The 54738-nt window shown below is 43.9% G+C and carries 65 protein-coding genes, 2 tRNA genes, 1 pseudogene and 1 riboswitch (2 of these 69 cut by a window edge); of the genes and pseudogenes, 46 read left to right on the top strand and 22 right to left on the bottom strand.

The window, feature by feature from the left end:
* The 10 genes from ftsH to phoR form a co-directional block, all read left to right on the top strand.
* Nucleotides 1-434 carry the end of an ATP-dependent zinc metalloprotease FtsH gene (ftsH, locus tag ICV89_RS04350; protein WP_215310012.1) on the top strand. It extends 1444 nt beyond the left edge of the window, so the window shows 434 of its 1878 coding nt (coding positions 1445-1878); its start codon lies off the left edge, out of view; its stop codon occupies nucleotides 432-434.
* Between the two features lie 4 nt (nucleotides 435-438).
* Nucleotides 439-1308, top strand: coding sequence for a dihydropteroate synthase (folP, locus tag ICV89_RS04355; protein ID WP_371817878.1), 870 nt, complete (start codon nucleotides 439-441; stop codon nucleotides 1306-1308).
* Nucleotides 1309-1351: 43 nt separating this feature from the next.
* A complete protein-coding gene (gene glmM, locus ICV89_RS04360; RefSeq protein ID WP_215310014.1) occupies nucleotides 1352-2695 on the top strand; it encodes a phosphoglucosamine mutase in 1344 nt (447 codons plus the stop codon).
* A gap of 115 nt (nucleotides 2696-2810) precedes the next feature.
* Complete coding sequence (gene pstS, locus ICV89_RS04365; RefSeq protein WP_215310016.1) at nucleotides 2811-3833, top strand: phosphate ABC transporter substrate-binding protein PstS; 1023 nt, start codon at nucleotides 2811-2813, stop codon at nucleotides 3831-3833.
* Nucleotides 3834-3920: 87 nt separating this feature from the next.
* The gene (gene pstC / locus ICV89_RS04370; protein ID WP_215310018.1) at nucleotides 3921-4910 is read left to right on the top strand and encodes a phosphate ABC transporter permease subunit PstC; all 990 of its coding nucleotides are present in this window, start codon (nucleotides 3921-3923) and stop codon (nucleotides 4908-4910) included.
* On the top strand, nucleotides 4907-5773 hold the full coding sequence (pstA, locus tag ICV89_RS04375; protein ID WP_215310019.1) for a phosphate ABC transporter permease PstA: 867 nt from the start codon (nucleotides 4907-4909) through the stop codon (nucleotides 5771-5773). Before pstC ends, pstA begins: the two co-directional genes overlap by 4 nt.
* A gap of 56 nt (nucleotides 5774-5829) precedes the next feature.
* The gene (gene pstB, locus ICV89_RS04380) at nucleotides 5830-6621 is read left to right on the top strand and encodes a phosphate ABC transporter ATP-binding protein PstB (protein WP_215310021.1); all 792 of its coding nucleotides are present in this window, start codon (nucleotides 5830-5832) and stop codon (nucleotides 6619-6621) included.
* 12 nt (nucleotides 6622-6633) lie between these two features.
* Entirely contained in the window at nucleotides 6634-7341 is a 708-nt protein-coding gene (gene phoU / locus ICV89_RS04385) for a phosphate signaling complex protein PhoU (RefSeq protein WP_215310023.1), read from the top strand.
* Nucleotides 7342-7362: 21 nt separating this feature from the next.
* Complete coding sequence (gene phoB, locus ICV89_RS04390; protein WP_215310024.1) at nucleotides 7363-8076, top strand: phosphate regulon transcriptional regulator PhoB; 714 nt, start codon at nucleotides 7363-7365, stop codon at nucleotides 8074-8076.
* Between the two features lie 62 nt (nucleotides 8077-8138).
* Nucleotides 8139-9437 carry a phosphate regulon sensor histidine kinase PhoR gene (gene phoR / locus ICV89_RS04395; RefSeq protein ID WP_215310026.1) on the top strand — a complete coding sequence of 433 codons (1299 nt, stop codon included), beginning with the start codon at nucleotides 8139-8141 and terminating at the stop codon, nucleotides 9435-9437.
* Nucleotides 9438-9452: 15 nt separating this feature from the next.
* Here the strand turns inward: phoR and ICV89_RS04400 are convergent, their stop codons facing one another.
* Nucleotides 9453-9668: a hypothetical protein gene (locus ICV89_RS04400; protein WP_215310028.1), complete on the bottom strand. Its 216-nt coding sequence runs from the start codon at nucleotides 9666-9668 to the stop codon at nucleotides 9453-9455.
* Nucleotides 9669-10329: 661 nt separating this feature from the next.
* Nucleotides 10330-11160 (bottom strand): hypothetical protein, encoded by an 831-nt coding sequence (locus ICV89_RS04405; RefSeq protein ID WP_215310030.1) that lies wholly within the window; start codon nucleotides 11158-11160, stop codon nucleotides 10330-10332.
* Nucleotides 11161-11315: 155 nt separating this feature from the next.
* Here ICV89_RS04405 and ICV89_RS04410 point away from each other — a divergent pair, with 155 nt between their 5' ends.
* The 3 genes from ICV89_RS04410 to ICV89_RS04420 all read left to right on the top strand — a co-directional run bounded on the left by ICV89_RS04410 (nucleotide 11316) and on the right by ICV89_RS04420 (nucleotide 14541).
* Nucleotides 11316-11501, top strand: coding sequence for a hypothetical protein (locus ICV89_RS04410; protein ID WP_215310032.1), 186 nt, complete (start codon nucleotides 11316-11318; stop codon nucleotides 11499-11501).
* Nucleotides 11502-11614: 113 nt separating this feature from the next.
* A complete protein-coding gene (locus ICV89_RS04415; protein WP_215310034.1) occupies nucleotides 11615-13366 on the top strand; it encodes an alkaline phosphatase in 1752 nt (583 codons plus the stop codon).
* Between the two features lie 158 nt (nucleotides 13367-13524).
* Nucleotides 13525-14541, top strand: coding sequence for an alpha/beta fold hydrolase (locus ICV89_RS04420; RefSeq protein WP_215310036.1), 1017 nt, complete (start codon nucleotides 13525-13527; stop codon nucleotides 14539-14541).
* 7 nt (nucleotides 14542-14548) lie between these two features.
* On the opposite strand, the gene ICV89_RS04425 is transcribed toward ICV89_RS04420, so the two are convergent.
* On the bottom strand, nucleotides 14549-15517 hold the full coding sequence (locus ICV89_RS04425; protein WP_215310037.1) for a hypothetical protein: 969 nt from the start codon (nucleotides 15515-15517) through the stop codon (nucleotides 14549-14551).
* Between the two features lie 27 nt (nucleotides 15518-15544).
* Nucleotides 15545-15964, bottom strand: a complete 420-nt coding sequence (locus ICV89_RS04430; RefSeq protein ID WP_215310039.1) for a hypothetical protein — start codon at nucleotides 15962-15964, stop codon at nucleotides 15545-15547.
* Nucleotides 15965-16107: 143 nt separating this feature from the next.
* On the opposite strand from ICV89_RS04430, the gene ICV89_RS10985 reads away from it, so the two are divergent.
* Nucleotides 16108-16320, top strand: coding sequence for a GDCCVxC domain-containing (seleno)protein (locus ICV89_RS10985; protein ID WP_304608924.1), 213 nt, complete (start codon nucleotides 16108-16110; stop codon nucleotides 16318-16320).
* 125 nt (nucleotides 16321-16445) lie between these two features.
* Entirely contained in the window at nucleotides 16446-17957 is a 1512-nt protein-coding gene (ppx, locus tag ICV89_RS04435; protein ID WP_215310041.1) for an exopolyphosphatase, read from the top strand.
* 3 nt (nucleotides 17958-17960) lie between these two features.
* Here ppx and ICV89_RS04440 read toward each other — a convergent pair whose 3' ends face one another.
* Genes ICV89_RS04440 through ICV89_RS04455 form a run of 4 tightly spaced genes read right to left on the bottom strand, consistent with a single transcriptional unit; the run spans nucleotide 17961 to nucleotide 21187 of the window.
* A complete protein-coding gene (locus ICV89_RS04440; RefSeq protein ID WP_251370912.1) occupies nucleotides 17961-18896 on the bottom strand; it encodes a GNAT family N-acetyltransferase in 936 nt (311 codons plus the stop codon).
* A gap of 45 nt (nucleotides 18897-18941) precedes the next feature.
* Complete coding sequence (locus ICV89_RS04445; RefSeq protein ID WP_215310043.1) at nucleotides 18942-19343, bottom strand: diacylglycerol kinase; 402 nt, start codon at nucleotides 19341-19343, stop codon at nucleotides 18942-18944.
* Nucleotides 19344-19352: 9 nt separating this feature from the next.
* Nucleotides 19353-20381 carry a glycosyltransferase family 1 protein gene (locus tag ICV89_RS04450; RefSeq protein WP_215310045.1) on the bottom strand — a complete coding sequence of 343 codons (1029 nt, stop codon included), beginning with the start codon at nucleotides 20379-20381 and terminating at the stop codon, nucleotides 19353-19355.
* The gene (locus ICV89_RS04455) at nucleotides 20378-21187 is read right to left on the bottom strand and encodes a UDP-2,3-diacylglucosamine diphosphatase (RefSeq protein ID WP_215310047.1); all 810 of its coding nucleotides are present in this window, start codon (nucleotides 21185-21187) and stop codon (nucleotides 20378-20380) included. The genes ICV89_RS04450 and ICV89_RS04455 overlap by 4 nt, the downstream gene beginning before the upstream one ends.
* 147 nt (nucleotides 21188-21334) lie before the next feature.
* Between ICV89_RS04455 and ICV89_RS04460 the strand changes: the two genes are divergently transcribed.
* The 5 genes from ICV89_RS04460 (at nucleotide 21335) to ICV89_RS04480 (ending at nucleotide 24995) form a co-directional block, all read left to right on the top strand.
* Nucleotides 21335-22045, top strand: a complete 711-nt coding sequence (locus ICV89_RS04460; RefSeq protein ID WP_251370913.1) for a 1-acyl-sn-glycerol-3-phosphate acyltransferase — start codon at nucleotides 21335-21337, stop codon at nucleotides 22043-22045.
* Nucleotides 22046-22110: 65 nt separating this feature from the next.
* Nucleotides 22111-23016 (top strand): polyphosphate kinase 2, encoded by a 906-nt coding sequence (gene ppk2 / locus ICV89_RS04465; protein ID WP_215310051.1) that lies wholly within the window; start codon nucleotides 22111-22113, stop codon nucleotides 23014-23016.
* Nucleotides 23017-23074: 58 nt separating this feature from the next.
* Nucleotides 23075-23902, top strand: a complete 828-nt coding sequence (locus tag ICV89_RS04470) for a hypothetical protein (RefSeq protein WP_215310053.1) — start codon at nucleotides 23075-23077, stop codon at nucleotides 23900-23902.
* Nucleotides 23899-24471, top strand: coding sequence for a chromate transporter (locus ICV89_RS04475; RefSeq protein ID WP_215310055.1), 573 nt, complete (start codon nucleotides 23899-23901; stop codon nucleotides 24469-24471). The genes ICV89_RS04470 and ICV89_RS04475 overlap by 4 nt, the downstream gene beginning before the upstream one ends.
* Nucleotides 24468-24995: a chromate transporter gene (locus ICV89_RS04480; RefSeq protein WP_215310056.1), complete on the top strand. Its 528-nt coding sequence runs from the start codon at nucleotides 24468-24470 to the stop codon at nucleotides 24993-24995. Before ICV89_RS04475 ends, ICV89_RS04480 begins: the two co-directional genes overlap by 4 nt.
* A 7-nt stretch (nucleotides 24996-25002) precedes the next feature.
* On the opposite strand, the gene ICV89_RS04485 is transcribed toward ICV89_RS04480, so the two are convergent.
* Nucleotides 25003-27108, bottom strand: a complete 2106-nt coding sequence (locus tag ICV89_RS04485) for a TonB-dependent receptor (RefSeq protein ID WP_215310058.1) — start codon at nucleotides 27106-27108, stop codon at nucleotides 25003-25005.
* Nucleotides 27109-27198: 90 nt separating this feature from the next.
* Nucleotides 27199-27564, bottom strand: a complete 366-nt coding sequence (locus ICV89_RS04490) for a hypothetical protein (protein ID WP_215310060.1) — start codon at nucleotides 27562-27564, stop codon at nucleotides 27199-27201.
* 60 nt (nucleotides 27565-27624) lie between these two features.
* Here ICV89_RS04490 and ICV89_RS04495 point away from each other — a divergent pair.
* A tRNA-Pro gene (locus ICV89_RS04495) sits at nucleotides 27625-27701 on the top strand.
* Between the two features lie 35 nt (nucleotides 27702-27736).
* A tRNA-Arg gene (locus tag ICV89_RS04500) sits at nucleotides 27737-27813 on the top strand.
* Nucleotides 27814-28067: 254 nt separating this feature from the next.
* On the opposite strand, the gene ICV89_RS04505 is transcribed toward ICV89_RS04500, so the two are convergent.
* The 4 genes from ICV89_RS04505 to ICV89_RS04520 form a co-directional block, all read right to left on the bottom strand.
* Complete coding sequence (locus ICV89_RS04505) at nucleotides 28068-28487, bottom strand: hypothetical protein (RefSeq protein ID WP_215310062.1); 420 nt, start codon at nucleotides 28485-28487, stop codon at nucleotides 28068-28070.
* Nucleotides 28484-29284 carry an FAD:protein FMN transferase gene (locus ICV89_RS04510; RefSeq protein ID WP_215310064.1) on the bottom strand — a complete coding sequence of 267 codons (801 nt, stop codon included), beginning with the start codon at nucleotides 29282-29284 and terminating at the stop codon, nucleotides 28484-28486. The genes ICV89_RS04505 and ICV89_RS04510 overlap by 4 nt, the downstream gene beginning before the upstream one ends.
* Nucleotides 29281-29826, bottom strand: a complete 546-nt coding sequence (locus ICV89_RS04515; RefSeq protein ID WP_215310066.1) for an FMN-binding protein — start codon at nucleotides 29824-29826, stop codon at nucleotides 29281-29283. The genes ICV89_RS04510 and ICV89_RS04515 overlap by 4 nt, the downstream gene beginning before the upstream one ends.
* A gap of 223 nt (nucleotides 29827-30049) precedes the next feature.
* On the bottom strand, nucleotides 30050-30973 hold the full coding sequence (locus ICV89_RS04520) for a DUF6662 family protein (RefSeq protein WP_215310068.1): 924 nt from the start codon (nucleotides 30971-30973) through the stop codon (nucleotides 30050-30052).
* Nucleotides 30974-31141: 168 nt separating this feature from the next.
* Here ICV89_RS04520 and ICV89_RS04525 point away from each other — a divergent pair, with 168 nt between their 5' ends.
* Nucleotides 31142-31591, top strand: a complete 450-nt coding sequence (locus ICV89_RS04525) for a bacterioferritin (protein WP_215310070.1) — start codon at nucleotides 31142-31144, stop codon at nucleotides 31589-31591.
* A 98-nt stretch (nucleotides 31592-31689) separates the two neighbouring features.
* On the opposite strand, the gene ICV89_RS04530 is transcribed toward ICV89_RS04525, so the two are convergent.
* On the bottom strand, nucleotides 31690-31998 hold the full coding sequence (locus tag ICV89_RS04530; RefSeq protein WP_215310072.1) for a high-potential iron-sulfur protein: 309 nt from the start codon (nucleotides 31996-31998) through the stop codon (nucleotides 31690-31692).
* A gap of 326 nt (nucleotides 31999-32324) precedes the next feature.
* Between ICV89_RS04530 and ICV89_RS04535 the strand changes: the two genes are divergently transcribed.
* The 13 genes and pseudogenes from ICV89_RS04535 to ICV89_RS04595 all read left to right on the top strand — a co-directional run bounded on the left by ICV89_RS04535 (nucleotide 32325) and on the right by ICV89_RS04595 (nucleotide 42527).
* Nucleotides 32325-33098 carry an FTR1 family protein gene (locus ICV89_RS04535; protein ID WP_215310074.1) on the top strand — a complete coding sequence of 258 codons (774 nt, stop codon included), beginning with the start codon at nucleotides 32325-32327 and terminating at the stop codon, nucleotides 33096-33098.
* Nucleotides 33099-33606: 508 nt separating this feature from the next.
* A complete protein-coding gene (locus tag ICV89_RS04540; RefSeq protein ID WP_215310076.1) occupies nucleotides 33607-33960 on the top strand; it encodes a hypothetical protein in 354 nt (117 codons plus the stop codon).
* 83 nt (nucleotides 33961-34043) lie between these two features.
* Nucleotides 34044-34535, top strand: coding sequence for a peptidoglycan-associated lipoprotein Pal (gene pal, locus ICV89_RS04545; RefSeq protein ID WP_215310077.1), 492 nt, complete (start codon nucleotides 34044-34046; stop codon nucleotides 34533-34535).
* Between the two features lie 17 nt (nucleotides 34536-34552).
* A complete protein-coding gene (locus ICV89_RS04550) occupies nucleotides 34553-35080 on the top strand; it encodes a hypothetical protein (protein WP_215310079.1) in 528 nt (175 codons plus the stop codon).
* Between the two features lie 333 nt (nucleotides 35081-35413).
* Nucleotides 35414-35686, top strand: coding sequence for a DUF2789 family protein (locus ICV89_RS04555; protein ID WP_215310080.1), 273 nt, complete (start codon nucleotides 35414-35416; stop codon nucleotides 35684-35686).
* A gap of 7 nt (nucleotides 35687-35693) precedes the next feature.
* Nucleotides 35694-36593 (top strand): annotated as a pseudogene (locus ICV89_RS04560) (formylglycine-generating enzyme family protein).
* A gap of 21 nt (nucleotides 36594-36614) precedes the next feature.
* Nucleotides 36615-36947 carry a hypothetical protein gene (locus ICV89_RS04565; protein WP_215310082.1) on the top strand — a complete coding sequence of 111 codons (333 nt, stop codon included), beginning with the start codon at nucleotides 36615-36617 and terminating at the stop codon, nucleotides 36945-36947.
* 396 nt (nucleotides 36948-37343) lie between these two features.
* A riboswitch (glycine riboswitch) is annotated at nucleotides 37344-37447 on the top strand.
* A gap of 118 nt (nucleotides 37448-37565) precedes the next feature.
* Complete coding sequence (locus ICV89_RS04570) at nucleotides 37566-37751, top strand: hypothetical protein (RefSeq protein WP_215310084.1); 186 nt, start codon at nucleotides 37566-37568, stop codon at nucleotides 37749-37751.
* 330 nt (nucleotides 37752-38081) lie between these two features.
* Entirely contained in the window at nucleotides 38082-39107 is a 1026-nt protein-coding gene (locus ICV89_RS04575; protein WP_215310085.1) for a fumarylacetoacetate hydrolase family protein, read from the top strand.
* A 230-nt stretch (nucleotides 39108-39337) separates the two neighbouring features.
* Nucleotides 39338-40252 (top strand): amino acid ABC transporter substrate-binding protein, encoded by a 915-nt coding sequence (locus tag ICV89_RS04580; RefSeq protein WP_371817880.1) that lies wholly within the window; start codon nucleotides 39338-39340, stop codon nucleotides 40250-40252.
* 32 nt (nucleotides 40253-40284) lie between these two features.
* Entirely contained in the window at nucleotides 40285-41073 is a 789-nt protein-coding gene (locus ICV89_RS04585; protein ID WP_215310087.1) for an amino acid ABC transporter permease, read from the top strand.
* Nucleotides 41074-41093: 20 nt separating this feature from the next.
* The gene (locus ICV89_RS04590; RefSeq protein ID WP_215310089.1) at nucleotides 41094-41762 is read left to right on the top strand and encodes an amino acid ABC transporter permease; all 669 of its coding nucleotides are present in this window, start codon (nucleotides 41094-41096) and stop codon (nucleotides 41760-41762) included.
* 30 nt (nucleotides 41763-41792) lie between these two features.
* A complete protein-coding gene (locus ICV89_RS04595) occupies nucleotides 41793-42527 on the top strand; it encodes an amino acid ABC transporter ATP-binding protein (RefSeq protein WP_215310091.1) in 735 nt (244 codons plus the stop codon).
* Between the two features lies 1 nt (nucleotide 42528).
* Here ICV89_RS04595 and ICV89_RS04600 read toward each other — a convergent pair whose 3' ends face one another.
* Nucleotides 42529-42906 carry a carboxymuconolactone decarboxylase family protein gene (locus tag ICV89_RS04600; protein ID WP_215310093.1) on the bottom strand — a complete coding sequence of 126 codons (378 nt, stop codon included), beginning with the start codon at nucleotides 42904-42906 and terminating at the stop codon, nucleotides 42529-42531.
* An 88-nt stretch (nucleotides 42907-42994) separates the two neighbouring features.
* Between ICV89_RS04600 and ICV89_RS04605 the strand changes: the two genes are divergently transcribed.
* From ICV89_RS04605 to ICV89_RS04615, 3 genes are read left to right on the top strand one after another with little or no spacing between them, the layout of a single operon-like run.
* Nucleotides 42995-43342, top strand: coding sequence for a hypothetical protein (locus ICV89_RS04605; protein WP_215310095.1), 348 nt, complete (start codon nucleotides 42995-42997; stop codon nucleotides 43340-43342).
* Between the two features lie 35 nt (nucleotides 43343-43377).
* Nucleotides 43378-44064, top strand: a complete 687-nt coding sequence (locus ICV89_RS04610; protein ID WP_215310096.1) for a DUF3313 domain-containing protein — start codon at nucleotides 43378-43380, stop codon at nucleotides 44062-44064.
* 8 nt (nucleotides 44065-44072) lie between these two features.
* Complete coding sequence (locus ICV89_RS04615) at nucleotides 44073-44336, top strand: hypothetical protein (RefSeq protein WP_215310412.1); 264 nt, start codon at nucleotides 44073-44075, stop codon at nucleotides 44334-44336.
* A gap of 1 nt (nucleotide 44337) precedes the next feature.
* Here the strand turns inward: ICV89_RS04615 and ppk2 (ICV89_RS04620) are convergent, their stop codons facing one another.
* Both ppk2 (ICV89_RS04620) and ICV89_RS04625 read right to left on the bottom strand, forming a co-directional pair.
* On the bottom strand, nucleotides 44338-45111 hold the full coding sequence (ppk2, locus tag ICV89_RS04620) for a polyphosphate kinase 2 (RefSeq protein ID WP_251370914.1): 774 nt from the start codon (nucleotides 45109-45111) through the stop codon (nucleotides 44338-44340).
* A gap of 24 nt (nucleotides 45112-45135) precedes the next feature.
* Nucleotides 45136-45429 (bottom strand): serine/threonine protein kinase, encoded by a 294-nt coding sequence (locus ICV89_RS04625; protein WP_215310099.1) that lies wholly within the window; start codon nucleotides 45427-45429, stop codon nucleotides 45136-45138.
* A gap of 207 nt (nucleotides 45430-45636) precedes the next feature.
* Here ICV89_RS04625 and ICV89_RS04630 point away from each other — a divergent pair, with 207 nt between their 5' ends.
* Complete coding sequence (locus ICV89_RS04630; RefSeq protein ID WP_215310101.1) at nucleotides 45637-46641, top strand: sulfurtransferase; 1005 nt, start codon at nucleotides 45637-45639, stop codon at nucleotides 46639-46641.
* A gap of 75 nt (nucleotides 46642-46716) precedes the next feature.
* Here ICV89_RS04630 and ICV89_RS04635 read toward each other — a convergent pair whose 3' ends face one another.
* The 3 genes from ICV89_RS04635 to wrbA form a co-directional block, all read right to left on the bottom strand.
* Nucleotides 46717-46902 carry a hypothetical protein gene (locus tag ICV89_RS04635; protein WP_046330073.1) on the bottom strand — a complete coding sequence of 62 codons (186 nt, stop codon included), beginning with the start codon at nucleotides 46900-46902 and terminating at the stop codon, nucleotides 46717-46719.
* Between the two features lie 113 nt (nucleotides 46903-47015).
* A complete protein-coding gene (locus ICV89_RS04640) occupies nucleotides 47016-47414 on the bottom strand; it encodes a DUF2069 domain-containing protein (RefSeq protein WP_215310103.1) in 399 nt (132 codons plus the stop codon).
* An 8-nt stretch (nucleotides 47415-47422) separates the two neighbouring features.
* The gene (wrbA, locus tag ICV89_RS04645; protein ID WP_215310105.1) at nucleotides 47423-48019 is read right to left on the bottom strand and encodes an NAD(P)H:quinone oxidoreductase; all 597 of its coding nucleotides are present in this window, start codon (nucleotides 48017-48019) and stop codon (nucleotides 47423-47425) included.
* A gap of 30 nt (nucleotides 48020-48049) precedes the next feature.
* Here wrbA and ICV89_RS04650 point away from each other — a divergent pair, with 30 nt between their 5' ends.
* From ICV89_RS04650 to ICV89_RS04665, 4 genes are all read left to right on the top strand, one after another.
* Nucleotides 48050-48898, top strand: a complete 849-nt coding sequence (locus ICV89_RS04650; protein WP_215310107.1) for a YihY family inner membrane protein — start codon at nucleotides 48050-48052, stop codon at nucleotides 48896-48898.
* A 77-nt stretch (nucleotides 48899-48975) separates the two neighbouring features.
* Nucleotides 48976-49431 carry a CBS domain-containing protein gene (locus ICV89_RS04655; protein WP_215310321.1) on the top strand — a complete coding sequence of 152 codons (456 nt, stop codon included), beginning with the start codon at nucleotides 48976-48978 and terminating at the stop codon, nucleotides 49429-49431.
* Between the two features lie 43 nt (nucleotides 49432-49474).
* On the top strand, nucleotides 49475-50590 hold the full coding sequence (gene aroC, locus ICV89_RS04660; protein ID WP_215310108.1) for a chorismate synthase: 1116 nt from the start codon (nucleotides 49475-49477) through the stop codon (nucleotides 50588-50590).
* Nucleotides 50591-50622: 32 nt separating this feature from the next.
* The gene (locus tag ICV89_RS04665; RefSeq protein ID WP_215310110.1) at nucleotides 50623-51780 is read left to right on the top strand and encodes an MFS transporter; all 1158 of its coding nucleotides are present in this window, start codon (nucleotides 50623-50625) and stop codon (nucleotides 51778-51780) included.
* Nucleotides 51781-51795: 15 nt separating this feature from the next.
* Here the strand turns inward: ICV89_RS04665 and ICV89_RS04670 are convergent, their stop codons facing one another.
* Nucleotides 51796-53466, bottom strand: coding sequence for an electron transfer flavoprotein-ubiquinone oxidoreductase (locus ICV89_RS04670; RefSeq protein WP_215310112.1), 1671 nt, complete (start codon nucleotides 53464-53466; stop codon nucleotides 51796-51798).
* 213 nt (nucleotides 53467-53679) lie between these two features.
* Between ICV89_RS04670 and ICV89_RS04675 the strand changes: the two genes are divergently transcribed.
* Together ICV89_RS04675 and ICV89_RS04680 are read left to right on the top strand one after the other, a co-directional pair.
* The gene (locus tag ICV89_RS04675; protein ID WP_215310114.1) at nucleotides 53680-54378 is read left to right on the top strand and encodes a CoA transferase subunit A; all 699 of its coding nucleotides are present in this window, start codon (nucleotides 53680-53682) and stop codon (nucleotides 54376-54378) included.
* A gap of 50 nt (nucleotides 54379-54428) precedes the next feature.
* Nucleotides 54429-54738, top strand: partial view of a CoA transferase subunit B gene (locus tag ICV89_RS04680; RefSeq protein WP_215310116.1) — the 5' portion only. 341 nt of this gene lie beyond the right edge of the window; 310 of the gene's 651 nt are visible here — the first part of the coding sequence; its start codon is at nucleotides 54429-54431; its stop codon lies off the right edge, out of view.

Raw genomic sequence — 54738 nt, forward strand, 5'->3', positions numbered from 1 at the left:
TACACTCCATGAGTACAGGTGCTTCAAATGACTTTGAGCGTGCCACCAAAATGGCTCGTGACATGGTCACCCGTTATGGCATGAGTGATAGCTTAGGTACGATGGTCTATGTAGATACCGAGTCTGAAAGTATTTTTGGGCGCAATAGCTCTAAGACAGTTTCAGAGTTAACTCAGCAGAAGGTAGATGCAGAGATTCGTGCTCTGGTTGATAGCCAGTACGCATTAGCAAGATCGATCCTAGAGCAAAACCGTGACAAGGTTGAAGCCATGGTGACTGCTTTGCTTGAATGGGAAACCATTGATGCTGAGCAGATTACCGACATCATGGAAGGTCGCCCACCGCGCGCTCCAAAGCCACCACCAGCAACCCAGTTTGGTAACTCTGCTGGTACGCCGGGTCCTGCTGCCGGTGCCGCCCCAGCTACTGCTTAGTAAGGTGAGCAAGCAAACTCTGCCCGCAACATGGTGTTGCGGGCGTTTTCTTTTTGACTTTAGTAAACGTCAGCGCCCACTAGTGATGGGTATTCTGAATGCCACGCCAGATTCCTTCTCAGATGGTGGCAAGTTCAGAACTCCAGGTGATGCTATTGCTCAAGCAGAGCGCATGATTGCTCATGGTGCAGACATCATTGATATCGGTGGTGAGTCCACTCGTCCAGGCGCCGAGCCAGTCTCTTTGCAAGAAGAATTGGATCGCGTCTTGCCGGTGATTGAGGCTTTAAAAGATTGTGGCGTCGCCTTGTCAATTGATACCTATAAAGCAGAAACCATGCGTCAGGCGCTTCATGCTGGAGTTGATTGTGTCAATGACATCTGGGCTCTACGGCAAGCGGGTGCAGTAGAGGTCATCATTGAGAGCGATGAGCGTTATCCAAACAAGCAGTGCGGCCTTATCCTAATGCACATGCAGCGTGATCCACAAACCATGCAATTTGATCCTGAATATCAAGATGTCATCGTAGAAGTGAAACAGTTTTTACAAGAGCGCGCACAGTTACTACAAGAGAAAGGTGTGGCTCAAAACCGCATCGCCGTTGACCCTGGCTTTGGCTTTGGTAAAAGTCTGGAGCACAACCTCAAGATGCTGGCAGATTTTGATCAATTCTCGCAATTGGCTTACCCGGTATTGGCAGGGATGTCTCGTAAATCCATGCTGGGCAAATTAACAGGTCGCGATACCAATGACCGTGTAGCACCTAGTGTGGCAGCCGCCATTCTGGCTGCCGATCGGGGTGCTCGCATCATCCGTGTCCATGATGTTCAGGAGACGGTCGACGCCTTGAAGCTCTGGGAAGCTATTCAGTAGTAAGCTGATTAGTTAAATAGCCACAAGTTTTATAATCAAGCCCATGAAAAAACAATACTTTGGTACTGATGGCATTCGCGGTGAAGTAGGGCAATTTCCGATTGTTCCGGAGTTCATCACGCGCCTTGGTTATGCTGCAGGTAAGGTCCTGAGTAGCCAAGCAAAGCCTGGTGAGCGCTGCAAGATTTTGATTGGAAAAGATACGCGTGTTTCAGGTTACCTATTAGAAGCTGCTTTAGAGGCAGGCTTTGCTGCCGCAGGTGTTGATGTGATGTTGTGTGGCCCAATGCCAACTCCTGGCGTTGCTTACCTTACTAAAGCATTGCGTTTATCTGCAGGTGTAGTGATCTCAGCTTCACACAATGCTTATCAAGATAACGGTATTAAATTCTTCTCAGCAGAAGGCGGTAAGTTAAGCGATGAGTTTGAACTGTCTATTGAAGCTGAGCTCGCTAAACCGATGGGTTGTGTCAGTTCAAAAGAATTAGGCAAAGCATTTCGTATCGATGATGCTGCCGGTCGCTATATTGAATTCTGTAAATCTACTTTTCCTGGAGAACTTAATCTCAAGGGTATGAAGTTGGTTGTAGATTGTGCTCATGGCGCTGCGTATCATATCGCTCCCCATGTCTTTCATGAGTTGGGTGCAGAAGTCATCTCTATTGGTGTTCAGCCCGATGGCCGCAACATTAATGATGGCTTTGGCGCTACAGCCCCTGCAGCATTAATTGCTAAAGTTAAAGAAACTAAAGCTGATCTCGGTATTGCTTTGGATGGTGATGCCGATCGTTTGCAAATGGTCGATGCTTCTGGCCGATTGTTTAATGGCGACGAGCTTCTATACGTTCTGGCAAAAGACCGCATTGAGCGGGGCCAAGTCATTGGTGGAGTAGTGGGCACCTTAATGACTAACTTAGCGGTAGAGAACGCGATAAAAGGTCTTGGAATTGGATTTGAGCGCGCTAATGTAGGCGATCGTTATGTCCTGGAGTTACTCAAGCAAAAAGGCTGGATTATTGGCGGTGAAGGCTCAGGCCATCTGCTTTGTTTAGATCAACATTCAACCGGTGATGGGACGATTGCCGCATTGCAGGTATTGGCAGCGATGAGTCAGGCTAAAAAGAGCTTAGCCCAACTCCTAGATTCAGTAAACATCTTCCCTCAAGTGCTTCTGAATATGAAGTTCAAGGCCGGCTACGACTGGAAGACTGATAGCACCCTCAAATCCAAGATTAGTCAGGTGGAGACTGATCTCAAGGGCACGGGAAGGGTACTTATCCGCGCCTCAGGCACAGAACCCGTCCTGCGGGTCATGGTTGAGGCTCAAGATGGCAACGTGGCCATGAGCGCGGCTAAGGGCATTGCCGATCTAATACCAAAATCATAAGTAATTGATTTAATTGAATTAATTTTAATTAGAACACTTGTCACAAAAGAGTCATACATACATCGTATCGTCCTCATATCGCAATGTTGCGTAATTTATCTGAGGAACGATTCACATGAACTCATTTTTGAAAAAAGCGTTAGTGATTAGCGCGATTTCATTTGCTCCAGTTGCATTTGCAGCTGATATGACTGGCGCTGGCGCAACATTCCCATATCCAATTTATGCTAAATGGGCCGAAGCCTATAAAGCAAAAACCGGTTCTAACCTGAACTACCAATCTATCGGCTCTTCCGGTGGTATTAAGCAAATCAAAGCAAAGACAGTTGATTTCGGTGCAACCGACAACCCAGTGAAGTTCGAAGATTTAGAAAAAGATGGCATGGTTCAGTTTCCAGCCATTATTGGTGGCGTAGTTCCTGTTATTAACGTAGAAGGCGTTAAGCCATACGAGCTCAAGTTATCACCGGATACCTTGTCTGATATTTTCCAGGGTGTTATCACTAACTGGAATGACAAGCGCATTGTGCTGAATAACCCTGGCATGAAGATGCCTGACTTGCCAATTACTGTTGTTCATCGCGCGGATGGTTCAGGAACTACTGCAATTTTTACAAATTACTTGGCAAAAGTTAGCCAGAATTGGAAAGATGCAGTTGGTGAAGGTGCTGCAGTGAAATGGCCTGCTGCCTCATCGGTTGGCGGTAAGGGCAATGAGGGTGTTGCAGCAAACGTTTCTCGTGTCAAAGGCGCAATCGGATATGTTGAGTATGCGTATGCCAAGAAAAATAAAATGACTAGTGTTTCTATGAAGAACAAAGATGGTCAATTTGTTCAACCTGATGACATCACTTTTTCTGCTGCAGCGGCTGGTACAGATTGGTCCAAGATTCCAGGTATGGGTACATTCATTACCAATGCTGCTGGTGCTAAATCATGGCCAATCACTGGTGCATCTTTTATTCTCTTGTACAAGAACCCAGAAAACAAATCTAATGCTGCTGAAGTAATTAAGTTCTTTGACTTTGCATTTAAGGATGGCAAGAAGATGGCTGAAGAGTTGGATTACGTGCCAATGCCTGATGTCACAACAGATTTCATCCGTAAGAATGTATTTGCTAAGGTTGTTACTAAGTAATGTTCAATGATTAAGATTTCTTAATCATTACTGAATAACAGCTCCACCAAAAGTGGGGCTGTTTCAATATTTAAATAAGCATAATTTATGATTGAATCCACCCAGTCTCACGCAGCACCGACGCCCCAGGCGCTTCGTATTGCTAAGTTACAGCGTATTCAAGACTTTCTATTTCATGCAGTTACCCAATTTTTTGCATTATCGGTACTGATTGCATTAATCGGCATCATCATCTCACTCATCATTAATGCGTGGCCGGCACTAGATAAATTCGGTATTGGCTTCTTCTTTACCAAAGAGTGGGATATCGTTAATGGAGAGTTTGGTGGATTGATCGCCATCTATGGCACCGTCGTTACTTCTTTGATTGCTTTGTTAATAGCAGTGCCATTAAGCTTCGGTATCGCCGTATTTTTAACTGAGTTATGTCCAGGTCCACTTCGTAGACCCTTGGGTACCGCAGTTGAATTACTTGCCGCAGTTCCCTCAATTATTTACGGTATGTTTGGCTTATTTATTTTTGCTCCTTTATTCGCGGACTATATTCAGCCAGCTTTAGCCGCCACCCTCGGACAAGTACCGGGTTTGGGAATTTTATTTTCTGGTGCTTTTAATGGCATTGGTATCTTGTGCGCTGGACTCATTTTGGCGATGATGATTCTGCCCTTTATCGCCTCAGTAATGCGTGATGTATTTGAAATTGTTCCGCCTGTTTTAAAAGAGTCCGCTTATGGTATTGGTTGTACCACTTGGGAGGTGGTTAAGAATGTCGTTCTCCCTTACACCAAAGCAGGTGTTATCGGTGGGATTATGCTTGGATTAGGCAGGGCACTTGGTGAGACTATGGCGGTGACATTTGTAATTGGTAATGCCCATCGTTTGTCAGCATCGCTATTTGCTCCAGGCAATTCAATTGCATCAACGCTCGCAAATGAGTTTGGTGAAGCTGAGCTCGGACCTCATTACTCCTCTTTATTTGCCCTAGGTCTTGCGCTCTTTATGATTACATTCATTGTGCTAGCTATTGCAAAGTGGATGCTCCTGAATATGGAGAAAAAACAGGGACTGAAGACATGAACGGCCTCTCAAATATTGATCCAGCAATTTTTGCCAAGCGTAAGCGTGCTAATAAAATTGGCCTAATACTTTCTACCGGTGCCATGGTTGTAGGTATGGCATTCCTCCTGTGGATTTTGAGCATTCTTTTCATCAAGGGGTTTTCCTCAATTAACCTTGATGTGTTTACGCAAAGCACCCCTGCGCCTGGATCTGAGGGCGGCGGTTTGGCGAATGCGATTCTTGGTAGTTTGATGATTGTCGCCAGCTGTACTTTGATCAGCACCCCAATTGGGGTTCTTGCTGGTTTATATCTCTCTGAATATGGCGATAGAAGTAAGGTGGCTTCGATAACCCGCTTCGTTACTGACATCATGCTATCAGCGCCATCTATTGTGATTGGTTTGTTTGTGTATGCGATTGTGGTTGCGCAAGTACGGCATTTCTCTGGTTGGGCCGGTACGATTGCACTAGCCTTGATCGCTATTCCTGTAGTGGTGCGTACCACAGAGAATATGTTGCGCTTAGTTCCAGGTAGCTTGAGGGAGGCTGCCTATGCCCTAGGTACCCCGAAGTGGAAAGTGGCTTTCATGATTACCTTACGCGCTGCACAAAGCGGTGTTATTACTGGGATCTTGTTGGCGCTTGCTCGTGTGAGCGGTGAAACAGCACCTCTCCTGTTTACTGCCCTGAACAATCAATTCTTTACAACCAATATGAATGCCCCGATGGCGAATTTACCAGTGGTCATTTTCCAGTTTGCAATGAGTCCTTATGACAATTGGGTTGATCTCGCCTGGGCAGCTGCTTTGTTAATCACATTTGCAGTGCTTGGATTAAACATCCTCGCTCGTGTTGTCTTCCGTGAAAAAGTGCAAAGTTAATGGCCAATATGAAAACTATGTTTGACTTAAATACAATCGATAGTCAAGGAAACAGAATGAACGACAATACCAATATGCAAACAGCCAAAGAAGTTAAAAATGCGCTTGAAGTACGTAATTTGAATTTCTTTTACGGCTCTTTTCAAGGTCTTAAGGATATCAATTTAGATATCGAAGAGGGCAAGGTTACTGCATTCATCGGACCATCCGGCTGCGGAAAATCGACTTTGTTACGCACTCTAAACCGCATGTATGACTTGTATCCAGGTCAACGTGCTGAGGGTGAAATTAACTTTTATGGCCAAAATATCCTAGAGTCTGGTCAAGATTTAAATCTACTACGCTCACGTATTGGTATGGTTTTCCAAAAGCCAACCCCATTCCCAATGTCCATTTACGAAAACATTGCGTTTGGTGTGCGACTTTATGAAAAGCTTTCTCGCTCTGAGATGGATGAGCGAGTTGAGTGGGCCTTAAATAAAGCCGCTTTGTGGAATGAAGCTAAAGATAAACTCAATCAAAGTGGCTTATCTTTATCTGGTGGTCAACAGCAGCGTTTATGTATTGCTCGCGGGGTTGCGGTCAAGCCATCTGTGATTTTGCTGGATGAACCAACTTCTGCCTTAGATCCAATTTCTACGGGTAAGATTGAAGAGCTCATTAATGAACTTAAGCATGAGTACACGATTGCTATCGTCACTCATAACATGCAGCAGGCTGCTCGTGTATCCGATTACACTGCCTATATGTACCTAGGCAGCCTCATCGAATATGGCAAGACTGATGAAATCTTCATCAAGCCTAAGCGTAAAGAAACAGAAGATTACATTACCGGCCGTTTTGGTTAATTGGAGATACACATGCCTGATAGACACCTTTCCTCACAGTTTGACGCAGATTTAAATTCCCTCTCCAGTCGTTTGCTAGAGATGGGCGGGCTCGTTGAGTCTCAGATTTCAACGGCTATGCGTGCTTTCACGCAAATGGATATGGATACTTGTAATGTTGTCATCCAGAACGAAAAGCTCGTAAATGATCTCGAGATCCAGATTGACTTAGCTTGTACTGAACTCATTGCCCGTCGTCAGCCTACGGCACGAGATTTACGTCTCGTCATGGCTGTTTCAAAGGCGATTACCAATTTAGAGCGTGCCGGTGATGAAGCTGAACGCGTTGCCAAGAGAACCAAGCGCTTAATTGAAGCTGGAGCTACTCACAATATTAATGTTGCTGAAATTCGTTTATCCGGACAGATGGCAATTTCTCTTTTGCGTCGTAGCTTAGATGCTTTCGCAAGATTGGATACCGTTGCGGCTGCAGAAGTGGTGCAGGAAGATCGTCAGATTGATGAAGAGTTCAGAGGATTTGTTCGCAAGCTGATTTCATACATGATGGAAGACCCGCACACGATTTCAACAGGTCTAGACATGTTGACTATTGCTAAGGCAATTGAGCGCATTGGCGATCATGCAAAGAATATTGCCGAATTCGTTATTTATATTGCCAAAGGCTCTGATGTGCGTCATATCCCGCATGAGGATTTGGTCCGCGAGGCCAATAAACCGTAACCAATTACAACGGAATCCCAGATGACTCACCGAATCTTAGTTGTTGAGGATGAGCCTTCGATTGCTGAGCTGATTGCAATCAACCTGACTCATGCAGGCTATGAAGTTGAAAGGGCGCTCCAGACTGATCTTGCTATGAATATGATGCGAGATCAGTTACCTTCTCTTTTAATCTTGGACTGGATGCTCCCTGGTAAATCAGGTGTTCAATTTGCTAAAGAGTTGAGATCCAATGAGCGCACCCGCTCTTTGCCCATTCTGATGCTGACTGCTAAGAGTGACGAGTCAGATAAGGTTCTTGGCTTAGATTCTGGCGCAGATGATTATGTAACCAAACCTTTCTCACCCAAAGAGTTAGTTGCACGTGTCAAGGCCCTTTTGCGCCGCCAAACCCCAATAGAAGACTCTGGCCCTTTGGCTGTCGGCCCATTAAGAATGGACCCACTCGCTCATCGTGTGACAGCTGTTTGGCCTAATATGGAGCCTCAATCCATTTCCTTGGGGCCTACCGAATATCGCCTATTGCAGTTTTTGATGGCTAATCCTGAAAGGGTTCACTCTCGGACAAATTTGCTCGATAAAGTATGGGGAAATGAGGTTTATATCGAGGAGCGGACTGTAGACGTACATATTAAGAGATTAAGGGCAGCCCTATCCCCTTCGGACTGTGATCGCTACATAGAGACGGTTCGCGGAAGTGGTTATCGAATTACCAAGATGCCCACCCAGACCTAACTAGAATCAAGCCCTAAACTAGAGTTTTGGATCCGATGTAGCAGATGCTCTAAGATTGTCGTATGTTATCCGTTATTACTCGCTTTACCATGCTTGTCTGCCTGGCTTTTCTTGCCGCATACATAGCATCCTCCAATTTGGGCTCCTTTTCGGGGGTTGCGGCTGCAATATCTGTACTCGCTGTGCCCTTGATTTACTCCTATATTAATTTAGCTCGTTTAAGAAAATTTACCTTATCCGACTCAGTTGAATCCATGCCTTTGCCAAGCGGCTACTGGGAAGAAATCTTTTTTCGCCTTCAGCGTTTAGTCCGCAATCTCAAACAGCAAATACTCTCTATAGAAAAACAGCACAATCGTTTCATTGAAGCTTTTCAGGCCTCTCCTAATGGCATTGTGATGCTGGATAGTGAGGATCATATTGAGTGGTGCAATGCGATTGCAGAGCGTTTCTTTGGATTGAGTTTTAAGCGTGATGCGCTTCAAAGGATTAATTTCCTGATACGACGCCCAGAATTTATCCAGTATTTATATAAGAGGGCCTTTGAGGATCCATTATTGATGGAGAGAATGGGGCCAAACTCTAATCTGAGTTTGATGTTACAAATTTTCCCATTCGGTGATCAACGACATCTCTTGCTTGTGCAGGACGTAACCGATCTTCAAAAGGCTGATGCAATGCGACGTGATTTCGTAGCAAACGTTTCGCATGAAATGAGAACGCCAATTACTGTATTGATGGGTTTTTTGGAGACTATGCAGTCGCTTGACTTGGAGAGATCACAGCAAAGCAAATATTTTGAAATGATGATGTCTCAGGCTCAGCGAATGAAGAGTTTGGTGGAAGACTTGTTGACCCTAGCTAATTTAGAGGCAAATACTTTGCCCGCCCCAATACAAGAAATTAGTATTACCACTCTGATGGCACTTTTAAAGAATGATGCAGAGGCACTTTCTCAGGGTCATCATATCCTTAGCTTTGAGATCTCAAATTCAAATAACTTGATGGGAGAAGAGCGGGAGATCCTCTCTGCCTTTGGTAATCTAGTCTCCAATGCTATTCGATACACACCAGATACCGCCTCAATTAAGGTGAGATGGAGTGTCAATGAGCGTGGTGAAGGTGAGTTTTCAGTGACTGATACGGGGCCAGGTATTGCATCTGAGCATCTATCTAGACTGACTGAGCGCTTTTATCGCGTGGATAGAAGTCGATCTAGGGATACTGGAGGTACTGGCTTGGGATTGGCGATTGTGAAACATATTGCTAATCGTCATCAAGCCCAACTCATCATTAACAGTACGCCCGGACAGGGCAGTACCTTTACTCTTCAATTTCCGAAGGAGCGTATTTCAGTTTAAGAGTACTTGTATTACTTAGTCCTTCTTATCCTTTTTGCCCTTCTTATCTTTTTTCTTCTTGGACTCTTTAGGTAGCTTGTCTAACTTGCCATTGGCATACAGGCACCATACTTTGATTTCCTCAAGCAGCTCATTTAAGTCTTCATAAGACAGATTTTTAAAGTCTTGTAGGCCAATAGCGCCAGACTCTTGAAGCTGTTTTACAGCATCTTCATATTTATATTCGCTCATGGGTATCCGGATAAAAGTAATAGGAACGAACCTATCCTAGCAAAGTAATATGACAAAAGTGCCTTTTTCGCTTCTGGAAGGGCATTTAACTTAGATCGAGGGGAGATTTTAGGTTTATGTTTAATGCTCTAATTCGCGCTAATAACCTTTCTGGCGGACCTCCCATTACAAGAGCGGGCAGGATTGTGACAAGCGATAGTCCGCCCAATACCAGTTTACCAGCCCCAAATGCTGCCGATATAGGGGGCCAAGACCAGATGCTGGCTGAGGTTGTCATCCCAAGTACAAGACTTGTGGATTACTTGTGTTGAATTGAGTAACGTGAGCGGCCTGTTCATCCCGCAACACTTTTCCACGATCATATAGATAAGGGGATTTCATAATTCTCTCCATCAGAAGTCATCGCCTAAGAAAAAAATCGCTATTTATGGGTAAGGGAAGCATTGGAATTAAAGTCAAAATGAATGCTTAAGGCAGCAAAAAATTTATTCAATATCAATTTTGACATCAAGCTGCAATACTCAAGCGATAAAATAAATTTAGTTAAGTTAATCAACTCTATGGAGATTTATATGAAACGATTTTTTATCAAAGTACTGATTATTTGGCATGAGATTAGAGTGGCCTATCGCAATCGGAATATGCAACACCGTCTTGGTAGTTAAAAGCGCCAAGTGAATCCGATCTCTGAGCGAGAGGCATTGATACCTGAGTTGCTCATAATGATTCCCATATTTGCTGCACTTTTCATATAGGAGATGCCAATATCAACACTATTACTTGCTGATATGATGGCTGCAATCAAGGTATAGTTGCTCAGATATTGCTCGGCGCTCGGTGGATTAGTAGTTAGGCCTATATCTAGCGCCAACTTTACTTTGTCTGCTACCTTCCAAACAGGTGCCATAGAAAAGAACCAGATATTGGTTCTATTTTCTGTCGCGCCAGTGCCAATTTTGTAATTGGTGTTGTAGAGAGATTTGCTATACGTTGCATTTAAATGAATTTCCACCAAATCCCAGTATCGTGAAGCAATCAGATTGACGCCATAATTTGGTAACGCGAGACCTAATCCAGCGACTTGCTGCTGTGGTGATCCAGGCAGCGTGATGCTGGGTTTAACTGCTAAGCCCCACTGATCATTCTCGGCAAAGCGCCATTTCATGGCAATAACCTTATTAGATACAGGGGAGAAACTGCCGCTTGGCGTCGCAAAGTAGGTAGCGCCCAAAGATAGCTCGATATTGTCTGTGATACCCCTGGTGTAGGTGAATGGCAAGGCCCTAGCACTTTGCCTGCCAAAATACTCCTCACCAGGCGTAATGACGTCAACAGTATTAGCTGATCCGCCACCATGAGACGCCGTTATAAAAAAATACTGCTCAATCTGATTGAGCCCTTTGGCCACTGTACCTGCATCATCTGTATTTAGTGGTTCAAATGCCTTACATGCTAGTGGAATTAGCAGCAAAAAGAGGGCAATCTTATGCATTGAACTTGGAAGCCTAAAAGCTATCATCTTAATTGCAGAACATTACAAATCAATGTCAAATCAAGCCCTGGTTACTTGGTGCATTTACTATGGTATTGCAATGAATCTGAAATATTTCCTTCTTAACATCATGGTTCCAATACTGAATGGGGAATATGATGAATACAAATAGGGATATCAATTTATCAACTATATTTCGACGCAATCTTGACCTGATTCCTTCTGAGAATGTCAATATCAAGCAAGAATTTCTCAATGAAAAGTACGAAAAGACTGAGCACCGTGACAATGTATTTCTTGTTGATCAGAAATACACCTTAAGTCTCGATGAACTTATTTAGCTATTGATTTGCGTTTAAAAGGCTAGTTATCAAAATTACAGTATGAAATGTCATGAGAATGACATCATCAATAGCCATCATGAACAGTAAACCTACACCATAAGAATCTACGTATGCCTATTATCAAAATTGCTTACCCAATTTTATTTATCGCCCTACTCATTCAGGCAATTTGGGTAGAAGCAGCGACTATTTACCCCATTAATAAGGCATCGATTCTTGTTGGCTCGTCATTTGATATCAAAATTGAATTTGACCAAGAGTACAAATTAGAGGATTTGGATATTCAGCTTAATAGTGCGCCAATCAAAGCACAGATTAAGACACAGCCAGTGTTTATTTCCAATGAATCAGGAAAAGGCAGCTCCCTGATTTATCGAGATGTTCAGCTTTCAAAGCCCGGGCAATATGCTCTCATTGCCAAGAGCGGTCAGGAAAGCATCCAGGTCTCTTGGGATGTCTATGCAAGTGGCCCCCGAAAGGTCAAGAACGTCATCCTCTTCATTGGTGATGGAATGACGATAGCAAATCGTACTTCAGCTCGCGTTTTATCTAAGGGAATTGATGAGGGTAAGTATCAGGGTAAGTTGTCATTCGATGATATGCCCAATATGGCGCTTATTGGAACCTCAGGCTCTGACTCACTCATCACCGATTCTGCAAACTCCATGAGTGCTTACACAACCGGTCATAAGACTGCGGTAAATGCCATGGGTGTATATGTTTCTCGTGCAGCGGACAACTTATCCCATCCTAAAGTAGAAACCATTTCTGAATTAATTAAGCGTAAAACCAAAATGTCGGTCGGCATTGTATCGGATGCTGAATTGCAGGATGCGACTCCAGGTGCCATGGTGGCCCACACTAGAAGACGCGCTGATAAGCCATATATTGCCGATCAACTATTTGCCAGTGGGGCGGAGGTCATTTTAGGTGGAGGCTCCGCTTACTTTTATCCGCAGTCTACTAAAGGGTCAAAGCGTAAGGATGATAAAAATCTGCTTGCCCAATTTCAATCTTCGGGATATTCAATTGCTTTAAATAAGCAAGAATTATTGGCGACTGGCAATGCTAAGGAAACTAGCAAGCTATTCGGAGTATTTCATCCGGATAACATGGATGGGTCCTTAGACCGTCTTTTTCTCAAGAAAAACACAGTAGCACAGTACCCTGATCAGCCAGACTTAACCGAGATGACACAAGCGGCGATCAATGTCTTATCCAAAAATCCCAACGGCTTTTTCTTGATGGTTGAAGCAGCTTTAATTGATAAGTTTAATCATCCGCTGGACTGGGAGCGAGCCGCTTTTGACACCATCATGTTAAGTAATGCTGTACAAATAGCTAAAGATTTTGCAAAGAAAAACCCAGACACATTGATCATTGTTACCCCTGACCATACCCATAGCGGCTCAATCAGTGGTGTTGTGAATGATGCTAAGCCAGGACCCCTAAGAGAAAAGGTTGGGGTGTATGCAGATGCTGGCTATCCAAACTATCCAAAGGCCAATACGGCAGGCTATCCAAATCAGATTGATGTAAGCAAGCGTTTGGCCTTCTTTTATGGAAATTACCCCGATCACTATGAGACGCTTCACCCAAAACTCGATGGCACATTTAAGCCAGCAATTAAAGATGAGTCTGGTAAGTATGTTGCCAATCCCAAATACGTCCAGCTACAAGAAGATGCTATTCATATGACGGGTAATCTGCCTTCACATCAAGAGATGGGTGTTCACACGGCTGATGATGCAGTACTCAATGCCATGGGTCCTGGATCGGAAAAGTTTCGTGGATTCATGGATAACACTGAGGTATTCAAGGTTATGGTCGAAACTCTTGGCTTGGGTTACACCAAGCGCTAGGAAAGCAAATGAGTAATGCTATTTAAGATCTATTACTTGAGATAGATTCCCTTTTAACGGCGCTTTTACTTTATTAATTCATTGCTGTTATTCGATAGCTTTGTAGTTCACAATGAATGCTGACAAGAAATCTCTTGTTATGAATGGACTTGGTCTTAATGAAAAGAAAGTTATACGATTCGCTGGTGGACTTAAGGCTTATAGTTTCTAAAGTGCTGGGGTTTACTCAAGAGATCAAACACATCACCCCAGTGATCACAGTAGGCCGGTTTGGGTTGACGCACGAGATCTCAGATAAACCCTCAGAAGTCATTGAGTTACCCCCTAAAGAGGAGCCCATTCGGCCTAACGCACTTTTAAAGTCAAAGATAGACCTTATTCGACTAGAGACTCGGTATTTTGATATTACAGACGAGGGAGGTAACAGAAAGCTTGCCTACAGCATCTCTGGGAATATCAACGCAGAAAAAGTATTACTTTGCTTGCCTGGTCTATTGGAGACCAAAGACTCCTTCACCGTTTTGCATGCTCATTTTTTAAGATTTGAAGATTGCAAAGTAGTTAGCGTTGATTTTCCTGGAAGAGGGGATTCTGAGTCAATTTCGTCATCTCAAAAATACACCATGTCACTCTACTTATCAGACATTCAAGGCTTAATGAAAATGCTTTTGAGCAATCATCCATCGACTACTCAATTTACTATTTTGGGAACCAGTATGGGTGGTGTATTAGCTATGTACTTAACAAAGTCACTTGGAAAACGAATTTCCGAAATCATTCTCAATGATATTGCCTTAACTGTGAATTGGTCTGCCCTCTATTCTTTATATAAATCAATGAAAAATGAAGTTGGTTTTAAAGAAGTTAAACAATTAGCAAAAGATTTGAGAGTGGATGAGAGAGCATTTGCAGATGTCCAGTTACCAGGCCATTTTGATTTAAATTACAAGGCCGATATATGGGGGATGAACTTCCATGAGGCGATTGAGGGGTACAAGGGTAAGGTGGCGCTGATTTATGGCGCTGACTCAAAGGTATGTACTCTCCAGCGTGTACGCTCAGCAAAGGCTGCAATACCCGGATTCATTTCTTTCGAGGTCGAAAAAGCAGGGCATCCAGTTCCCTTTACACCCCAAGTTTGTGAGTTTATCCAGCTGCAGATGAAACTTAAATAAGCTATTGCTAGTTATTTGCTTTGAGAATGATTGGACTAAAAGTAAAGGGTTGCTCTTGCGCAGGATTAACCTGAACTTCAACAGCTTGTACTTGATCGGCTCCCATTACTTGAAGTCGTAATACATTTTCTAATACCTTTTTTTGATTCTTGCGATATAGGGGCTGATCAATGATTAGTCGATGACTATCACCATGAATCAGCAATACTGGCTTATTGAAAATCTCTGACATAGAGATCAGGCTTTCTAATGTATCGCGATAGCCACTATCGCTACTTGTCAATTGACTAGGTTTATAAAACATATCGGCTTGATAGGCAAAGATGATGCCATTCAAGCTTCTTTGGGTGGCTAAATTAAATGCATGTTCGATCCATGCTAGGTTAGCTTGATTTCTATCTTGATATTCTTTGATAGCAGACTCTGCACCCTCATTATTGTTATTCGAACCAGGTATGTGGATGCTGACAAATAGAAAATTATTCTTTATCCAGTAAGCGTTTTCTACATACTTGGAATGCTTAGGATCTAAGTCAGACTGCCTTTGGACGCGTAGCGTATTTTTACCTAAGCTTTGATTGGTGCTAAAAAATACTGTTCTGAGTGCTGATAGTCTTTCCAATGGATCGTACGCTCCAGCCATGGGTCGGTGGCAGTCAGTCCACTCATTGTCTCCTGGGGTATAGATTAAGGGTGCTTTGAAGTTTGAAAAATAGGATTTAATGATTTGATTGTGTTCATCACTACAAAGTGACGAGCCAGATTTAGTATCTCCAATAAAAATACTGAAACTTGGTTTAAGTCGGTTTATTTCTGTGATTAAGTTTTCAAAGCGTTGAAAATCTTGTGGTAGTGAGTAGGGCATATCACCCAGGGCGATAAATTTAAATGTCTGACCAACAGCAGCTGTTGTAAAGCTTGCTATGGCGATAGCTAGAAAAAATGCTCTGAAGCGAATTGCTTTGAAAGATCTCATTTATTTTTGAATAATTCGCTTATTTGTTTATTTGTATTGCTGAGGCTCATCATTGATTTCCTTAATCTCTATCTCGCCGAAAATGTAGGTATTTTCTTCTAGAGCCTTCCACCCTAGATCTTGAAATACATGTGCGTATTCACCAGAAAACTTTTTTGATTTTCCATAAAAAATATCCGTTAGTTCATCTTGTTCGTCTTCATCAATGGTCTCAGAAAAATAGATTACCTTTTCCCCATCATAAGTCTTACTAATTTCTGCCCCAGGAATATCGCCGATACGCATTCCCACTTGAGGTTCATATTGACTGATGAACTTTGGTTTTGTAGTTGTTATGATGGATCCAAGCTTCCAGACTGTCCCGCATTTAATTTCTTTATTCTGTTTTTTAAAGATATGTCTTTGGACTAGAGAGCCCATTTCAAGAGGGATAATTTGATACAGCATCCCATATCTCCTGTAGTGAATTTAAGCCTTTATCATGCTCTTAAAGTGTGACGATTCGGTGAAGATCAGTGGGCTTGATGAATGTTTGGTCAGGACTTTGTATATAGGTTTTGACTGTCTTCATTTTGTAATAGTTTCAGTTCATGATCACCCTTGTGACTTCACAACATACGATCATTACCTGCCCTAACTGTTACGGACAAGAAACCCTAGAGATCTCTCAAGGCTATTCTCAGCATTTATATCGCTGCCCAAGTTGCAGCATCATTTTGAAGCCCAGATCAGGAGATTGCTGTATTTTCTGCAGTTTCGGAAGTCAAGATTGCTCCAGTGCGGAGCAAAATTTAGCTGCCTAGGCCTCTTCCCAGTAGACTAGGGTCTCGTTTCACGAATGTGTCATCAGAGTTTCATAAAATAGACATATTCAAGTAAACCTGCTTCTATTGGAAATGCTGTGTCCTTACATCAGAATAAATCCGTAATGAACGCTACTGACCTCGTCGCTGCAGTCGATCTTGGGTCTAATAGCTTTCGTATGCTAGTAGCTCAAGTCGTCAAGACGCCTTCCGGTACACAACTGCGTCCGATTGATACGCTGCGTGAGTCTGTCCGCTTGGCTGCTGGCTTAACTGATAATAAATTATTAGGTAATGATGCCTATCAGCGAGGAATTACAGCAATTCGGCGCTTTGGTGAACGCATTCGGGGGTTTGATCCTGCTAATGTGCGCGCTGTTGCCACCAACACCCTGCGCGTAGCTAAAAACGCACCACACTTTATCCGGGAGGCTGAGGAGGCCTTGGGTTTCCCCATTGAAGTGATCGCAGGAGTTGAAGAGGCGCGCTTAATCTACATTGGTGCCGCTCATGAAGTGCCGGCAGTACAGGGTAATCGCTTGGTAGTGGATATTGGCGGAGGCTCTACCGAGCTAATCATTGGCAAAGGTTACGAGCCCAAGCTGATGGAAAGCCTGTACATTGGTTGCGTTTCTCATAGCCTGAGATTTTTCCCTAAGGGCAATATCGATTCTCATGCTTTTAAAGAGGCAGAGCTAGCCGCGCGAAGAGAAATTCAGGTGATTTCTGAAGCATATCTAAAGGCTGGCTGGAAGCAAGTTATTGGTTCTTCGGGGACCGCACGCGCTTTAGCCGAACTGATTGCAGAAAATAACTTCAATGGCCAGGTAGATAACTCTGATGGTTTGATTACCCGCGATGGTTTAAGAGCCATGAAAAAGCATCTTCTGAAGTATGAGCATATTAATCAGGTTGAGCTACAAGGCCTCAAGGATGATAGGCGCTCAGTTTGGCCGGGTGGCCTTGCCATCATGATTGCTGTTTTTGATGAGCTTGGTATCGAGTCCATGGAGGTCACAGATGCCGCCTTAAGAATCGGCGTGCTTTATGACTTGCTAGGTCGCTCTCAGCATGAAGATATGCGCTTTGTGACAGTTGAGCAATTTATGCAGCGTTACGCGGTAGATCGTGAACAAGCTAGGCGCGTTGGCAATCTAGCTGCTGAGTTTTTGGCACAATTGCCTAAGCCAGATGAGGAGAGCCGGGCTGATAATATTGCATTATTGCAATGGGCTGCCAATCTTCATGAAATCGGCTTATCGATATCGCATAACGGATATCACAAACATTCTGCCTACATTGCTGGTAATGCCGATATGCCGGGCTTCTCAAAAAACGATCAGGCTAGATTAGCCGCCTTACTCATTGGTCACACCGGTAAGTTAGGAAAGTTAGCGAATAATGCTTCTTTCTCTGATTGGCGTATGTTGTTTTGTATGCGGCTTGCGCAGGTACTTTGCCGCGGACGCAGTGATGTCAATTTATCCAAGGTGAAAGTCTCGGAGCACAATGGAGACTATTTAGTTAGCCTCTCCAAAGACTGGGCTAAGGAGCATCCATTAACAGAGTTTAGCCTTCAAAAAGAAGCGGCCGAATGGGTGCGTATCGGCCGACCTTATAGCATTAGCTTGAAGTAATGCTTACAACCCTAGGAAATGCTTTGCGTAACGAGGATTGATTTCTGATAGACGCAACATGGTCAATACATCTGCTGTATTGAAATCTGGATCCCAGGCGGGTGCGCTACAAATCTTAGCGCCTAGTTTCAAATAGCCTTTGATCAATGGTGGAGGTTCTACCTCTAAGCCGCCATTGAGTCGCTCAAGCGGCAATGGTAGGCGCGGGAATGCATGATTTTCAACTGGAGCCATTTGATCATTGCTTAGTGAGTTGTATAGACTCGCTGCAAAGTGACCGCCATCACCCATGGGGATACTGGCACATCCAAGCATGATTTCATAATCGTGTTTTTGCATGTATTGCGCTAAGCCGCTCCACAAAGCCATGATGACTGCACCAGAACGAAAGTCTTCGTGCACGCAAGATCTCCCGAGCTCAACTAATTTGGGGCGCAAGTGGTCTAGTCGGCTCAAATCAAACTCTGAATCTGAGTAGAGACGCCCAATCTCCACTGCTTTGTGCGGCGGGAGCACCCGATAGGTGCCGACCACCTTTAATGACTCCTGATCACGAATCAGTAAATGGTCGCAATAGGCATCGAATTCATCAATATCGAGGTTCTCTGGATTGCTTGGAAGCTTTGCCCCCATCTCTTCTGCAAATACCTTGTAGCGCAGGCGCTGCGCTTCTTTAATCTCACTCGCATTGCTAGCCCAAGTAATTTGAAATGCAGGGCGCTTTGGCTTAGCAATCGCTTTCTCAGCAACTGGGTCTGGGGTTCGCAGCTCAGCTCTGGCTTTAGTAGCAAATTTCTTGCCAAATAACTTCTTTGCAATTTTTTTAGAAAAGAGCTTTTTAATCGCCTCAGTTTTACTTTTTTTAATCTTCTTTGGCTTTACTTCAAAGCGAGAATTAAATAGATCAAATGCAGCAAGGGGATTTGGAATATCAGACATAGTGTTCCTTAAGTATTAATAATCAATAGTAAGAAATGGGTGTTACTAATTGATGACAATGGGGATGCAAATCGTTGCCCACAGTAAGGTGGAAATGAGTAGGGTAAGCATGACTGCTGCCGAACCAAAATCTTTTGCTCTTTTCGATAGATCATGATGATCAAATGAAATTCGATCGATAGCAGCCTCAACGCTAGAGTTCAACAGCTCAACCACTAAAACCATGATGAGCGAAGCAATCAGGGCACATTTCTCAAGAGGGCTAATTGGCAAGAAAAGAGCAATTGGGCTCAGCACTACCAGCAGGAAAAGTTCTTGTCTAAAAGCACTTTCCTCTTGAAATGCATAGACTATGCCGCACCAAGAATTCTTGGCTGCATGCCACGCGCGTGTGAGGCCGCGGTTACCCTTATGTGGGTTTTGCTTAATGTCGTAAGGTGCTGACAAAATGAGTTCTTAAGCGAGGGCAGTAACATGAACAGCCGTGGAGGGTACGGGCTTTAAATGCTTGGCGAATTGCTCCGAAGCTGCTCTCCAAGAAAACTTCTCAGCATGGGCTCTAGCCAGTTCACGAGGAATTTTCAGGGCTTGCATACAAGCTACTCGAAGATCTTCGTGCATTGCGCCAGCAGCAGAGTTGCCTAAAACATCAATTGGACCGGTCACTGGATAGGCTGCGACTGGTGTACCACAAGCCATGGCTTCTAAAATTACCAGTCCAAAAGTATCGGTTTTGCTTGGGAAGACAAAAACATCGGCAGCAGCATAAACCTTGGCCAACTCTTCTTGTTGTAGTACACCTAGATAATTAATATTCGGGTATTTTTCTTTAATACCGGCCATTGCAGGACCGTCACCAACAACCCATTTAGAGCCTGGTAGATCTATCTCCAAGAAGGCATTGATATTTTTCTCTACTGCCACTCGACCAACATACAAAAAGATTGGGTGAGCGCTATTGAGAGCTTTAGAGTCTTGCATTTTGAAGATGTCTAAATCTACGCCTCGTGACCACAAAACGACATTTTTAAGGCCAAACTTCTCGAGATCATCTTTAACGACAATAGTTGGCGCCATTACCGCCATTGAAGGGCCGTGAAACCAGCGAATAAAAGCATAGGTAATGCTTAAAGGAATTCCGGTACGGGCTTTGACATATTCAGGGAAGCGGGTGTGATAGGCCGTAGAGAATGGCAAATCATTCTTTACGGCATAAGAGCGTGCTGATAAGCCCAAAGGCCCCTCTGTAGCAATATGCATTGCATCAGGCGCAAATTCTTTAATGCGGCGAGCCACTTCCTTTCCGGGGAATAAGGACAAGGCAATATCTGGGTAGGTAGGGCAGGGGATGGATTTAAAGCCAGTCGGGGTAATCATTTCGACTTCATGGCCCATGCCGATGAGTTCAGCTCTAGTTTGTTTGAGCGTTCTTACAACACCATTGACTTGTGGATCCCATGCATCAGTAATGATCATAATTTTCATACGGTAGCCTCTTTAATAAGTGTTGCAAGCTCAGGTTGGAGAGTAATTTCAGGTGCTTCCACTGGATCACCATGAATATGTGTCCAGTAGATAATTTTCAGTTCACCGGTCGTGGTCTCTACTAGTGCTGATAGGCTTTCGACCCAATCACCATCATTGCAATACAACAGACCATCGATTTCACGAATTTCTGCTTTGTGAATATGGCCACACACGACGCCATCACAATTCCTTAGGCGGGCTTCTCTGGCCATGATGTGCTCAAAGTCAGCGATGTAACTGACGGCATTTTTTACTTGATGCTTAAGATATTGGGAGAGTGACCAGTATTGCAATCCCATCTTGACGCGCAACATATTGAAGTAGCGATTAATGTACAAAATAAATGAATACAGCGAGTCGCCAACATAGGCAAGCCATTTAGCGTATTGCATTACGCCATCAAATAAATCGCCATGGGTTACCCACAGCTTCCGTCCATCTAAGGTTGTGTGGATGACCTCTTCTTGAACCTTGATATCGCCAAAGGACATACCAAAGTACTGACGAGCCGCTTCGTCATGATTACCGGGAATGTAAATCACTTCAGAACCTTTGCGGGCTTTACGCAATAACTTTTGAACAACATCATTGTGGGTCTGTGGCCAGTAAAACGACTGTTTTAAGCGCCAGCCATCGATAATGTCGCCCACCAGGTAAATCTGATCGGCTTCATTGTGCTTTAAGAAATCGAGGAGGTAGTTTGCCTGACACCCTGATGTTCCGAGGTGTACATCTGAAATCCAAATCGCTCTGTAATGCGTCATGAGTACGTATTAAGCCGATTCATTATGAAGGCCTCATGACACTTTTACGACAGTTTGATGACTTGATTTATATTACGGCTAGATATGAGGCAATCCCAATCAAACCCCACTTCAAATCCGAGCAGTTGGCTTCGCTATTGGATATGGATGCAAATCCTATTGCACGTGATTGTTGGGGTATGCAAACTCTCTTTTATTTTCCCCTTACTAAATCAAAAACAAAAAGACCACCACATACAAGAGTGGTCTAAGAAATTATTAAAAATCTTTCATATTCCGTTGCGTGTGATTGGCGCGGAGAAATTACTCTCTAGCCCACATTTGCTGGTATCAAATCACATCTCGTGGTTAGATATTCATGTAATTAATGCATTTAAACCGGTCCGTTTTGTCGCAAAATCGGAAGTGCGGGGATGGCCTATATTTGGATGGATGGCGCAGCAGTTGGGTACCGTCTTTATTCGCAGAGATAGTGCGCGTCATGCGAGACAGGTGGTAGACCAGATGGCTGAGGTTCTGAAAGTAGAGTCGATCTGTATTTTTCCCGAAGGTACTTCTACTTCTGGGGAGTCAGTATTGCCGTTTAAGCCCAATTTATTTGAATCTGCCATTTTGGCTCATGCTCCAGTATTTCCGATAGCCATTGCTTACCGTTCAAGGTCAACGGGTCTGAGGAGTGATGCCCCTGCCTTCATTGGAGATATGGGTCTACTCGAATCGATGTCTAATGTTATTGCCAGCTGGGATATAGAGGTGCATTTAAGCCTAATAGAGCCTTATTCGACTGACAAAGCTGCAAATTCTGATCGAAAAGCACTCGCTCTCTATTGCCAGGAAGCTATCACTAAAACCTTATAAACAGTATATGTAATAAAAGTGTCATATCCTAGGGGTACAAAGAGGTATCAGTATCGGAAAGAGATATGACGTCAAAGCATAAAGAAATAGATGAGTGGTACAAGCGTGCTCGGGAAGATATTCTAGATAGCATGGACGAAGAGCTCGAAATGGAGCTCGATGATGATCGCTTGTCACCTGATGGTGGAAGTGCCTCTGTCATACCTCGAAATGTTTACTTTAAGGAATTATTTCGCCTGCAAGGTGAGTTGGTAAAACTCCAAGATTGGGTGGTAGAAAATAAACTTAAGGTAGCTGTTTTATTTGAAGGTCGCGATTCTGCAGGTAAGGGTGGCGCAATCAAACGAATTACCCAACGTCTTAATCCCCGCGTATGCAAGGTCGTTGCATTGACTGCGCCTAGCGAGCGTGAGAAAACCCAGTGGTATTTTCAGCGCTACGTATCAAACTTACCTGCTGGTGGCGAGATCGTATTGTTTGATCGTAGCTGGTACAACCGTGCTGGTGTTGAAAAGGTCATGGGATTTTGTAATGATGCCGAGTACGAAGAGTTTTTGCGTACAGTTCCTGAGTTTGAACGCATGATTATTCGCTCGGGAATCATTCTGATTAAGTATTGGTTCTCTATTTCAGATGATGAGCAATATAGTCGCTTCATGGTGCGTATTCATGATCCATTGAAGCAATGGAAACTGAGCCCAATGGACTTAGATGCTCGCCGTCATTGGGAGGCCTATACCAAGGCAAAAGAGACCATGCTTGAGCGCACCAATATTCCTGAAGCACCGTGGTGGGTTGTGGCTGCAAACGATAAGAAAAAAGCTCGCCTCAATTGCATTTCTCACCTGCTGACTCAAATTCCCTATCAAGAAATTGAGCATCCAGAGGTTACCTTGCCCGCACGAGTTCATAACCCTGATTATCTTCGTGGGCCTGTGCCAAAAAATATGTACGTTCCCGAGATCTATTGATTTTGTGAACGCAGGTCTCTAGGTGTTAATCTCTCAGTATTCACCAAGGGGATAGCACTTGAAATCAAAGCAGGGTATTACCAATAGGGAATTTAAACTACTCATCAAACCTCAGGGTTTGGATAGACGTAGCCGTATTACCGCTTTAAGCGATCAACTTCTCAAGTTCTGCAAAAAAAGCAAGGTGGATTTTTTCCACTTAGATAACGCTACAACTGGCTTGCGGAATATTTATTTCTACGATACGCCAGGCGAAGATTTCAGGCGCAATAATATTATTTTGCGCGTTCGTGAATCTCGTCAAAATATTTGGGTGGATGATTGGTGTGAGGTGACTTTAAAGTGCCGTACGGGCGATTTACAGAAGTCCCACGAATTTGACCCATCACCTAAAAAATCCATTAAGTCACGCTTACGTCTGAAGGAAGAAATTCTTCGAGGCGATGCGATTGGTACAAGTAGGGCAATTTACTCCAACAACGCAATTTTGGATGCGGTGCCTATTGACGACCTCTTTGAGAAATCCTTAGCAAGTGTTGCAAAGTTCTTTCCTGGCCTAGTCACTCTGCCAATTGATAAAAAATCCCCCATCCGAATTGTTGGCGGACGCACCAATAAGATTCTTGAGGCATGTTTGCCAATTGGAAACTTAGTATTTGGTGATGGCGTGCAAGCACATTGTGAGATTGCTATCTGGATGAAGAGTGTAGGCGACCCTATTGTGGGTGAGCTGGCCTTTTCATATCGGTTGAATGATGCCAACCGTGGTCAAGTAAAAGCGCATAAGCGTGCTGATAAGTTCTTCAAGAAGCTCCAAATTGAACTAGAAAGCTGGTTAGAAATTGGTAGCACTAAAACAGCTTTAGTCTACGGAAAACCTGAGTGACTTCTCAGATGCAAGATGATGTGACGATAACTCAGTCTCCAGACTTACGTGATCTCTTCGTACAATTTTTGATTATTGGCGCTGTCAGCTTTGGCGGTGGCATCATTGCCTACGAACGTATCCTCTTGGTTGAAAAGAGAAAGTGGCTCTCAGCTGATGAGTTTATGGCCTACCTAGCGATTAGCCAGACCATGCCTGGACTAAACTCAGTCAACTTAGCAGTACTCGCAGGAGATCATCTGCGAGGTGTTCTCGGCGCTATGATTGCCACTCTAGGGCTCATATTTCCGGGGTCATTATTTGTGCTAGGTGTCGGCATGATCTACGCTAGTACCGCAGATCATCCTTCGATCAATCTCATCTTGGCTGGTATTGCAGCAGCTGCTACCGGCTTGCTAGCGGCCATTACTTACAAAATCGGAGATGCTCACTGGCGTCATCTGAAGTCCTTAGTCATCATTGTTATGACATTTATATTGATGAGCATCTTCAAGCTTGCATTGCCATATGTGATCTTGATTATGGCTCCGATATCGATCTATCTGTATAGGCCAGGTCAACCCCAATGAGTCTATTGATCCACTTGGCCTGGACCTTTGCCTTGCTTTCTATTCTTGCAGTGGGTGGTGGCACTGCTGTTTTGCCAGAGATGCAAACCATACTTGCATATCAGTTCGGTATAGACCATACCCAATTTGTTCATATTTATAGTATCGGCCAGTTAGCGCCTGGCCCCAATATGTTGATGGTCTTAGTGATTGGTTATCAAATTGCTGGGCTCATTGGTGCAGGCGTAGTCTTGCTATCCTTCTTTTTGCCTTCAAGCCTGATGTGCTTTTATATGGGGAGGCTTTGGAATCGTTTTGGAGAAAGTCCTTGGCGACGATCTATTCAAAACGCACTTGAGCCCATTTCGATTGGCCTCATGTCATCTGGTGTTTATGCTGTTGCCAAGGCATCTGTAGTGAGCAGCATTACCTTGGGGCTTGCCCTAGTTACTCTGTATCTCATTCTCAGAACCAAGATTAATCCGGTTTTAGTTATTTTGTTCTCTGGAGGACTGGGTGCCTTATTGATGTCTTATCTGAACTAGTAAAAGTTTAGAAGGTTCCTCTTAGGCCTAGCATCAGACTTCTACCAGGCTGAGGCGCATACAACCTCACAGCCATTGGTGTAGTGGCATACCGAATTTGCTCATTGAGTAAGTTCTTGAGATTCATATACACAGTCCAATTCACATCCTTTACTTTTTCCGTATAAGAGATGCCAGCATTTAATAAGTTATAGCTTGGGGCAGGACCTTGTTCCCAGTTTGCCAGACGATTTTGTTGATAGCTGTAGATATAAGTCGCATTGGTAAGCCAACCATTGCGCTGGTGCGCCAACTCTGCACCTAAACGTGGGGCAGGTTGCAAGGGTAGATTGCCTCCCGCATCAAATGTTCCTTGTGAAGCATCGCCAAATACTCGGCTCCCTAAGCCAGTTTGATTCCAGTTATAAGTAAGTTCACCCTCAATGCCTTTGATTGTTGCCGCAGCTTGTTGTGCAGTGACTACGTTAAAGCCGTCACCTTGTTGTCCGCCATTATTAATGGCGCTACCAGTGTAATAACCATAAATATAGTTATTGAATCGGTTCGCATAAATACTTGCCTTGCTTCTGAGTAATCCACTGTTCTTCTGAATATTGAACTCTAAGTTATGCGAGGTCTCTTTGCTAAGGTTAGGATTGCCAATATCAAAGGTGGCAGTAGATTCATGTGCACCATAAGAATAGAGTTCTTGAGCACTTGGCGCTCTTTGTGACACGGTATAAGCCACTCCAGTGCCGTACCCTTGCATGAAGCTCCATAAGCTACCAGCAGAATAGGATAGGAGATTGAATTTGCGATTTTGCAAAGTAATACTAGGAGTAGTGCCAGTGGGAGTAACTGTGGGCTGGGTCTCTAAAGTCGTGCCTAAATTTGGGTTCTGGGCAACATTGTTATAGCGCAGACCTAAGCTTCCTTGTAGAGAATTCCAATTACCTTCCTCAATCCAAAATAAGGCATTGGAGTTAGTTTTTGTTGGGGGGACAATAGCATAACTACCTGTACCTACTTCCGTTGCATTAAGAGAGGCAGCGGAGACCTGTGCCCCGAAGGTACCTTTCCAGCCAGCCAAAGGATTGTGGGCGAGTTCTAAGCGAGCCTCATTGGCAATATTCTTCCAAACTGAGGCAGCGGTACCCACGTTATTAAATTCAGTATGGTTGTAATTTGAATTCGCTGCACTAAATTTGAATGATGAAAACCCTGTCAACGGATCTCGAGTTTGATGCTGGATGTCATATCGATTTTGCGACTGGTTTATGGATCCACCTTCAGGTGTTGGAATGCCATAGTTATTATTTAAGCGTTCTACAGAAATCCCGGTATACCCATTCTGTCCTATATAAGAAATGCCAACGCCCAAATTATTCTGCTTACTAAAAGAATTTGGCAACTTACCAGAATAGTTATTCCCGCCGTTGCCCTCCGGTGGAACAGTCCATCCTCCCGCAGGCTCACCTTGAGACTGGGTGGAGTTCCCTGGAATACGATAGTTATTAGCGTTATTAATGGCAGTATCCACATGCACCGCGACCGAACCAAAGGCGCCATCTACTTCAACCGCTCCAGCTCTCCCATTGCTAACGGTCTCGTAACTGGTGTTAATTGCACCAGTTGGTCTATCGGGTAGGTTGGTCAGGATACGATCATTCACTACGTTCACGAGTCCACCACTTGAGCCTGATCCATAGAGTAGAGCAGCTGCACCACGCAGAATTTCTACTTGGTGCACATTTTGCATATTGTTTCCAACGGCATGATCTTGCGAGATGTTGGATACATCGCCAACTGATAGACCATTTTGCAAAATTTGCACACGAGCACCTTCTAGACCTCGAATGACTGGTCGTGATGATCCTGCGCCATAGCCTGTAGCAGATACGCCGAGCTCATTAGCCAATGTCGCGCCTAAATTTGTTCCTAATTTATTCAGTAGCTCATCACCTTGTAAAACCTTCGTTGGCGTCAGAATGCTCTGAGCTGCTTCTTGCGATCCAGTTGCAGTGATTTCTAGGTTTGGTCCTACTGATTGAGCATTGGTGACTGAGCTCAATAATCCGGAGATAAGAACAAAAATAACTTTTTGCTTACTTAAAAAATGATGAGAGTGCTGCATAGTGAAGCTTTCATTCTGAAAAATGCACCTAACATGGTGGATGCATTGAATAAATCGGTAGGCCAAGCATTCGCTTGACGTGATGATGAATTACAGAATGAAGCTAGGCGGAGCTCTAGATTGGTACAGCCCAATTTGAATACGGGCTAGTAGCGGGTTTTTTGATGCTGAGTGTGCTTCCTGAGAGAGGTCGCTAGCAAGAAAAAGATTGGATGTTGAGCCAAGGAAACCAGCCAGTGTCAGTGCATCAAGTAAATGACAGCTGTCAAAGCTATGGCCAAGTGAGGGCGTTTGATCCGTACAACTCAGTTCAATATTTTGATGCTGGATTCCGGAGTGAGCAATGCTGTGAGCAAAGCCAATCCAGTGGGTGCCCAATAAGCAACCAAGCAGAAAACCGAGGGCAAGGTAGCCCCTGAGTTGCTTTCTGAATTTGCTTAAAAATGAGGCTTCCATGCCCCGAATCTTACAGTATTTGCCCCTGTAGGGCATCTCGGTGTAGAATATCGATTCCGTCGGAGTGTAGCGCAGCCTGGTAGCGCACCTGCTTTGGGAGCAGGGGGTCCAAGGTTCGAATCCTTGTACTCCGACCACTTTCCCTTATTGTTCTAGATATACCCAGCACATTCTGCCCATAGCTCAGCTGGATAGAGCAACGCCCTTCTAAGGCGTAGGTCGCACGTTCGAATCGTGCTGGGCAGGCCAAATTCATATTGCATCAAGTTGTTTCAGGCTGATTTATTGGCTCGATTGACCTGATCATGCATGAGCTTAGATAACGTTGGGGGGGCCTTGGGTCTAGCGTGGGAGATCCTGGCTAACTATTGGCGACTCAGGTGATATTTTGACCCTGATGATTTAGTGTCGGTTTGACCCGACTATCAAGTGTCCGGTTAAGTGACGGTCAGATGGCTCTTATAGGGTGGCTTAGTAACTTCTCTTGCAGTAGTCTTAATTGATTACTGCTTTAGTGGTCGGGTAATAATGTGAAATACAAAGAACCCAACGAAAATTAGACCAAGTACCCAGTGAATAAGTTCACTAGCTTCATGTGACTCTTCAGGGCCGTAATAAAGTAAAAGTCCAGTAATTACCAATATTGCAAGAATAGTTAGTTGTGAAATTCCGCTGATTAAATTCTTTTTTGCTTTGAGTCCTGCCTTGATATGAAAGGGCATTACCGCTCCGAAAGCCATAAGAGCAAATGCCGCTGCAATACCATGTACTGCCAATACCGAGTGATTTCCAAGGATTGTCTTTGAAATATGGAATTCATGCCCGACTAAAAATGCAATTCCAGATAAGGAGCAAATGCTAAGGCTGGTGATTGTGAACCAGCGCTGCCATACTGGCATTTTCCCAAGCCCATGTTTTCTCATGCGGCAATCCTTAGTGCTTGAGCAGAGAATTGAGTAAGGCAGGAATGTTCCATGTTGCGCGAAATTGCAATCACCTTGGTTAAAGCATCTGCATAGACGCATTGCGGAGCTAGAACTGAATAGGACTCACCAAACTGAATGTGTTTCATGTCAGCGGGGTTTATGATGGGACTTTGATGAGAATTTGAGTAATACAGGCTGGTACTAGCGATCGATCCATTATCTAGCATGCCTGCATTTACAAGATCTTTAGGATTACTCGGATGGCGAACTGTAATTACTTGAGGTATCGATCCAAATACCCTCAAGTCTCCACCAGCATTAACTGCGCCTGAGTCCACGCCAGCCGCTTGAAGTGTTTCAACGGCTTTATCAACGGCAAAACCTTTTGCAATACCACCAAGATCTAGCCGAAGAGGTTTTTTTGAGCTAACTATGTTTGGTTTAATTAAGGTGAGATCCTCTAAGCCGCCATACTCGTCGGACTCATTGTCATGATGGTTCGGTAATAGGCCGGCGGATTGTAATTTGGCGCCCACACCACAGTCAAATAAGCCGTTAGATGCTTGGTGGATATTCTTTGCAATCGATAGTACTGCGAAAGTCCAATCATGAATTTCTACAGCCTCAAAATGGGAGCGGGCATTAATCTGACTTAACTCAGAATTTGGGTTATGAAAGCTCATTAAAAACTGAACTCGCTCAATTGCAATAAATGCATTTTCAATAGCTTCGGTTGAGCCCTGATCAACCGAGATCTCAACATAAGTTCCAAGCAAGGGTTTGCAGCGAATCATTTTTGATTGTTACTCTTTAGCGCTAAGTCATAAAACACTAGAACACGCTTTACGCCATCAGTTAAATGTTTACTGGATAGAGTGGCGCCAGAGATATTTTCAATATCCTTGTTTAACTTTATGGGATCGGCGGCTGTTTTTCCAAAGAACTGTTTGCGCCAGCTAAGATCTGCTACCTCATAGCCATAGGATTCTCGGTATTCCATAATTTCTATGCCTTGGACTGCACCACTTGGTGAGATTCCAATTGCATAAGTAATCATTTCATGTTTGCCAACAACTTCATCAACGATGAGCCAGCTTCCATCGGCAGTTTTATAAATTCGATTTCCTTGCAGTGGCTCGCTGACACTAGAGGCGGATTTCATTTTGCTTTGAAGGTCATCGGTGATGACCATGGGTGCCGCTGTAAATTTTTTTCCCGGAAAAATAAGCTGCTGTGCTTGCTCAGTAGTGACGTATATTTTGGAGTATGCGATTAGTGGGGCGCTCGCAAAGGCTATACCAGTTAGAACTAAAAGAGGATTTGGTTTCCAATTCATAATTTTTTTATTTCAATTTACTTTGAGTTAACTGATTAATAGCGTATTTGCTTCATTACATAGTTTTTGGAGTTCTGAGCTGCATTCCTTTGAATCTGATAAGACATCAAACATCATGAGCGCTCTTGCTTTTGCTGTTTCACAATGTGTGGTTTGAAACCTGATCATGTAAGTTAAGGCTGCAATCAGTAAATTTTGCGATTCCATTTGATTTCCTTAGGTTTTATATTTTGGTTAATGGAAAGCCAAACTTGAACATGAACTCATTCACACCATGTGAGTCCCAAACGCGAGCATTGGAGCATTCCGCTGTTCCGGCACCCATACAATTTCCGCCTTTAAGCTGATAGCGCCATGCTGCTGTAAACCACCAGTCTTTGGCGGCGTAGTGCATATTGGGGCCTACGAAGGTAGCTTTTTGCGTTTGGTTTTGCAAGTTATAGCTTGAGTAGTCATTATGAAAACGAGCCTCAACGCCACCAAACCACTTAGGTGCAAAGCGGTAGCTAGCGCCAACTAAAAAATCTAACATCGACTCTGGAGCGTTGCCAGATGGCGCAAACTTTAATTGCTCGTTTGCTACTACAACGTTTCCAGCGAGGATAAGTTTGTCATCAATAAAGTTGGACTGCAGTAAAAGGCGAGCCTCAAGCTCATTTTTATTCTTGCCGATGGTCGGCTCAAAATACACGCCAACACCTACTGGTGAAGTAACGGGGTTGGTAATTCTGTAAATTGCCTCAAGAGACCCGCCCTCAACCCCACCTTTGCGATAAGGTGCAGCAGGATTCCATGAGCCCATAGGAACTGGTTGTCCGCCAGTACAAGTTGATCTATCGCCACAAGCTTCTGGATTTGTATAGTTTTGGTTTGCATTGACATAGTAAGCATTTAGGTAGCCAGCCACCTGAAAATCATTCGTTACACCGTATTCCAACTCAGATCTTGATAGCCATGCGTTGTATGAGCCAGCCGCTTGTTGTTTGGTTAATTGAAGTCTTTGTTCGAACTCTAGCTCCCCTTTGGGCTGAAGGTCTAACGTGTAAATCCAACCAAATGCACCTTCACCAGCATGTGCAAAGGAAAAATGGAGTGCAGATCCCAATAAAATGGTGAAAAGAACGAGTTTTTTAATAGTTAGCTTCATTTATTGACGATTCATGTGAATTATTTAGATGAGAACGATTATCAATAATGTATCATAAATGAGAATGATTCGTATTAAATAAAAAATAACAACAATAAGACATTGATAGTTAGGCCTGAATTGGTAGTAAATTGAAAACTTAGACGTACAAATATCCAAGGAGTAGCAATGAGTAACGATTTGGCAATAAATGCATTGAATAAAATCATGGAGTTAGAGCTGGCTGGGGTGGTGAAATACACCCATTACTCGCTGATGGTTTACGGCTATAACCGTATTCCGATTGTTTCTTGGTTAAAGGGTAACGCCGATGAAAGCCTGGCTCATGCGCATAAGGCAGGTGAGTTGGTTACTTTGTTAGGCGGCCATCCATCACTCAAGATTGGTGCATTGCTTGAAACCGAGCAGCATGATATTGGCGACATATTACGAGAGAGCCTAGAACATGAAAAAGTAGCCTTAACAGCCTACTATGAGCTTTTGAAAGTGGCTGAACAAATACACTCGGTATTGCTTGAGGAATACGCAAGAGAAATGATTGTTCAAGAAGAGCTACATTTAGATGAGGTAAACAAAATGTTGCGTAAGCCAGGTGATTTACACCCATTTGGACATTAAGGGCGCATTCGTTTAGAGAAAGACCGCTTTCGAGCGGTCTTTTAATTTGTGCAAAAAAGAAAGGCTGCATCAGCAGCCTTCTAGTAAGCGCAAATTTCTTAAGCTTTCTTAGCGTAGGCAGAACACCAACCCTTGCTTGAAACTTGTTTGCCAGCGAAGAGGGCGCAACCACCTGCAGCAGAACCTGCGGCACCTTGATAAAGGGCGCAATTACTGCAAGCCTGTGGGGCAGCATATTTTGCAAACTTGGCTTTATCAACTGTCATAGCGTTTGCTTTGTAACCTAAAGCGACGGCTTGTGGATCAGTCTCAGCAACCATGGCTTGGGCTTGCACTCTACCGTTTAGAGCTAGAGTACAAGCACCAGCAGCTGACAAAATCATAAATTGGCGACGACTATTTTTCATATTGACTCCAGGGTTAAAAAATAAAAAACTTCAAATACTTTTTGAAACGCATATTTAAGTTAATAACATTACCATGAATAGGGGTTTTTAGTATTAAGTTGAGTAATTCTTGCAATCAGTCTGGGAGCAAATGCATCTATGCGAACATATGCATTCAAATCGTACCCACCTAATTAAAAGCTGACACATCGACAGGTGGACACTCTAACCCTATGAAATCCTTATGATTTATTTTTTTACATCCCCTTTGTTGTAAATAGGAACAATTCTCATTAGAATATTGAAATGAGAATTGTTCTTATTCAGTAAACGAAGAAGGCGGTCGTATGATTGATTTTTTTATGGTCCTATTTCGCGAAGGCGTTGAATCCTTTTTGATCGTCGCAATTGCGATTGCCTTTATTAAGCAGTTAAAGCAAGAGCAGTTGCTGCCAACCGTCTATGGCGCAATTGCTTCGGCTTTACTTTTCTCAATTGGGTTAGGTATTGTGTTGGCCTATATTGGTGCCTTGAGTCCTTTATGGGAAGGTGCATTAGCCTTGCTTGCTGCAATCTTAATTCTTAGTTGCACAATTCAGATGATTCGTTTGGGCCCAAAGATGGGTGCAATGATTCGTCAACAGTTAAGCGATATTACAAATAGAAATGAAAGCCTCTCTAGAGTCGGTCTTTTTGCGTTTATATTTTTAATGATTTCAAGAGAGGGTATTGAAAGTACCACCTTGGTTGCATCAATAGCTCAACAAAATAATACTGAAGCAATGCTAGTGGGTTGCGCGCTTGGAATAGTTGCTGCGACGATCTTATCCCTACTTTGGGTTCGTTATGGCAAGCAGATTAATCTAACTCTATTTTTTAATGCTAGCGCCATTTTTATGTCGCTATTTTTTATTCAATTGGTAGTTTATTCAATTCATGAATTTTCTGAGGCGAATGTATTGCCCTTGGTGGATAACGTAAGAATTCATTTATTGACTGAGCCATACGGGCCCGAAGGAGAAATTGGTACCTGGATCTCGTACATCATTGTAGTAATTCCAATGCTTTATGTTGTTGTTCAAATGCTCAAAAATTCTGGAAATAAAAGCGTTTCAGTTTGATTTAGCAAATAGCGGATTAAAGAATTAAAGATGGCGGTTCGTATCTGTTTTTTTATCAATGTAGATTCAGATTCCAGTCTTCTGTCAGTTTCGTCTCGGGCGACCAAGACTCTCAATAGTCCACTTGTGGGCTATTTGCTTTCATGGCTCAGGTCACACGCTATTAGTCTAGGATATTTTCACCAAGAACTGTCTTTTAAAAGGATGGTTGTGAGTAGGGGGATTTTGACATTCTTGTATTGGTCAAATATCGGTTCAGCGACGCTAATTTAAGGTAGTTGCTGGTAATGTCGGGTAAACCGACATTTATGATTGCGATTAAGGGTTAATCCTAGCTATATTCAACCTCACTAAGGGCTAATTTGAACTTGTTATAGCAAAAGCCCACTCAGGATCGTTATTGGTTGGAGGAGACACTATCCACCTTCGGGTGGTTTTTTTCTTTTAAGGGTTTGGATGGAGTCTCGATTAAAACGACAAATTTAATAATCGAGTTAGAATAATATTCATGTTGCCTCGCAGTAAAACACTAGTCCTATTAACATGCCTCTTTTTGATTGCATTCAAGGTGGCGGCTTCAAGTATTTTTATTCAAGCCGCAGTTGAGCGGGCAGAGCTTGCTAATTTTTACGCCAACGGCTCAATATCGCTACAAGCAAACAAGATTTCTCAATTGGATGATGATAAAGAGCCAGTGCACACCATGTATCTCATGAGTCATGTAACTGCAAATATTACCGAGATTGGGATTACTGTTTTTTCTCCACCGATTTCAGTAGCTAAATTTTCTATTGCAAATGAAGTTTTGTTTACGCAAAACTTTCCCGACTCAGCGTTTAAACCCCCCAAAGCCACAGCCTAATCTTCTTAGGTGGGACATGCTTTAGCGGCATGTCTCTTTGCTATTTGGCTAGTAGTGTTTAGCCATGTTTGGGAAATTTCATCATGTTTAAATTTGTAAAAATATTGCCGTTGGCATTATTAGTTTTATTCGTATCCGCGTGTAGTAGCGTTAAGTTAGATGAAGCCAATGATGTCGCTACTGTAAATGCTGGCGGCTCAATGACATACGATCCCATTAGTGATCCCAAGTCTAGTGTGTATGGCAAGCGATCCATTTATTTTGAGTTTGATAGCTATACCGTAGATCCGAAGTATGTTTCAACTATCTCCGCACACGCTGCTTACTTAAAATCGTTTCAAAAGCAAAAAGTCTCCGTGATCATTCAAGGCAATACGGATGATCGTGGAACTGCGGAATATAACTTAGCCCTAGGTCAAAAGCGCTCCGAATCTGTTAAGAAAGCCCTAGTTGCTCAAGGTGTTAGTGAATCTCAGTTGGAGGCGGTGAGCTTTGGTAAAGAAAAGCCAGCTGACCCTGCTCAGACAGAAGCGGCATTTAAAGAAAACCGCCGTGCTGATTTTGTGTATCGCTAAACATAAAAGGCTATTTAATGAAAAATATATTCAAACTCAGTTTGATAGGGGTTGCTTTCCTAAGTGGATGCGCAACAAACACTACATCCACTAGCCCGGTGCAGGCTGTTAAAGCGCCAGCACCAGCTCCAATGAAAGCAATAGCTCCAATTCAGTCAGCCACCGTTGCTAAACGACTCAATGACTGTATTGTGCGAACCAATCAAAGCGCCGATGCATTGCTGGTAGACAGTCAAATTATCGCCGTTACAAGGAACAATCCTCATGCAAAGGCTCTCTTTAATTCAGCCGATAAATTAACTGACCAGCAGATAATTGCGCTTAAAAGTTACTTGGCGGAAGCAAATACTTGTCGCCCAGTTGCTACTGAGGGCTTAAGCCCTGAGTTGAACTCAATTTATCAAGAGTTCTTTAAAAAAATTGATGGCGTCTATGCAGATCTTATTGCTAGAAAGATCACCATTGGTGTGGCTAATCAAGAAAGGCAATTACTCATTCAAGATGCTCGAATGAAGCGGTTAGCTGTGCAAACTAAAAAGAGTTAGTGAGATTGGTTTATGGCTAGATATAAATTTACATGCCACTCTTGCAGGTTCGAATGTATTAGCGGCATAGGTAGAGAGGTTGGACTTCACTCCTCCAAAGTAGTGATGGTCTGTAAATCCTGCTCAACCATTGATGCTTATAAGGTTGCTCACCCAGGGAGTATGAATACAGAAATTAGTATCTCGCCTGCTTGCACAAGTTGCCTCTCAGGCAAGCATTTGGCGGAGTGGGATGGGCTTACTTGCCCACATTGCAATATGAATATGAGGGCAATAGGTAGTGATATAGATGCTGAGAAGACACGTTTCAAATACTGGTGAAGGAGAGTTCCTATGAGTATCAACAAAAGAACTTTAGAGGAACTATTTGAGCAATTAGGGCTTTCGTCACAAAAAATTCATATGGAGAGATACATAGAAAGGCATCAGCTCAAGCCAGGGTCAACTCTTCAGGATGCCATTTACTGGGCGCCAGATCAAAAAGTATTTATGATTAAAGCTAAGGCCCAAGACTCAGAGTGGTCAGAGGCAGTTGATCAATTTGCTAATTTGCTCATAAAAAAGTTATCTGTTTCATACCTCAGCCATGAAGACCTTACAAAATAGTATTGCTATGAGTTTTACTTATATTCCTGCCGGAAGTTTCTTAATGGGCAGTAATGAAACAGAAAATTCATTAAGACAAGATTTTCCTCAATATGAATTAGCCCGGCTCTCTGAATTTCATGATGAAAGCCCACCGCACAAAGTAATCATTACTAAGCCATTTTGGATGGGACAGCATCCTGTCACTATTAAGCAGTTTGAGTTATTTTTGACTCACTCTGGATATATACCTGAATCAATCCGAGATGGGACTGGTGGATATGGATTTAACCCACTGGATACTCACTTAAAGACTTCAGATGATGAAGTGTTTGAAGGTCGAAATACCTAGTATGCATGGGATGAAGCAGGGTTTACTCAGGCAGACGATTTTCCAGTGGTGAACATTACTTGGAATGATGCTAATGCTATGGCAAAGTGGTTAAGTGAGAAAGAGGGCAAAAAGTATCGACTGCCAACTGAAGCCGAGTGGGAATACGCCTGCCGAGCTGGCACAAATAGTAGGTACTTTACCGGCGACGATCCCAACACACTTACTTCATATGCCAAAGTGTTTGATTTAGATACCGTAAAGATTTGGCCACAGTGGCAACAGTATGCTCTTGACTTTCATAGTCATCATGAATTTGCAGCTCCCGTTGGCAGTTTTCTTCCTAACCCATTTGGTCTTTATGACATGATCGGGAACGTATGGGAGTGGTGTTCTGATTGGTATGCTGAAAATTACTATCAATATTCACCTACCATTGATCCACAAGGTCCTAATGAGGGCGAGGCAAAAGTCAGGCGTGGCGGTTCATGGCACACATGGCCCTTATATTGTCGGTCTTCTTTTAGAAATGTGAATACGCCCGAGTCTCGTTACATCTTGGCAGGTATGAGGTTAGTATTAGAGGGCTCAGATTGAAAAAGATGATTTGGGTCTTTTATGACAGAATTGCCAAACAGTGGTATCCATAAAATAAAGCCAACGCTCCAGGACCATATGAAACTTCTTATTCTTACCATGATCATGATAGGTTCATCGTTAGCTATGGCTGATGACAAAATTTCTGATGATGAGATTAAGACAGTCTTAATTCAACAATCGATTCAAGCCTATGGCGGCGAGTGTCCTTGTCCGTACAGTAAGTCACCCAAAGGCGTGCAATGTGGACTGAATAGTGCCTATTCCAAAATAGATCGATTTACTATTTTGTGTTATTCATCGAATGTTACTCAAAAGATGATAAAAGAATATCGAGACAAAAATGGGCTATGAAGGTGTGCTTTTAGTTATTGAATAAGTCATTGCACAGTTTATTACACAGTCCCGATTTAAGCGTCTAAGTCATTGAAATATATACACATTCCAATAGCCACGAATTCTTCTAAGGCGTAGGTCGCACGTTCGAATCGTGCTGGGCAGGCCAAAAAAGTTCTACCCCCTCCCTTTAAATCATAGCTTTTGTCAGTCTTTCTACTAGAGACGGCACTTACTTGGTTATCCAAGATAGCAAAAACTTGTCCGAAGCGCCAGTTGCATTAAAAAACCCTTGAATCAGTTTCAATCTTGAGGATATACTTTTGCCAAGCAGGAGAGTGAGATCTGATCTCCACCGAAGGCGCAAACTCCCATGAACGCTCAGGTATCCATTAGGAAGGTACTGCTTATCCTAAATAGCCGTCTGGAGAGACACCATTTTATGGTGCACCGAAGGAGCAAGCACTCAGCCACGCTGTAGTGTGAATCTCTCAGGTATCAGGGACAGGGGGAGCGGCAGCCATATTGATATGGCACTTTAGGAGATTTCGAATGCACACACTTCCGAGCTAATTCAGTTTTTGCTAACGCAGATCAATTGATTCAATTTTCACTTACTGAATAAGGATATACATCATGAGCAATAAACTAGTCCAAGAGGCCCCCTTCCATCCTGGATATGAGGACGCTTCATATAAAAATGAAGTTCCACCAGCAATTGCTGAATTAGAGAGCTTTAGAAAAACGAATGCTCGACATCTTGGCTTTTCGGAGCTAATAGTAGATTTCTGCAAGTCTTCAAAGTCGTTTACTCCAGCCTGAATGTTAATTAAAAGCCCCAGTTAGAAATAGCTGGGGTTTTTTCAAGGCATATCTGGCGCGTTCGAATCCTGATGGGCGAGCCAAAATTTCATGTATACCTCATTCTGGAGTGGTCCATAACTAAAGCTAAGTTAATTCAATATCAATGTCATGAAACTTACCATTCATAGTTAGAGACATTCGGGTCTCCTGTGCTGTTTCGGATCGCCTTAAAGCATTGCACTATCTGTAGAACATTCAGGGGTAATCCCTACGATGACGATGTTAGCTCGCATGTTAGATTGTTGGTAGTCAAAAACTTTTATAACAAGCATTGAATATGGAGAGAACATGGGCAACCAAAGACGTGAATTCTTAAAAGTATCTGCCATAGCTGGCGGTGCCGCGCTAACTACCCCCTTTATTGCAAATCAGGCTGAGGCAGCTGGACCTGGTGCGGGCGCTGTAAGGCTTGCTAATCCTGACATGGCAAAGAACATGACTGTTCTAAATTACAAAGTGGACAACAAATATGTTCTCGGCGTCAAGACAGACAAAGGCATTTTAGATGTTGCTAAGGCTGCAAAACAATTCAAAGTGAAGGCGCCAATTAATACTGATGATTTGATTCAGAATGGTGATCAAGGTCTAGGTAAGCTAGTAGGTCTGGCATTGAGTAAGGGCGGCCCAAATTTGTTTTTGGACGAATCTAAAATCGAATATGCACCAGCTGTTACCAACCCCGAGAAAATTATCTGCGTGGGATTGAACTATGCAAAGCATGCTAAAGAAACCAATAATCCTATCCCGACCTTACCAATTTTATTCAATAAATTTAATAACACACTCAACAGCCACAACGGCGTTGTAAAGGCATCATTAGTCAACGCAGAAAAGTTTGACTACGAAGCAGAGTTAGTTATTGTGATGGGTAGGCGTGCGTATAACGTTAGTGAGGCCGATGCATTGTCATATGTATTTGGCTATGCAACAGGACAAGACTTTACAGCGCGGGAATTACAGCAACGCAGTAGCCAGTGGATGATTGGTAAAACTAATGATGGTTTTGCGCCTATAGGCCCATATATTTTGACATCAGATTTAGTTGGAAATCCAAATCAACTAAAAATTGAGCAATACGTTAATGGTGAGGTTCGTCAGTCATCCAATACTAATGATATGGTTTTTAATTGCGCTCAAATCATTAGCTATGCCTCCAAAATTTTTACTCTAGAGCCAGGCGATATTATTTTTACTGGCACCCCAGAAGGAGTGATAACAGGGTATCCAAAAGATAAGCAGGTTTGGCTAAAGCCTGGCGACAAGCTCGAGACACGCATTGAAAAGTTAGGTAATCTCAAATTTACCGTGGCCTGATTCAGAATCTAAAACCCTCATCAGAAATGGTGAGGTTTTTTTCTTTCCATCTGTAAGCCATTGAAGTAACAAGAGATTCAAGCAATACCGAATTCTTCTAGGGCATAGCTGGCACCTTCAATCGTATTGGGAGGATCACCCAGAGGGCACCTCTTTTGCCCTACACATTTCCTATCCATCGATATACTAGTCCTGACATTTTTGAGGTTCATAGACGATAGGAGATATTCGTGAAAAGCAAAAAACTCAGTACAAACTGTTTAATCGCTGCAACTTTGTTCTTGGGCATAGCTCATGCTCACGCTGCCAGCCAAACACTTGAAAAAATGAAGTCTACTGGCGCGATTACTATGGGTGTTCGTGAATCGTCTATTCCAATGTCATATACCACTGGCGATAGTCGCTTTGATGGGTATCACGTTGAAGTTTGCCGCATGATTTTGGCTGACCTAAAAGATAAATTAGGTTTGAGTACTTTGCGCATTAATTATCAGCCCGTTACATCTCAGAACCGTGTACCTTTGGTTCAAAACGGCACGGTTGATATTGAGTGTGGAACAACAACAAACAATACTGCACGCGCTAAGGATGTGGGTTTTGCAAACACACTGTATGTTGAAGAGGTTCGGATCGCAGTAAAAGCAAACTCGGGCATCACTTCAATTGCTCAGCTAGCCAGCAAAAAAGTTGCTACAACTACCGGGACTACTTCAGTACAGTTATTACGTAAACATGAAAAAGCCAACGGCGTGAATTTTGACGAAGTATTTGGCAAGGATCATGCCGACAGCTTCTTATTGCTAGAGTCGGGTCGTGCAGATGCATTCGTCATGGATGGTTCAATCCTGGCTGGCAATATTGCTAACTCCAAGAATCCAAAGGACTATAAGATTGTTGGTGAGGTACTTTCAACTGAGCCTATCGCTATCATGGTTCCAAAGAATGACCCCGAGTTTAAGGCAGCCGTAAATGCTGCAATTGCTAAGATTGTGGCTAATGGCAATATGCCTAAGCTTTGGAATAAATGGTTTTTAGCCCCAATCCCGCCAAAAAATATTGTTGTAGGTCTTGAGTTGTCACCAGCAACGAAAAATGCGTGGGCCAATCTCAACGACAAGCCTGCCGAAGACTACAATAAAAAATAATCGATAGCCCTCACTAAATACGAGCCAATAATATGCCCTTAGATTTAGGTGTTTTTTGTAAGAACACCTTAGATGGGGAAGTAGTAGATCACTGCTTCTCCGCAGTGTTTGGTTTAGCTCAAAACAGTGATCCTAGTTATTTGGATTGGCTGATGAAGGCTTGGGCCTGGACCTTGGCTGTAGCGGCTCTTAGTTTGACGATTGCTTTAATTCTGGGGGTAGTGATGGGTACTCTACGTACTCTGCCCACCACTAACTCGCTGCACAAATGGCTGATTCGGATTTCTACTGCTTGGGTAGAGTTATTCAGAAACATCCCCATCTTAGTACAAGTCTTTCTTTGGTATCACGTCATTCCATCTTTTGTATTGCCCTTAAAGTCTCTACCATCGTATTGGTTGGTGAGTATTGCTCTTGGTTTCTTTACATCTGCTCGCATAGCTGAGCAGGTGAGGGCGGGTATTCAGGCTCTGCCTAGTGGACAAAGTGCTGCCGCAACCGCCTTAGGTTTAACAACCGTACAAAGTTACCGTTACATTATTTTGCCAATGGCATTACGAATTGTGATGCCACCACTAACTTCGGAGAGTATGAATCTCATTAAAAACTCCTCAGTAGCTTTTGCAGTTTCCGTACCAGAGCTGACCTTATTTGCAATGCAGGCTCAAGAAGAAACATCGAAGGGTGTTGAAATCTACTTAGCAGTGACCTTGTTATATGCGCTCTCGGCATTTGCAGTTAATCGAGTGATGACTCTAATTGAAAAGCGTAGTCGCATTCCGGGTTTTATTGTTTCTAATGATGCAAGCTTGGCTCACTAGGTGTTAATAGGATTAATGACATGCTGAGCTTAGATCTGAGTTTTTATAATTGGGAATTATTTACCAACTATATTTTGAAAGGCTTGGTATTTAGTGTTCAGTTAACTATCTTTGCAACAGTCGGTGGCATTCTATTTGGGACATTTTTGGCTTTAATGCGTTTGTCTGGACGGCCCGCATTGGTATATCCCGCTACATTCTATGTGAACACCATGCGATCCATTCCCTTAGTCATGGTGATTCTGTGGTTTTTCTTGCTAATCCCTATGTTGATTGGCAGACCCATTGGCGCAGATCTCTCGGCCACGATTACTTTCATCGCATTTGAGGCAGCATTTTTCTCGGAGATTGTGCGCGCTGGCATTCAATCCGTACCGAAGGGGCAGAGCTATGCAGGAGAAGCTTTGGGCATGACTTATGGCCAGAATATGCGTCTTGTAGTATTGCCCCAAGCTTTCAGAAACATGATCCCCGTTTTTATGACCCAGACCATTGTCTTGTTTCAAGATACCTCATTAGTCTATGCCATCGGCGCATACGACTTACTTAAAGGATTTGAGATTGCTGGTAAAAATTATGGCCGCCCAATTGAAACCTATATTTTGGCTGCAGCAAGCTATTTTGTAATTTGCTTCTCGCTTTCTAAAGTAGTGCGCAAGATACAAGCTAGAGTCGCTATTATTCACTAACCTCATTCAGTACAAATTCAATAAATCCACATGATTGAACTTCAAAACGTATCCAAATGGTATGGCTCATTTCAGGTGCTAAGCGATTGCTCTACATCGATTAAAAAAGGTGAGGTGGTGGTAATTTGCGGGCCCTCTGGTTCAGGTAAATCCACTCTGATTAAAACTATTAACGCTCTCGAGCCTTTTCAGGCGGGTGAGATTACAGTTGATGGGGTTGCGCTACATGACCCAAAAACCAATTTACCAAAACTACGTTCACGTGTTGGCATGGTCTTTCAGCACTTTGAGCTTTTCCCGCACCTCAGTGTTACTGAAAATCTGACGCTTGCTCAAATGAAGGTTTTAGGTAGATCGACAGATGAAGCCAAGACGCATGGCCTCAAGTATTTAGAGCGTGTTGGACTAATGGCTCAAAAAGATCAGTTTCCTGGACAGTTGTCTGGTGGCCAGCAGCAACGAGTCGCGATTGCCCGTGCCTTGAGTATGGATCCGATTGTGATGTTATTTGATGAGCCAACTTCAGCCTTAGACCCAGAGATGGTGGGCGAGGTGCTAGATGTCATGGTGAAGCTCGCAAATGAGGGAATGACAATGTGCTGCGTTACCCATGAAATGGGTTTCGCTCGCAAAGTGAGTCACCGCGTGATCTTTATGGATCAAGGCAAAATTATTGAGGACTGTAGCAAAGATGAGTTCTTTGGCAATCCTGAAGCGAGATCACCTAGAGCCAAGGATTTCCTCTCAAAAATTTTAGATTACTGATCTAAATTCCCATCTCAGTAAAGACTTCTTTGGCGCACCTGAAGCTATCGATCGCTGCTGGTACTCCACAGTAAATCGCGGCCTGCAAAAATACTTCCTGAATATCCTCTTTACTTAACCCATTATTAATGGCGCCTCGCACATGAAGCTTGAGCTCATGCGGTCGATTTAAAGCAGTGATCATAGATAGGTTAATGATGCTTCTGGTTCTGCGGTCTAGGCCAGGGCGATTCCAGATTTCATTCCAGCAATACTCGGTGACTAGTTCTTGCATCGGCATATTGAATGCGTCTGCATTCTGAATGGAGTTGTCCACATACTCTGCTCCCAGAACTTCGCGGCGAGTTTTGAGGCCCTTTTCAAATGCTTCTTTATTCATGCTGATCTCCTATGCTGTTGCCATGTTTTGAATAGATTGCATATACTGCCACTATTCAGGCGCTCCCGTTTAGCCTAGAATGATCTGCATGAACAGGATTTTTTCTTTGCGTGTAGCTTTCTTCTCTTTTACTTTGGCTCTTCTTAGCGCCTGCACTGTTGATAAGCTCGAGGCAAGGTTACAGGCTGACCCACAATGTAAATCAGTCATGAATGCCAAAACCGGAGCTTCAATGCCATGCCCTGGCACCGATAAAGAATTTTATAAATCTGTTCCAGCCTTAAATACGACAGCACCTAAGCTTGCTCAAGCTGAAGTGGTGCAAGCATCTGCTTCTGGCCCAGTGTTAACTCCAAAAACTTTTGCCGCACCAGTAGAGTGCAAGCCACAACTGCATCAAAAGTCAGGAATCCTGATGCCTTGCCCGGCACCGTAATCAAAGATCACATAGATCATTTACCGAAAGAAAATATGAACAAATCAGGCGCTTTAATTGCAGCAATCTCTTTAGCTACTTTGTTGACTGCATGTAGTAATACGCCTAAATTGGCAAGCCAGCCAATGCCTAGGTCTGGGTTTTTACCCAATTACTCAGTGCTGGTGCCGATGGCGACATCTGAAGCTGATACTCGTATTTGGAGATACCGTAAAGACGGCGTTAATCCAGGAGCCTACACTGCAGTGATCTTGGATCCAATTTACTTAAACCAAAACGCTACGAAAGAAATTTCTCCAGACGTGATTAATCAAGCGCAGATTGCATTGCAAGATTCTATGGTGAATGCAGTTAATAGTCGTGGGAATATCAAGATCGTAAATCAAGCCGGTCCAGGCGTTGCTCGTATCTCTGTTGGTATTACTGGTGCAGAGAGTTCAGCAGATAGTTTGCAGCCATGGAATTTCACGCCGATTGGCTTGGCAATGAATGCAGCTGCTTATGCTGGAGGTGTGAACTCTAAAACACCAGCAATGTTAGTAGAGAGCAAGATTACCGATAGCCAAACTAAAGAAGTCATTGGCGAGGGCTTAGTCACCATTCAGGGTGAATCCTTTCGCACAGGCGGCGGTTCGGTTGAATCATTTGTAGCTATGGCTAAGAAGGTGGTCAAGGTGGCAATGGAGACTTCTGCTGATCCAAGAGCAACTGGCACAAAATAAGAGCCTCAATGCGATTCCTGATCGGTAACTTATGCCTCATCTGCACGGCAGCATTCCTGTTTCTAGCAGCTCCTGTTTCTGCTGATGAAGCCTCACGTAATAGAGAGATCCAAGAGCGCTTCGCTAAATGCGATATCAATCGAGACGGTAAGTTGACCATGGAAGAGGCTAAGGGCTGCATGCCTCGAATCTATGACCATTTCAGTAGAATTGACGAGCAGGGAAGAGGCTATGTCACCGTTGCTCAAATTCAGGCGATGGCAGATCGTTAAGCTATTGAGCGAGCTTCGGTAACTTTTTAGAATCTGTAGGCCAAGTCAGCACAATCTTCGCATCAATCTTTAAGATCTTCTTATCTTTGTCTGGATAGTCCATTCGTGACAATAAATCGGCAATCAGATTGAGGTGTGCATGCTTTTTATCATTAGCACTTACAACTGTCCATGGGGCATCTGATGAGCTAGTTTTTTTGAGCATGCTATCCCTAGCGTCTGAGTAGGCGTCCCACATCTTTTGTGCTTTTTGATCTATCGGGCTAATCTTCCATTGCTTAAGTGGATCCTTCGCGCGATCCTTGAGTCGAGAAGCTTGCTCTTCTTTGCTGATATCCAGGTAATACTTCATTAGCTGGATATCTGATCCGACAAGTAGAGATTCAAAATCATTCACCGTATGCATAAACTGCTTGTACTGCGCATCAGTGCAAAATCCCATGACTTTTTCAACGCCCGCACGGTTATACCAACTGCGGTTGAATAATACAAATTCACCTGCAGTTGGAAGTTGAGCAACATATCTTTGGAAGTACCATTCGCCTTCCTCGCGCGGGGAGGGCTTATTCAGGGCAACGACTCTGCTATCTCTAGGGCTTAAATGTTCCGTAATGCTTTTAATGGATCCGTCTTTGCCGGCTGTATCACGCCCTTCGAAAATGACTAAGAGTCGCTTACCCTTTTGAATAATGTGACGCTGAAGTTTGACCAATTCAATTTGAAGAAGTCTGAGGTCTGCCTCGTAAGTGTGTTCATGAATGTCAGATTTACTCACGGGCAGCCTTCACTATGCAATTGACTATGAAGCAGTTGGCGTTGCTGGAATCACTTTTTTCGCAACTACTTTCTTGGCAGGAGCCTTTTTCGCTACTACTTTCTTTGCTGGCGCTTTCTTAGCTACGATCTTTTTAGCTGGAGTCTTTTTTGCAGGGACTTTTTTGGCCGCTGCTTTTTTGGAGACTACCTTTTTAGCTGGAGCTTTTTTCTCGAGCTTGTCCAAGGCTTTTGCAAGCTTGTCGATGAGCTTTTCTCTATCTGCCTCGAGCTTATCTAGCTTTTTCAATAATTGCTTCACTAATTTTTTCTGACTCATGGTGTATTCCTTTCAATAGGATGCTGTTTATTCAATCTGCGTAAATGGCCGATGTCTCATTCCTGATCCTACGTTTTATTGGGATGAGTTTCAAGCGATTGTGACAGTCAGCGCCATATTTAATTGGGTGCTACGTGTATTTCATCCCCTGCAAGAGCAAGGAGTTAATATTTAGTCTTAGCCCCATTTTGAAAAGAAAGCATCTATATGCGCCCACCCCTGAAATACATCCTCTCCGTCAGCTTGCTGCTCCTGAGCTCTTTAGTTTCCGCGCAAAAAAATGATGCCATTATTCAGACGGGGCAAGTGCAGGAGGCCCTAGCACGAGGCGCAATTCTTTGGGATGTGCGTGATGAAAAGAGTTACCTGGAGGGGCATATCCCTGGCGCAATCAATATCGGCGATGCGGGCAATGTTCTGAGGGATGCAAATAAAGAGGACTATATCTCCACCGCAAAAATTCAATCCATTTTTAATGCTGCCGGACTCGATGTGAATAAAGACATTGTGGTTTACGGCTCCCGCGGAAATCCATATGCTTACTTTGGCCTTTATACGATTCAGTATTTTGGCGGTAAGCAAGCTCAAATCTATCACGATGGGATTGATGCCTGGAAATCAGCTGGATTACCGCTTCAAAAAGAGCGCCCGAGTCTGCCGGCTGTCTCCGTAACATTGGCGCCCCAGCCTCAGTTGCTGGTGACTAATGAGGAGATGCTGAAGTTGGTTCAATCTAAATCAGTCCAGATTATTGATGCGCGAACTCCTGATGAGTTTTCTGGAAAAGATGTTCGTGCGATTCGAGGGGGCCATATTCCCAATGCAATCAATATTCCCTACGAAGAAAATTGGCAGGATCCTGCTACGTCTATTAAGCTTGGCAAGAAGCAGGTATCTGATAATTCGGGGATGACTCTTAAAAGCCAGACAGATTTGAAAAAGTTGTATTCAAGTCTGGATCCCAATCAAGAGACAGTTGTCTACTGCCAAAGTGGTGTGCGTGCTGCCGAGACAGCCACGGTCCTCAAAAATCTTGGTTTTAAGAAGGTGAAGGTTTATGACTCATCTTGGCTGGGTTGGGGGAATAACCTCAAAGCCCAAGTGTCTGACGAAAGCTTTTTAAATGTAGGTGCCCTGAATGCAAAAATTTCCGCAATGCAAAACAAGATTAATCAACTGGAAGAGGCTTTAAAGGCCAAAGGTAATAATTAATGCCTGCTATTGATTGGCTCTAAATTGAAAAACCCCAGATAGGAGATCTTCTGGGGTTTTTTTGAGTGAAGCGGATTATTCTGGATGGAAGTTATTGCTGGCCATAAAGCTAATAGTGCGCTCAAAGCCCAAAATACGGATGTAACGCCAGGCGATATCGCGGTATTTGCTGTCTAAATAGCCAATAGCGACCTCAGGCGTCCTTTTGGAAAGGTCAATCTGTTCAATGGTGCGGGCCCAACGTTTTAGTCTTGTTGACATATTTACTACCTCCATGTGCATACAACGCATGGAAAAGTAGCTGGGATGACAGAAATAAGTAATATTTTTAAAGAAAATGGCAAAAAGTGGGCTAATCAGCCCATTTACAGGCTTTACTCCTGAATTTCTGCTGCAGCCCGTTCTTTTTTTGCTGCTTTAGCCCTCGCTTTGATGGGTTTGAGGAACATCAGCAGACATACAAAACCTACTGTTCCAATGGCGGTTTCTAGGGCAGCCATCCAGAAATTGACCCCAGTTTCCAAAATACGGACTAAGCCCTCGGTGATGTAGAGCAGGATCAGCATGGAGGCCCATTGCATGGTGTAGACATTACCTTTCCATAGGCCTGGAATGGCAAATAACAAGGGGATGGCCTTGAGAATGAGCCAAGAGCCTCCTGGCCTGAGTGGTGAGATAAACCATTCCCAAGCAACGCACAGAATAAAAAGGTCAACAAAAGCTGCCGTAGCGATGAGTTGGTAGGGGTTTTTAGAGAGCCAGCTTTTGAGCATGAATTGCCTTAAATGAGTTTGAGCGCTGTAAGTGCCAAGCGTTTGCCTTGAGCAATAGCTAGGCGCTGTTCTTCGGCGCTAATGGGCGCTCGACCATCAGCATGCGCAAGGTGGGTAACGCCATAAGGGCTACCACCGCTTGAGGTATTCATCAGGTCAGGCTCGCTATACGGAATGCCCATGAGCATCATGCCGTGGTGAAGCAGCGGAATCATCATGGTGAGCAGGGTGCTTTCTTGACCGCCGTGCAGGCTACCCGTACTGGTAAAGACGCAGGCTGGTTTACCAACGAGAGCTCCATTGAGCCACTCTGAGGAACTTCCATCCCAAAAGTATTTCATGGGAGCGGCCATATTGCCAAAGCGTGTAGGGGAGCCCAAGGCTAGACCAATACATTCTTTTAAATCCGCATACTCAACATAGGGGGCGCCATCAGTCGGAACAGCGGCCTCGGTAGCTTCGCATACTGTTGAGATCGCTGGTACGGTGCGTAGCCTGGCGTTAACACCCGGGACACTTTCAATACCTTCGGCAATCAGTCGCGCTAAGTCTCGGGTTGCTCCGTAGCGTGAGTAGTACAAAACTAAAATGTCAGATTGGCTCATATTCTTCTCTTATCTCTTATGATATGGGCGATGCGCCTTATACAGAATCCTCAATTATGGCTCTCTCTTGGAAAAGAGATCTGGGAGCGTAACCGGGGCCAAAATCTAAAGCAAGTAGCGGCTAGCTTGGCCTTTACCACTACGCTTGCCTTGATTCCAATGCTCACTGTAGCTTCCATTCTGATTGGCTATCTCCCCAGTGTGGTGCGGATTAAGTATGCCTTTCAGGCCTGGCTACTAGATACCTATATGCCAGGTGGCTTAAATCAGCAGGTCTTTAATTACTTGGATCAATTTTCAGCTCAGGCCAAAGGCCTCACCTTGATTGGTTTGCTTGGCTTGGTGATTACGACCATCATGACATTGGCTGTGATTGAAAGCGCCTTTAATCAGATCTTCCGTGTCTCTGAAAGTCGACCTATTTTGAAGAAGGTCGCGATCTATTCCTCTGCAACCATATTGGGACCTATCCTATTGGGTATTGGCACCTACTTGAGTGGCCTGCTATTTAGTGCAGCAGAGGGGTGGACGGAAACCCTGAGCTTTGGTTTGGGGTTTGTGGCAACGGTGGTGCCAGTACTGCTGGCCATGTCCGTATTCTCAGTGGCTTACAAAATCCTTCCTTATACCCACATTGAGTGGCGTGACGCTTTAAGTGGTGCTTTCTTTGCAGCCCTCACGTTTGAGTTGATGAAGTTTGGCTTCGGTCTCTTTCTGACCAATGTCGCCTTTTACAAAACAGTCTATGGCGCTTTTGCGATCTTCCCCTTAGCGCTGATTTGGATTTACCTTACCTGGTGGATTACCTTGGCTGGTGCAGTCTTGGTTGCTAATCTTCCTAGCATTCGCAATGGTTTGCTTAGGGTTATTCGTTACTGAAATACTTCGTATGCCCCTTGATTCCTTTGGGGCATAAGAATATATTGGTTAAACAAGAACCGATTGCTGGAGATCAAATGAAAGTTTGCGACATACTGCGCGTTAAGGGCAGCACACTATTTACAGTGGCACCAGATACTGCATTGCAAACTGCCGTCTTGGTCATGAGCGAGCATGACATCGGTTCATTGGTCGTGATGGAGTACGACAAGCTTGTGGGTATCCTGACATTCCGTGAAGTGATTGCAGCTTTAGCAAAACACCATGGCAAATTAGATGACCTCAAAGTGCAAAGCGTCATGAATGCCAAGCCTTTGACATGCAATATGGAAACAGAGATCGATGAGGTTCGTCGCATGATGCTAGTTGATCATGCCCGCTACTTGCCGGTGATTGATCAAAAGATGCTGATGGGTGTGATTTCTTTCTACGACGTGGCTAAATCCGTTGTTGAGGCCCAGGACTTCGAAAACTCCATGCTCAAGGCTTACATCCGCGACTGGCCAGAAGAGGCTGAAAAAGCTGCCCCATAGGCTCAGCCTAGCCCAAGCCCCCGAGCAATGACATAATGTCAGTATGTCAGGAAATACTTTAGGCCTTCTTTTTACTGTCACCACTTTTGGTGAATCCCACGGTCCCGCTATTGGCGCTATTGTTGATGGCTGCCCTCCAGGCATGTCTCTGTGTGAAGCGGACTTGCAGATTGATTTGGATCGTCGTAAGCCAGGAACATCTCGCCATGTGACCCAACGTCAAGAAGCCGACAGAGTGGAAATTCTGTCTGGTGTATATGAAGGCAAAACTACGGGTGCGCCCATTGGCCTACTCATTCGGAATACCGACCAACGCAGTCAAGACTACGGCAACATCCTGCAAACATTTAGACCCGGTCATGCTGATTACGCTTATCACTATAAATATGGTTTGCGTGATCCTCGTGGAGGTGGGCGCTCGTCAGCGCGATTAACTGCTCCGGTAGTAGCTGCAGCTGCAATCGCCAAGAAGTGGCTCAAAGAACAGTATGGCACTGAGTTTTATGGCTATATGAGCCAACTCGGTGAAATTGAAATCCCATTTAAAGATGCCGCACTGACTGAGGGTAATCCTTTCTTTGCCGCTAATGCCGATATCGTTCCTCAATTAGAGGCTTATATGGATGCACTGCGCAAAGCAGGGGATTCTTGCGGAGCAAAGATTGAAGTGCGAGCACGTAATGTGCCCATTGGATTAGGCGAGCCTTTATTCGATAAGTTAGATGCCGATATTGCGCATGCCATGATGGGTATTAATGCGGTGAAGGGCGTGGAGATTGGTTCTGGCTTTAAGTCGGTAGCGCAACGCGGTAGTGAGCATGGCGATGAGTTGCATCCCAATGGATTTGCTAGCAATAATGCGGGCGGTACTTTAGGCGGCATCAGCACTGGTCAAGATTTGCGTGTGTCGATTGCCATTAAGCCAACCTCTAGTATTTTGAGTTCAAAAGAATCAGTTGATTTAGATGGTAAGCCTATTACTGTGCAAACCAAAGGTCGTCATGATCCTTGTGTTGGTATTCGGGCAACGCCGATTGCAGAAGCCATGTTAGCTTTGGTGCTGATCGATCATGCACTTCGTCACCGCGCTCAGTGTGGTGATGTGAAACACAGTATTCCGCCGATCCCAGCTGCACGTCCTGGCTCTGCAACGGATTAACACTAAATCCATTTTAGAAAACTAAAAAGAAAATGATACCTTCAGTACGTTGGGCCTTCGGGTCCTTTTTCTTTTTGTATTTCGCTTATGTTGGTTTAGTTTCTCCATATGCCAGCCTCTTTTTTCTAGATCGCGGCTTTAGCGTCATTGAGATTGCTATCTTAATGTCCATGTTGCAAATCACCCGAATAGTTGGCCCATTCTCCTGGGGATGGTTATCTGACTATCTATCTGATCGTATCGGCATTATTCGTTTCTGTGCTTGCCTTGCGGCAATTACTTTTTTATGCATCTTTCTTCTGCAAAGTTACATTGCATTCTTTATTTGGATGTTTGTGCTCCACACTATCCTCAGTAGCTTGATGCCCTTGGGCGAGTCCGCTACTGTGCATGCCTTATTTAAAGACAATTCATTTGATAAGCGTTATGGTCGTTTGCGTTTATGGGGATCGATCGGTTTTATTGCCATGGTCTTATTTGCAGGTGAGTTATTTCAGCGCAAAGGCATAGAGTTGTATCCCATTGTGGGCGCGGTAATTTTGATCTTCTTGGCATTGGTTACCTTTCGCTTGCATGAGCCCAAGATGGAGCGTCGTAAGATGGTTAAGGGTGAACTGCTGATCGTTCTATTTAATCCGGATGTGCGCTGGTTCTTGCTCTCAGGATTCTTTATGATTTTTGCGCATGCTGCTTTGTATGTGTTCTATTCCCTCTACTTGGCTGATTTAGGTTACGACAAATTACAGATTGGTTTGTTTTGGGCATTAGGCGTTGCAGCTGAAGTGATCTTTTTTTATTTCCAGAGCAAGGTGCTTAGTCGCTTAGATGCTGAGATTGTTTTGCAAATCGCTTTTGGTATTGGCGTATTCCGATTTATCTTGATAGCCTTCTTCCCGCTAACTTGGGTACTGATTCTGGCTCAGCTCATGCATGCGGGTACTTTTGGCGCACATCACAGTGCAGCTACGAAGCTATTGCAACGTTGGTTTACTGGCCCATTGCAGGCGCGAGGGCAGGCTCTAATGGCGACCGTGTCTTACGGCTTAGGCGGAACCTTGGGTGGCTTGATGGCGGGTTGGTTATGGGATGCTACCCAGCCCCGCAATGTATTTGTGATGGCGGCTTTAGCCTGCGGTCTAGGGGGTATGGCGATTGGTAAATTGCGCCCTCGTCACTACCCCGCTAGGTAACTGAATCAGCTGTCTTTACATGGATCCGTAGTTCGGGCCACCACCACCTTCAGGGGTAATCCAAACAATGTTCTGACTTGGATCCTTGATGTCACAAGTCTTGCAATGCACGCAGTTTTGCGAATTAATTTGCAACTGTGACTGACCCTCTTTTTCTATATATTCATACACACCAGCAGGGCAGTAGCGTTGCTCTGGGCCTGCATAAGTTTTGAGATTTAAGTTCACTGGTACCGATGCATCTTTTAAGGTGAGATGGATAGGTTGATTCTCAGCATGATTTGTATTGGAGATAAATACAGATGAGAGGCGATCAAAAGTAATCTTGCCATCTGGCTTTGGATAGTCAATTGCTTGGTGCTGCGCTGCTGGTTCTAGGCATTCATGGTCCGCATGCTTTACATGAATCGTCCAAGGCATGCTGCCACCCAACACTTTCTGCTCAAGGCCCACCATGAGAGTGCCAAGGTAGAGTCCTTTAGACATCCATGGCTTAAAGTTGCGTGCTTGGTTTAGTTCGGTATATAACCAGCTATTTTTAAAGGCGCTTGGATACGCAGCCAAAACATCAGCAGAGCGATTTTCGGAAAGAGCAGTTACTGCGGCTTGTGCAGCCAGCATGCCGGTCTTAATAGCTGCATGACTTCCTTTGATGCGTGAGGCATTCAGGAAGCCAGCATCACAACCAATGAGCGCACCACCGGGAAAAACTGTTTTAGGTAGGCTATTTAAGCCGCCCGCTGTCAGTGCCCGTGCACCATAGGCCAGGCGCTTACCGCCTTCAAAGGTTTCACGAATCTTTGGGTGCAACTTATAGCGTTGAAACTCCTCAAACGGAGAGAGGTATGGGTTTTTATAGGACAGCCCAACAACTAAACCAACGGCAACCTTGTTATCTCCTAAGTGATATAAGAATGAGCCACCATAGGTGTCGCTCTCCAATGGCCACCCTGCGGTATGAACCACCAGACCAGGCTTGCTCTTGGAGGGTTCTACTTCCCATAATTCTTTAATACCAATACCGTAGCTTTGTGGGTCAGCATCTTTATCTAAGGCAAACTTGGCAATCAGTTGTTTGCCTAAATGTCCCCGCGAACCTTCAGCAAATAAGGTGTACTTGGCATGCAATTCCATACCAAGTTGAAATTGATCAGTGGCTTGACCTTCTTTATCCAAGCCCATCGAGCCTGTGATGACGCCGCAAACTGCGCCTTGCTCGTTATAGAGAATTTCAGCAGCAGGAAAGCCTGGAAAAATTTCTACACCCAGGTTCTCGGCTTGTTGACCTAGCCAACGAGTGACATTAGCCAAACTAACAATATAGTTACCTTCGTTTTTAAAGCAATCGGGCAACAGCCAATTGGGAACTTGAAATGCGCTGTCTTTGGTCAAAAATAAAAACTGATCTTGGTTTACTTCGGTATCTAGCGGTGCACCTAATTCTTTCCAGTTGGGGAAGAGTTCAGTTAATGCCTTAGGGTCCATGACAGCGCCAGAGAGAATATGCGCGCCGATTTCAGATCCTTTTTCCAGCACACAGACGCTAATGTCCTTGCCGGATTGATTGGCTAGCTGTTTTGCTTTGATGGCTGCGGATAATCCAGCTGGGCCACCCCCAACGATGACGAGGTCATAGTCCATGGATTCTCTGGGTCCAAACTGTTCGAGTAATTCCTGGGCAGTCATTTCATTTCTCCGACATTACATATCAATAGGGTGCCTTGGGCATTGTGGCTATTTGGGTATTTTGAGCATTTTTGACACCTTCAAAGCCATCAGCTACTTCTCTATTTTAGTTCCAAGGCATAAAAACCAAGTTAGTGCCCAATGCCAAGAGGCTTGGAGGTCTAAAGCGTTATGATTGCTTTTTTACCTTTTTGGCAATATTAGGACGAATTTATGAACAAAACTTACCCATCGGCTGTGGATGCCTTGCGGGATATCTTGAAAGATGGCCAAAAACTGGCTGTTGGTGGTTTTGGCTTGTGCGGTATTCCTGAGGCCTTGATCCAAGCGGTTAAGGACCTTGGTGCGCAAAATCTGACTGCGATTGCTAATAACGCTGGAGTGGATGGCTTTGGTTTGGGTCTACTACTGAATTCAAGACAAGTGAAAAGGATGGTTGCATCCTACGTAGGTGAGAACAAAGAATTTGAACGTCAGTTTTTGGCGGGCGAGCTCGAGCTGGAATTTACTCCGCAAGGAACTCTAGCTGAGAAATTGCGTGCTGGTGGTTGTGGTATTCCTGCTTTCTACACCAAAACCGGTGTAGGTACTTTAGTTGCTGAGGGCAAAGAGGAAAAGGAGTTTGACGGTGAGCGCTACATCATGGAGCGTGCAATCGTTTCTGATATCTCACTCGTGAAAGCGTGGAAGGCAGATAAGTCCGGTAATTTGATTTATCGCTATACCGCCCGTAACTTCAATCCAGTAGTTGCAATGGCAGGCAAGATCACAGTTGCTGAAGTTGAAGAGATTGTAGAGAACGGTCAATTAGATCCTGATCAGATTCATACGCCAGGTATTTATGTGCATCGCTTGGTGCTGAACGCTACGCCGGAGAAGCGTATTGAGCAACGCACTTTGTCTGCTGCTTGATACCCATAGACACCATATAAAAACAGTACAGAATATTTAGGAAGATTGATATGCCTTGGAATAGAGATGAAATGGCAGCGCGTGCTGCTAAGGAACTAAAGGATGGTTATTACGTCAATTTAGGTATTGGCATGCCAACCTTGGTGGCTAATCATGTGCCAGAGGGCATGGAAGTGTGGCTTCAGTCTGAGAATGGTTTATTGGGTATTGGGCCATTTCCAACTGAAAAAACGATTGATGCGGATTTAATTAATGCAGGCAAGCAGACGATCACTACCTTGCCTGGTTCCTCCATTTTTTCTTCTGCTGATTCCTTTGGAATGATTCGTGGTGGAAAAATTAATATCGCGATTTTGGGTG

The sequence above is a fragment of the Polynucleobacter sp. Adler-ghost genome (assembly GCF_018688495.1).
GTDB lineage: Bacteria > Pseudomonadota > Gammaproteobacteria > Burkholderiales > Burkholderiaceae > Polynucleobacter.

Excerpts from the sequence above, each read along its gene's own strand:
- glmM (WP_215310014.1), top strand. The coding sequence starts at position 1,352 with ATGAAAAAACAATACTTTGGTACTGATGGCATTCGCGGTGAAGTAGGG.
- pstS (WP_215310016.1), top strand. The coding sequence starts at position 2,811 with ATGAACTCATTTTTGAAAAAAGCGTTAGTGATTAGCGCGATTTCATTT.
- pstC (WP_215310018.1), top strand. The coding sequence starts at position 3,921 with ATGATTGAATCCACCCAGTCTCACGCAGCACCGACGCCCCAGGCGCTT.
- pstA (WP_215310019.1), top strand. The coding sequence starts at position 4,907 with ATGAACGGCCTCTCAAATATTGATCCAGCAATTTTTGCCAAGCGTAAG.
- pstB (WP_215310021.1), top strand. The coding sequence starts at position 5,830 with ATGAACGACAATACCAATATGCAAACAGCCAAAGAAGTTAAAAATGCG.
- phoU (WP_215310023.1), top strand. The coding sequence starts at position 6,634 with ATGCCTGATAGACACCTTTCCTCACAGTTTGACGCAGATTTAAATTCC.
- phoB (WP_215310024.1), top strand. The coding sequence starts at position 7,363 with ATGACTCACCGAATCTTAGTTGTTGAGGATGAGCCTTCGATTGCTGAG.
- phoR (WP_215310026.1), top strand. The coding sequence starts at position 8,139 with ATGTTATCCGTTATTACTCGCTTTACCATGCTTGTCTGCCTGGCTTTT.
- ICV89_RS04400 (WP_215310028.1), bottom strand. The coding sequence starts at position 9,668 with ATGAGCGAATATAAATATGAAGATGCTGTAAAACAGCTTCAAGAGTCT.
- ICV89_RS04405 (WP_215310030.1), bottom strand. The coding sequence starts at position 11,160 with ATGCATAAGATTGCCCTCTTTTTGCTGCTAATTCCACTAGCATGTAAG.
- ICV89_RS04410 (WP_215310032.1), top strand. The coding sequence starts at position 11,316 with ATGATGAATACAAATAGGGATATCAATTTATCAACTATATTTCGACGC.
- ICV89_RS04415 (WP_215310034.1), top strand. The coding sequence starts at position 11,615 with ATGCCTATTATCAAAATTGCTTACCCAATTTTATTTATCGCCCTACTC.
- ICV89_RS04420 (WP_215310036.1), top strand. The coding sequence starts at position 13,525 with ATGAAAAGAAAGTTATACGATTCGCTGGTGGACTTAAGGCTTATAGTT.
- ICV89_RS04425 (WP_215310037.1), bottom strand. The coding sequence starts at position 15,517 with ATGAGATCTTTCAAAGCAATTCGCTTCAGAGCATTTTTTCTAGCTATC.
- ICV89_RS04430 (WP_215310039.1), bottom strand. The coding sequence starts at position 15,964 with ATGCTGTATCAAATTATCCCTCTTGAAATGGGCTCTCTAGTCCAAAGA.
- ICV89_RS10985 (WP_304608924.1), top strand. The coding sequence starts at position 16,108 with ATGATCACCCTTGTGACTTCACAACATACGATCATTACCTGCCCTAAC.
- ppx (WP_215310041.1), top strand. The coding sequence starts at position 16,446 with ATGAACGCTACTGACCTCGTCGCTGCAGTCGATCTTGGGTCTAATAGC.
- ICV89_RS04440 (WP_251370912.1), bottom strand. The coding sequence starts at position 18,896 with ATGTCTGATATTCCAAATCCCCTTGCTGCATTTGATCTATTTAATTCT.
- ICV89_RS04450 (WP_215310045.1), bottom strand. The coding sequence starts at position 20,381 with ATGAAAATTATGATCATTACTGATGCATGGGATCCACAAGTCAATGGT.
- ICV89_RS04455 (WP_215310047.1), bottom strand. The coding sequence starts at position 21,187 with ATGACGCATTACAGAGCGATTTGGATTTCAGATGTACACCTCGGAACA.
- ICV89_RS04460 (WP_251370913.1), top strand. The coding sequence starts at position 21,335 with ATGCAAATCCTATTGCACGTGATTGTTGGGGTATGCAAACTCTCTTTT.
- ppk2 (WP_215310051.1), top strand. The coding sequence starts at position 22,111 with ATGACGTCAAAGCATAAAGAAATAGATGAGTGGTACAAGCGTGCTCGG.
- ICV89_RS04480 (WP_215310056.1), top strand. The coding sequence starts at position 24,468 with ATGAGTCTATTGATCCACTTGGCCTGGACCTTTGCCTTGCTTTCTATT.
- ICV89_RS04485 (WP_215310058.1), bottom strand. The coding sequence starts at position 27,108 with ATGCAGCACTCTCATCATTTTTTAAGTAAGCAAAAAGTTATTTTTGTT.
- ICV89_RS04490 (WP_215310060.1), bottom strand. The coding sequence starts at position 27,564 with ATGGAAGCCTCATTTTTAAGCAAATTCAGAAAGCAACTCAGGGGCTAC.
- ICV89_RS04505 (WP_215310062.1), bottom strand. The coding sequence starts at position 28,487 with ATGAGAAAACATGGGCTTGGGAAAATGCCAGTATGGCAGCGCTGGTTC.
- ICV89_RS04510 (WP_215310064.1), bottom strand. The coding sequence starts at position 29,284 with ATGATTCGCTGCAAACCCTTGCTTGGAACTTATGTTGAGATCTCGGTT.
- ICV89_RS04515 (WP_215310066.1), bottom strand. The coding sequence starts at position 29,826 with ATGAATTGGAAACCAAATCCTCTTTTAGTTCTAACTGGTATAGCCTTT.
- ICV89_RS04520 (WP_215310068.1), bottom strand. The coding sequence starts at position 30,973 with ATGAAGCTAACTATTAAAAAACTCGTTCTTTTCACCATTTTATTGGGA.
- ICV89_RS04525 (WP_215310070.1), top strand. The coding sequence starts at position 31,142 with ATGAGTAACGATTTGGCAATAAATGCATTGAATAAAATCATGGAGTTA.
- ICV89_RS04530 (WP_215310072.1), bottom strand. The coding sequence starts at position 31,998 with ATGAAAAATAGTCGTCGCCAATTTATGATTTTGTCAGCTGCTGGTGCT.
- ICV89_RS04535 (WP_215310074.1), top strand. The coding sequence starts at position 32,325 with ATGATTGATTTTTTTATGGTCCTATTTCGCGAAGGCGTTGAATCCTTT.
- ICV89_RS04540 (WP_215310076.1), top strand. The coding sequence starts at position 33,607 with ATGTTGCCTCGCAGTAAAACACTAGTCCTATTAACATGCCTCTTTTTG.
- pal (WP_215310077.1), top strand. The coding sequence starts at position 34,044 with ATGTTTAAATTTGTAAAAATATTGCCGTTGGCATTATTAGTTTTATTC.
- ICV89_RS04550 (WP_215310079.1), top strand. The coding sequence starts at position 34,553 with ATGAAAAATATATTCAAACTCAGTTTGATAGGGGTTGCTTTCCTAAGT.
- ICV89_RS04555 (WP_215310080.1), top strand. The coding sequence starts at position 35,414 with ATGAGTATCAACAAAAGAACTTTAGAGGAACTATTTGAGCAATTAGGG.
- ICV89_RS04565 (WP_215310082.1), top strand. The coding sequence starts at position 36,615 with ATGACAGAATTGCCAAACAGTGGTATCCATAAAATAAAGCCAACGCTC.
- ICV89_RS04570 (WP_215310084.1), top strand. The coding sequence starts at position 37,566 with ATGAGCAATAAACTAGTCCAAGAGGCCCCCTTCCATCCTGGATATGAG.
- ICV89_RS04575 (WP_215310085.1), top strand. The coding sequence starts at position 38,082 with ATGGGCAACCAAAGACGTGAATTCTTAAAAGTATCTGCCATAGCTGGC.
- ICV89_RS04585 (WP_215310087.1), top strand. The coding sequence starts at position 40,285 with ATGCCCTTAGATTTAGGTGTTTTTTGTAAGAACACCTTAGATGGGGAA.
- ICV89_RS04590 (WP_215310089.1), top strand. The coding sequence starts at position 41,094 with ATGCTGAGCTTAGATCTGAGTTTTTATAATTGGGAATTATTTACCAAC.
- ICV89_RS04595 (WP_215310091.1), top strand. The coding sequence starts at position 41,793 with ATGATTGAACTTCAAAACGTATCCAAATGGTATGGCTCATTTCAGGTG.
- ICV89_RS04600 (WP_215310093.1), bottom strand. The coding sequence starts at position 42,906 with ATGAATAAAGAAGCATTTGAAAAGGGCCTCAAAACTCGCCGCGAAGTT.
- ICV89_RS04605 (WP_215310095.1), top strand. The coding sequence starts at position 42,995 with ATGAACAGGATTTTTTCTTTGCGTGTAGCTTTCTTCTCTTTTACTTTG.
- ICV89_RS04610 (WP_215310096.1), top strand. The coding sequence starts at position 43,378 with ATGAACAAATCAGGCGCTTTAATTGCAGCAATCTCTTTAGCTACTTTG.
- ICV89_RS04615 (WP_215310412.1), top strand. The coding sequence starts at position 44,073 with ATGCGATTCCTGATCGGTAACTTATGCCTCATCTGCACGGCAGCATTC.
- ICV89_RS04625 (WP_215310099.1), bottom strand. The coding sequence starts at position 45,429 with ATGAGTCAGAAAAAATTAGTGAAGCAATTATTGAAAAAGCTAGATAAG.
- ICV89_RS04630 (WP_215310101.1), top strand. The coding sequence starts at position 45,637 with ATGCGCCCACCCCTGAAATACATCCTCTCCGTCAGCTTGCTGCTCCTG.
- ICV89_RS04635 (WP_046330073.1), bottom strand. The coding sequence starts at position 46,902 with ATGTCAACAAGACTAAAACGTTGGGCCCGCACCATTGAACAGATTGAC.
- ICV89_RS04640 (WP_215310103.1), bottom strand. The coding sequence starts at position 47,414 with ATGCTCAAAAGCTGGCTCTCTAAAAACCCCTACCAACTCATCGCTACG.
- wrbA (WP_215310105.1), bottom strand. The coding sequence starts at position 48,019 with ATGAGCCAATCTGACATTTTAGTTTTGTACTACTCACGCTACGGAGCA.
- ICV89_RS04650 (WP_215310107.1), top strand. The coding sequence starts at position 48,050 with ATGCGCCTTATACAGAATCCTCAATTATGGCTCTCTCTTGGAAAAGAG.
- ICV89_RS04655 (WP_215310321.1), top strand. The coding sequence starts at position 48,976 with ATGAAAGTTTGCGACATACTGCGCGTTAAGGGCAGCACACTATTTACA.
- aroC (WP_215310108.1), top strand. The coding sequence starts at position 49,475 with ATGTCAGGAAATACTTTAGGCCTTCTTTTTACTGTCACCACTTTTGGT.
- ICV89_RS04665 (WP_215310110.1), top strand. The coding sequence starts at position 50,623 with ATGATACCTTCAGTACGTTGGGCCTTCGGGTCCTTTTTCTTTTTGTAT.
- ICV89_RS04670 (WP_215310112.1), bottom strand. The coding sequence starts at position 53,466 with ATGACTGCCCAGGAATTACTCGAACAGTTTGGACCCAGAGAATCCATG.
- ICV89_RS04675 (WP_215310114.1), top strand. The coding sequence starts at position 53,680 with ATGAACAAAACTTACCCATCGGCTGTGGATGCCTTGCGGGATATCTTG.